General features: G+C 68.1%; 36 protein-coding genes and 2 pseudogenes. 24 read left to right on the top strand and 14 right to left on the bottom strand.

All coding sequences use genetic code 11. The features are described 5' to 3' along the window. Positions 1-200: 200 nt before the first annotated feature. Entirely contained in the window at positions 201-620 is a 420-nt protein-coding gene (locus ACFVXA_RS39080) for an SRPBCC family protein (RefSeq protein WP_390028611.1), read from the bottom strand. 11 nt (positions 621-631) lie between these two features. Next, the gene (locus ACFVXA_RS39075; RefSeq protein WP_383737015.1) at positions 632-1,090 is read right to left on the bottom strand and encodes a MarR family winged helix-turn-helix transcriptional regulator; all 459 of its coding nucleotides are present in this window, start codon (positions 1,088-1,090) and stop codon (positions 632-634) included. Positions 1,091-1,995: 905 nt separating this feature from the next. Between ACFVXA_RS39075 and ACFVXA_RS39070 the strand changes: the two genes are divergently transcribed. The 6 genes from ACFVXA_RS39070 to ACFVXA_RS39045 all read left to right on the top strand — a co-directional run bounded on the left by ACFVXA_RS39070 (position 1,996) and on the right by ACFVXA_RS39045 (position 10,690). Next, positions 1,996-4,287: a M4 family metallopeptidase gene (locus ACFVXA_RS39070; protein WP_390028610.1), complete on the top strand. Its 2,292-nt coding sequence runs from the start codon at positions 1,996-1,998 to the stop codon at positions 4,285-4,287. A gap of 293 nt (positions 4,288-4,580) precedes the next feature. Continuing rightward, a complete protein-coding gene (locus ACFVXA_RS39065) occupies positions 4,581-6,254 on the top strand; it encodes a tetratricopeptide repeat protein (protein WP_383737011.1) in 1,674 nt (557 codons plus the stop codon). Positions 6,255-6,507: 253 nt separating this feature from the next. After that, a complete protein-coding gene (locus ACFVXA_RS39060; RefSeq protein WP_362022626.1) occupies positions 6,508-6,810 on the top strand; it encodes a cupin domain-containing protein in 303 nt (100 codons plus the stop codon). Between the two features lie 407 nt (positions 6,811-7,217). Next, entirely contained in the window at positions 7,218-8,294 is a 1,077-nt protein-coding gene (locus ACFVXA_RS39055; protein WP_390028609.1) for a hypothetical protein, read from the top strand. A gap of 583 nt (positions 8,295-8,877) precedes the next feature. Then, positions 8,878-9,321 (top strand): hypothetical protein, encoded by a 444-nt coding sequence (locus ACFVXA_RS39050; RefSeq protein WP_362022630.1) that lies wholly within the window; start codon positions 8,878-8,880, stop codon positions 9,319-9,321. A 367-nt stretch (positions 9,322-9,688) separates the two neighbouring features. Then, the gene (locus ACFVXA_RS39045) at positions 9,689-10,690 is read left to right on the top strand and encodes a serine/threonine-protein kinase (RefSeq protein WP_362022633.1); all 1,002 of its coding nucleotides are present in this window, start codon (positions 9,689-9,691) and stop codon (positions 10,688-10,690) included. A gap of 108 nt (positions 10,691-10,798) precedes the next feature. On the opposite strand, the pseudogene ACFVXA_RS39040 reads toward ACFVXA_RS39045, so the two are convergent. Continuing rightward, positions 10,799-11,056 (bottom strand): annotated as a pseudogene (locus tag ACFVXA_RS39040) (SDR family NAD(P)-dependent oxidoreductase); the annotation flags it as partial. A 691-nt stretch (positions 11,057-11,747) separates the two neighbouring features. Between ACFVXA_RS39040 and ACFVXA_RS39035 the strand changes: the two are divergent. The 4 genes from ACFVXA_RS39035 (at position 11,748) to ACFVXA_RS39020 (ending at position 16,146) form a co-directional block, all read left to right on the top strand. After that, positions 11,748-12,023: a hypothetical protein gene (locus ACFVXA_RS39035; RefSeq protein ID WP_362022636.1), complete on the top strand. Its 276-nt coding sequence runs from the start codon at positions 11,748-11,750 to the stop codon at positions 12,021-12,023. A 368-nt stretch (positions 12,024-12,391) separates the two neighbouring features. After that, the gene (locus ACFVXA_RS39030) at positions 12,392-12,928 is read left to right on the top strand and encodes a 2Fe-2S iron-sulfur cluster-binding protein (RefSeq protein ID WP_390028608.1); all 537 of its coding nucleotides are present in this window, start codon (positions 12,392-12,394) and stop codon (positions 12,926-12,928) included. Then, positions 12,925-13,908 carry an FAD binding domain-containing protein gene (locus ACFVXA_RS39025; protein ID WP_390028607.1) on the top strand — a complete coding sequence of 328 codons (984 nt, stop codon included), beginning with the start codon at positions 12,925-12,927 and terminating at the stop codon, positions 13,906-13,908. Before ACFVXA_RS39030 ends, ACFVXA_RS39025 begins: the two co-directional genes overlap by 4 nt. 9 nt (positions 13,909-13,917) lie before the next feature. Beyond that, on the top strand, positions 13,918-16,146 hold the full coding sequence (locus ACFVXA_RS39020) for a molybdopterin cofactor-binding domain-containing protein (RefSeq protein WP_390028606.1): 2,229 nt from the start codon (positions 13,918-13,920) through the stop codon (positions 16,144-16,146). A gap of 209 nt (positions 16,147-16,355) precedes the next feature. Here the strand turns inward: ACFVXA_RS39020 and ACFVXA_RS39015 are convergent, their stop codons facing one another. Continuing rightward, positions 16,356-16,964 carry a TetR/AcrR family transcriptional regulator gene (locus tag ACFVXA_RS39015; protein ID WP_362022646.1) on the bottom strand — a complete coding sequence of 203 codons (609 nt, stop codon included), beginning with the start codon at positions 16,962-16,964 and terminating at the stop codon, positions 16,356-16,358. A gap of 174 nt (positions 16,965-17,138) precedes the next feature. Between ACFVXA_RS39015 and ACFVXA_RS39010 the strand changes: the two genes are divergently transcribed. Then, positions 17,139-18,287, top strand: coding sequence for an FAD-dependent oxidoreductase (locus ACFVXA_RS39010; RefSeq protein ID WP_390028605.1), 1,149 nt, complete (start codon positions 17,139-17,141; stop codon positions 18,285-18,287). 118 nt (positions 18,288-18,405) lie between these two features. Here the strand turns inward: ACFVXA_RS39010 and ACFVXA_RS39005 are convergent, their stop codons facing one another. Beyond that, on the bottom strand, positions 18,406-18,999 hold the full coding sequence (locus ACFVXA_RS39005) for a TetR/AcrR family transcriptional regulator (RefSeq protein ID WP_362022652.1): 594 nt from the start codon (positions 18,997-18,999) through the stop codon (positions 18,406-18,408). A 149-nt stretch (positions 19,000-19,148) separates the two neighbouring features. Between ACFVXA_RS39005 and ACFVXA_RS39000 the strand changes: the two genes are divergently transcribed. The 8 genes from ACFVXA_RS39000 to ACFVXA_RS38965 all read left to right on the top strand — a co-directional run bounded on the left by ACFVXA_RS39000 (position 19,149) and on the right by ACFVXA_RS38965 (position 27,099). Then, complete coding sequence (locus ACFVXA_RS39000) at positions 19,149-19,919, top strand: SDR family NAD(P)-dependent oxidoreductase (protein ID WP_390028604.1); 771 nt, start codon at positions 19,149-19,151, stop codon at positions 19,917-19,919. Next, entirely contained in the window at positions 19,916-20,665 is a 750-nt protein-coding gene (locus tag ACFVXA_RS38995) for an SDR family NAD(P)-dependent oxidoreductase (protein WP_390028603.1), read from the top strand. The genes ACFVXA_RS39000 and ACFVXA_RS38995 overlap by 4 nt, the downstream gene beginning before the upstream one ends. 221 nt (positions 20,666-20,886) lie before the next feature. Next, complete coding sequence (locus ACFVXA_RS38990; protein ID WP_362022662.1) at positions 20,887-21,288, top strand: nuclear transport factor 2 family protein; 402 nt, start codon at positions 20,887-20,889, stop codon at positions 21,286-21,288. 81 nt (positions 21,289-21,369) lie between these two features. Then, entirely contained in the window at positions 21,370-21,840 is a 471-nt protein-coding gene (locus ACFVXA_RS38985) for an SDR family oxidoreductase (RefSeq protein WP_390028612.1), read from the top strand. 241 nt (positions 21,841-22,081) lie between these two features. Continuing rightward, positions 22,082-23,068: an LLM class flavin-dependent oxidoreductase gene (locus ACFVXA_RS38980; RefSeq protein WP_390028602.1), complete on the top strand. Its 987-nt coding sequence runs from the start codon at positions 22,082-22,084 to the stop codon at positions 23,066-23,068. Between the two features lie 335 nt (positions 23,069-23,403). Next, positions 23,404-23,607 carry a cold-shock protein gene (locus tag ACFVXA_RS38975; RefSeq protein ID WP_362022668.1) on the top strand — a complete coding sequence of 68 codons (204 nt, stop codon included), beginning with the start codon at positions 23,404-23,406 and terminating at the stop codon, positions 23,605-23,607. 341 nt (positions 23,608-23,948) lie between these two features. Then, entirely contained in the window at positions 23,949-24,374 is a 426-nt protein-coding gene (locus tag ACFVXA_RS38970; RefSeq protein ID WP_383736985.1) for a hypothetical protein, read from the top strand. 334 nt (positions 24,375-24,708) lie between these two features. Continuing rightward, positions 24,709-27,099, top strand: coding sequence for an ATP-binding cassette domain-containing protein (locus ACFVXA_RS38965; protein WP_390028601.1), 2,391 nt, complete (start codon positions 24,709-24,711; stop codon positions 27,097-27,099). Between the two features lie 315 nt (positions 27,100-27,414). Here ACFVXA_RS38965 and ACFVXA_RS38960 read toward each other — a convergent pair whose 3' ends face one another. After that, complete coding sequence (locus ACFVXA_RS38960; RefSeq protein ID WP_362022674.1) at positions 27,415-28,203, bottom strand: amidohydrolase family protein; 789 nt, start codon at positions 28,201-28,203, stop codon at positions 27,415-27,417. 99 nt (positions 28,204-28,302) lie between these two features. On the opposite strand from ACFVXA_RS38960, the gene ACFVXA_RS38955 reads away from it, so the two are divergent. Next, the gene (locus tag ACFVXA_RS38955; protein WP_362022678.1) at positions 28,303-28,698 is read left to right on the top strand and encodes a MerR family transcriptional regulator; all 396 of its coding nucleotides are present in this window, start codon (positions 28,303-28,305) and stop codon (positions 28,696-28,698) included. A gap of 312 nt (positions 28,699-29,010) precedes the next feature. On the opposite strand, the gene ACFVXA_RS38950 is transcribed toward ACFVXA_RS38955, so the two are convergent. Continuing rightward, positions 29,011-29,883, bottom strand: coding sequence for a helix-turn-helix transcriptional regulator (locus tag ACFVXA_RS38950; RefSeq protein WP_362022680.1), 873 nt, complete (start codon positions 29,881-29,883; stop codon positions 29,011-29,013). Positions 29,884-30,138: 255 nt separating this feature from the next. Here ACFVXA_RS38950 and ACFVXA_RS38945 point away from each other — a divergent pair, with 255 nt between their 5' ends. Beyond that, positions 30,139-31,527, top strand: coding sequence for an MFS transporter (locus tag ACFVXA_RS38945; RefSeq protein ID WP_362022682.1), 1,389 nt, complete (start codon positions 30,139-30,141; stop codon positions 31,525-31,527). A 277-nt stretch (positions 31,528-31,804) separates the two neighbouring features. Here the strand turns inward: ACFVXA_RS38945 and ACFVXA_RS38940 are convergent, their stop codons facing one another. The 3 genes from ACFVXA_RS38940 to ACFVXA_RS38930 are packed head-to-tail and all read right to left on the bottom strand — an operon-like array spanning position 31,805 to position 35,032. Next, a complete protein-coding gene (locus ACFVXA_RS38940) occupies positions 31,805-32,767 on the bottom strand; it encodes a carbohydrate ABC transporter permease (RefSeq protein ID WP_383736973.1) in 963 nt (320 codons plus the stop codon). After that, the gene (locus ACFVXA_RS38935; RefSeq protein ID WP_362022688.1) at positions 32,764-33,663 is read right to left on the bottom strand and encodes a sugar ABC transporter permease; all 900 of its coding nucleotides are present in this window, start codon (positions 33,661-33,663) and stop codon (positions 32,764-32,766) included. Before ACFVXA_RS38935 ends, ACFVXA_RS38940 begins: the two co-directional genes overlap by 4 nt. 10 nt (positions 33,664-33,673) lie before the next feature. Next, entirely contained in the window at positions 33,674-35,032 is a 1,359-nt protein-coding gene (locus tag ACFVXA_RS38930) for an ABC transporter substrate-binding protein (protein ID WP_390028600.1), read from the bottom strand. A 481-nt stretch (positions 35,033-35,513) separates the two neighbouring features. Here ACFVXA_RS38930 and ACFVXA_RS38925 point away from each other — a divergent pair, with 481 nt between their 5' ends. The 3 genes from ACFVXA_RS38925 to ACFVXA_RS38915 are packed head-to-tail and all read left to right on the top strand — an operon-like array spanning position 35,514 to position 38,275. Further along, positions 35,514-37,589 carry an ROK family protein gene (locus ACFVXA_RS38925; RefSeq protein WP_390028599.1) on the top strand — a complete coding sequence of 692 codons (2,076 nt, stop codon included), beginning with the start codon at positions 35,514-35,516 and terminating at the stop codon, positions 37,587-37,589. A gap of 30 nt (positions 37,590-37,619) precedes the next feature. Continuing rightward, positions 37,620-38,012, top strand: a complete 393-nt coding sequence (locus ACFVXA_RS38920) for a hypothetical protein (RefSeq protein ID WP_384399487.1) — start codon at positions 37,620-37,622, stop codon at positions 38,010-38,012. A gap of 23 nt (positions 38,013-38,035) precedes the next feature. After that, positions 38,036-38,275: a hypothetical protein gene (locus ACFVXA_RS38915; RefSeq protein WP_390028598.1), complete on the top strand. Its 240-nt coding sequence runs from the start codon at positions 38,036-38,038 to the stop codon at positions 38,273-38,275. Positions 38,276-38,437: 162 nt separating this feature from the next. Here the strand turns inward: ACFVXA_RS38915 and ACFVXA_RS38910 are convergent, their stop codons facing one another. The 4 genes and pseudogenes from ACFVXA_RS38910 to ACFVXA_RS38895 form a co-directional block, all read right to left on the bottom strand. Then, positions 38,438-39,541 (bottom strand): glycoside hydrolase family 99 protein, encoded by a 1,104-nt coding sequence (locus ACFVXA_RS38910; RefSeq protein ID WP_390028597.1) that lies wholly within the window; start codon positions 39,539-39,541, stop codon positions 38,438-38,440. A 402-nt stretch (positions 39,542-39,943) separates the two neighbouring features. Beyond that, positions 39,944-40,237 (bottom strand): annotated as a pseudogene (locus ACFVXA_RS38905) (xylosidase); the annotation flags it as partial. A gap of 155 nt (positions 40,238-40,392) precedes the next feature. Then, the gene (locus ACFVXA_RS38900; protein ID WP_390028596.1) at positions 40,393-40,713 is read right to left on the bottom strand and encodes a hypothetical protein; all 321 of its coding nucleotides are present in this window, start codon (positions 40,711-40,713) and stop codon (positions 40,393-40,395) included. Positions 40,714-41,025: 312 nt separating this feature from the next. Continuing rightward, positions 41,026-41,871 carry a hypothetical protein gene (locus tag ACFVXA_RS38895; RefSeq protein ID WP_390028595.1) on the bottom strand — a complete coding sequence of 282 codons (846 nt, stop codon included), beginning with the start codon at positions 41,869-41,871 and terminating at the stop codon, positions 41,026-41,028. Positions 41,872-42,477 lie beyond the last annotated feature (606 nt).

Below are 42,477 nucleotides of genomic sequence, written 5' to 3'. Positions count from 1 at the left end.
CGCCCGCCACACCTCCCAGCCGCGCCCCCGCGTGGCCCCCCCTTGACCACCCGCCCCTGTGCACCGCCAACGGGGGGGGGGGGGGGGGTTGCCCCCCCGCCGCAGCCGACGGCGTGACTTCCCTTCTCCCTTCCCTTCCCTTCCCTTCCCTTCCCTTCCCTTCCCGTCCCGGTCCGGTCCGGTCCGCGTGCGACGCAGGTTCACGCTCTGGCTTCCAGCACCTGCTTCAGGGTGGCGAGTTCGGTGTCGACCAGGGCGGTCTGTGCGTCGAAGAACGCGTCGGTGAACGCGGGCGGCTGGAAGAAGGTGATCATGAACTCGCTGCCGGTGCCGTTGGGCACGACGCGGGCGGGGACCTGCCAGGAGGCCATGTCCTCGACGTAGTCATGATCGAGGATGCCGAATTCGGCCTGGCCGCGGATGCGGAGTCTGGCTGGGCCGTGCGGGGTGGTCATCAGCCACCAGTCGGGCTCGTCGGTGGGCTCGATGGTCTGGATGTTGACGACCGCCCAGCGGCTCCAGTTGGCCGCGTCGGCGAGGAAGGCGAAGACGTCGGCGACGGGCCGGTCGATGCTGACCGTCTTGGTGACAGAGCGGGCAGTGGTCGGGGTGGTGCTCATGACGGGGCCTTTCAGGTGCTCGTTCCCGGGGCGTCGCCCGGCGCCTCGCCCACGAGGCGGCGTATCCATCCCTCCAGCTGGTCGCGCTGGTGGGGGGTGAGGGAGTCGAAGAAGTGGGAGTCGTTGCGGTCGGCGATCGCGGCCAGTTCCGGGACCAGGTCCCGCCCGGCCGGGGTCAGGGCCAGGCGCAGGCTGCGGCGCGAGGCAGGATCCGGTTCGCGCGTCATCAGTCCCTTGGCTGCCAGACGGTCGACCAGGCGCGAGACGGCACCGGCGTCGATGGCGACATACCGGGCCACCTCCCTGGTGGTCGTGGCGTCACCCCGGTGGACGGTGACCAGCACCGCCCACTGGGAGACGGTCACGTCGTGGCGGGCGAGCTCCTTCTCGAAGCGCCCATGGACCTCGTCGGAGAGTCGCCGGAGCCAGTAGCCGAGATGGTCGCGCAGGCCGCTTGGTGTGGCTGTCACACGTCCATCATGGATGCCTAGACAACTGTTGTCAAGACAACAGTTGCCGGATGGGCTCCTGCGGGGAGCGGGATCATCCCTTGCAGGGCGACCTGGTTCACCTCTCTAGAATCGTCCGTGATGTGCCCGGTTCATGGCCGATGTAGTGATCGAGGCCCCTGCTCGATGCGCTGCCCCAGGTGCTGCCGCTCTCGGCGGCCGTCGGCGATCCTCTGCTGCGGCGCCTACCGGTTCTCGGGGGACGTCGGCAGTGGCCTCGGGTTCTCGCTCCGCGGCACCCTCCACGGACGAAAGCCCGTACGTCGTCGGCGACGCACAGGCCGTCATGGGCGGCCTTTGTTGAATTTCGGCCCTCGGGTGTGGCAGGGCGGTTCGGCCCTCCCGATGTTCCTGGTCGCCGGGGTCACCTGCTGAGTGGCTGACTGGTTGTCAGTTACCCGTCGCGTAGACGTACTTGACCGTCGAGCTGCCGGGAAGCCTCCCCGCTGTGTGTCCGCGGTCATGTGTGGCCGCGACGCGGAGGCCGAAAAGATCTGTCGGGTGCGACGAACTCGCAGCAGGCAATGGTCAATTCAAGCCGTTGTCTTGGTGTATCCATGACAATCCCATGGGTGGGATGTCACTCTGCTGTCCCGAACGCTCACGCTTCGTTCACATCCCCCACGCCTCCCATTCCCGCACCGGTGCCCTTTCGCATCGGCGCATCCCCACACCCTCACGCGTCGCCGAGCCCCTGGCCGCCTTTGCCTGCCACCTCGTTGCGGCGCCCCTTTCCGCCCAACTCGCTTCGACCGGCCACATCGTCGGTCCGCCCGCCCCTGGCCTCGATCACGGGCCGACGGTCGCAGCTCTCGCAGTAGTCGCAGTAGTCGCATTCGTCTCAGTAGTCGCAGAAGGAGAAGAACTTGACCCGGCCGCATCGCTCCTCCCACCGACGCAGACGCGCCGCTGGTCTGGCCCTCACGACCGTGGGTACGTTGTTCGCCCTCGCTGTCCCGCCAGGCGCCGCATCCGCAGCACCGGCATCCGCGGATCCGGCACTCGCAGATTCCGCATCCGCGAAGACAGTCGCCAAGCCTCGCGCCGGCGCAGCACCGGTCGCGCTCTCACCTGCCAAGCGTTCCGCTCTCCTCAAGAGCGCCGGTGCGGCGGCCGGTGACACCGCGAAGCGGCGCGGACTCGGCTCGCGGGAGAAGCTCGTCGTCAAGGACGTCGCCCAGGACGCCGACGGTACGACCCACACCCGCTATGAGCGCACCTACTCAGGGCTGCCGGTACTCGGTGGCGACCTGGTCGTGCACCTGCGGAACGGCAGGAGCACCGTGTCCGAGGCCGCACACGCCGCGGTCACGGTGGCGAGCGCCAAGCCGAAGGTCCCCGCGGCGGACGCCGCCGCCAAGGCGCTCTCGGTCGGCAAGAAGGCGGACATCAAGCGGTCCGAGATCGACGGGGCCCCGCGGCTCGTCGTGTGGGCCGCGGGATCCAAACCCGTCCTGGCGTGGGAGTCCGTCGTCGAGGGGGTCCAACAGGACGGCACCCCGAGCGAATTGCACGTCATCACCGACGCGACGTCCGGCAAGCTCGCCATGAAGTACGAGGACGTGCAGACCGGAACGGGCACGGGCCAGTTCAGCGGGACGGTACCTCTCGGCACCACCCTGTCCGGCTCGACGTACGAGCTCGTCGACGGCGACTGTGCGGGCCATCGCACGTACGACCTGAACCAGGGGACCTCCGGCACCGGAACGCTCTTCACCGATGACAACGATGTCTGGGGCGACGGAACCCAGAGCGACCGGCAGACCGCCGGGGTGGACGTCGCCTACGGTGCCGCGGCGACGTGGGACTACTACAAGGACGTCTTCGGCCGCAACGGCATCCGCAACGACGGCGTGGCCGCCTACAGCCGGGCCCACTACGGCAACAACTACGTCAACGCCTTCTGGTCCGACACCTGCTTCTGCATGACCTATGGCGACGGCTCGGGCAACGCCAAGCCGCTGACGGCGCTCGACGTCGCGGCCCATGAGATGACCCACGGCGTCACCAGCGCCACCGCGGGTCTGGCCTACTCGGGAGAGTCCGGCGGCCTCAACGAAGCGACGTCCGACATCTTCGCCGCCGCCGTGGAGTTCCACGCCGATCTCGCCGCCGACGTCCCCGACTACCTCGTCGGCGAGAAGATCGACATCCGCGGGAACGGCACGCCGTTGCGGTACATGGACAAGCCCTCCAGGGACGGGGTCTCCCGCGACTACTGGGACTCCTCGCTCGGCAGCATCGACGTCCACTACTCCTCGGGCCCGGCGAACCACTTCTTCTACCTGCTCTCCGAAGGCAGCGGGGCGAAGACGGTCAACGGGGTGTCCTACGACAGCCCCACGTACGACGGCCGGCCCGTGACCGGCATCGGCATCGAGAACGCCGCCCGCGTCTGGTACCGGGCGCTGACGACGTACATGACGTCGACGACCAACTACGCGGGCGCCAGGGCCGCCACCCTCCAGGCCGCGGCCGATCTCTTCGGGGCCTACAGCGGTACCTACCTGGCCGTCGCGGACGCCTGGGCGGGCATCAACGTCGGCAACCGCATCGCACTGGGCGTCAACGTCGCCCCGATCGCCGACCAGACCTCCGGAGTCGGCCAGGACGTCTCCCTCCAGGTCGACGCCTACACCACCAACGCCGACGCGCCCCTGACCTACGAGGCGACCGGCCTGCCGGAGGGCCTGACCATCAGCGACACCGGGCTGATAACCGGCGTCCCGACCACGACGGGCAGCAGCGACGCGACCGTCAAGGTGACCGACAGTACGGGGGCGGCCGAATCGGTCACCTTCCAGTGGCGGGTGGCGTACGTCTACGCCAACAGCACCCGCGTCGACATCCCCGACGCCGGGGCCGCGGTCGAATCGCCCATCACCATCACGGGGCGGACGGGCAACGCCTCGGCCGGTACGGAGGTCTACGTCAACATCGTCCACACCTACCGAGGTGACCTGACGGTCGACCTGGTCGGTCCCGACGGCACCGTCTACTCCCTGCTGAACCGCAGTGGGGGATCGGCGGACAACGTCGACCAGACCTTCGTCGTGGACGCCTCCGCACAGCCCGTCGACGGAACCTGGAAACTGCGCGTCAGGGACCTCGCCTCGATCGACGTGGGCTACATCCAGCAGTGGCGGATCACGCCCTGACCTGGGGATGCCCCGCGCGCCCGTCCGGACCGTCGCACGGTCCGGACGGGCGCACGGTCCCGAGGGGCGCGCCGTTCTTCTCGTACGACCGAGATCGGTGCCGGCCTCGACGGCAGATACCCACGGAGCCCGGTTCGGACCCCGGCCACGGGACGGCGCGTGCCGGACGCGGGACGCGGCACGCACTGTGGGAGTGTCCGGCCGGCTGCTCGTCCGGCCGCGACGACCGGCTCGCTCGCGGCACCCGCTCCGTCGTACCTTCAGGGGATCGGCCGTACCTTCAGGAGCGACGGATGGACTACTACGACCTCGGCACTCACCGCCGCCCCGTGACGACATCCTCCCCGTCGGCCCAGACATGGTTCGACCGTGGGCTGATCTGGTCCTACGCCTTCCACCACGAGGAAGCCGTCTCCTGTTTCGAGGCGGCCGCCGCGGCGGATCCCGATTGCGCCATGGCCTACTGGGGCATCGCCTACGCTCTCGGCCCGAACTACAACAAGCCCTGGGAGTTCTTCGACGGCGAGGACCTGGCCCGAACCGTCGACCGCACGCACGCCGCCGTGGAGCGCGCCCAGGAAAAGGCGGCCGGAGCCACTCCCGTCGAACAGGCTCTGATCCGTGCGCTGCGGACCCGCTACCCCCAGGCGGAAGCCGTCGAGGACTGCTCGGTGTGGAACGAGCCGTACGCCGAGAGCATGCGCGCCGTGTACGAACTCGCCCCCGACGATGCCGATGTCGCCACGCTCTACGCCGACGCGCTGATGAACCTCACCCCATGGCAACTGTGGGACCTGAGGACCGGCGAACCTGCTGAGGGCGCACGCACGCTGGAGGCCAGGACGGTCCTGGAGCGGGCGATCGCCGGCGAGCCGGGGGCGGACCATCCCGGGCTCCTGCACATGTACATCCACCTGATGGAGATGTCGCCCACGCCCGAGACCGCGCTGCCGGTCGCGGACCGGCTGCGCGATCTGGTGCCCGACGCGGGCCATCTCCAGCACATGCCCACGCATCTGGATGTGCTCTGCGGCGACTACCGGCGCGTCGTGTCCGACAACAGCAAGGCGATCGCCGCCGACGAGAAGTTCCACGCGCGAGCGGGCGCCATGAACTTCTACACCCTCTACCGGTCGCACAACTACCACTTCAAGATCTACGGCGCGATGTTCCTCGGCCAGTCGAAGACCGCGCTGGAGACCGCCGCACAACTCGAAGCCTCCATCCCCGAAGCGCTGTTGCGGGTGCAGAGTCCGCCCATGGCGGACTGGCTGGAGGGCTTCCTCGCCATGCGGGTCCATGTGCTCATCCGCTTCGGCCTTTGGTCCGACATCCTGCACCTGCCGATGCCGGCCGACCCGCGGCTGTACTGCGTGACGACCGCGATGCTCCACTACGCCCGCGGTGTCGCCTTCTCGGCCACCGGCCGGATCTCCGAGGCAGAGGCCGAGCGCGAACGGTTCCGGGAGGCGGTCTCCCGGGTCCCGGAGACACGGATGCTGTTCAACAACACCTGCGCCGACATCCTCGCGATCGCGTCCGCGATGCTCGACGGAGAACTGGACTACCGCAAGGGCCGCTACGACGCCGCCTTCGCCGCGCTGGAGCGGTCGATCGCCCTGGACGACGACCTTCCCTACGACGAACCGTGGGGATGGATGCAGCCCACCCGACACGCATACGGAGCCCTGCTTCTCGAACAGGGGCGCGTCACGGAGGCCGAAGCCGTCTACCGGGCCGACCTGGGGCTCGACGACACCTTGCCCCGCGCCGTACAACACCCTGGCAACGTCTGGGCCCTGCACGGGCTCCACGAGTGTCTGGTCCGGCTGGGCAAGGTGGGGGAGGCACAGATCGTGGGCCAGCAACTGAAGATCGCGCTCGCCCTGGCCGACGTACCGATCGAGGCGTCCTGCTTCTGCCGGCTCGAAGCCGTCACCGGCACGACCAAGACCCACTGCTGCTGAAACTTCTCGGCACAACGGGAGTTGCTGAAGCAGCGGGATGCGGTGCGTCCGCTGTACGAATCGGGCGGCGTGAGGGGCGTACGGGTGCCCGGGCAATCGCAGCAGGCTGCTGCCCCTGGGTGGTGCCGTGTGGAGCGGGTCGGCTCGCCTCGGTCGACGCGAAGGTGCGTATGGTCAACTGGCATGCAGAGTTGATCAAGCATTCGGGTTCCGGGCCAGGCCCGGCGACTGAACAGGGCAGGGAGAGCGTTCGATGACGACGACCGCGCACGCGAGCGTGCAGCACGAAGACGCACAGGTCCGCGTCACCCGCTGGGACTTCGAGCCCGGTACACGCACCGGCCAGCATGTGCACGGACACGACTACGTGGTCGTACCCGTGACCGATGGCCACATCAGCGCGGTCGCTCCCGACGGATCGGTGACGGAGTCGGACCTGAGGGCCGGCCAGTCGTACGCCCGCCCGGCCGGCGGCGAGCACGACGTGGTGAACACCGGCGGCACCTGGCTGGCCTTCGTCGAGATCGAACTCAAACACACGTCGCCGACGTCGTGACTGCCGCTCTGCCCGGCCGAGCCTTGAGCCGATGCGTGATGCGCACGCTGTCGCCTGCTGGGCCGTGGCTTCCCCGGCCCGGGCGGCTCACCGTAGGCAGGCCCTGGTAGGACGCCGGTGCGCCTCGGGCCCCTTCCGACCTCCCGCACATGCGGTGCGCGTTGCCGCCCTTGACACGGTTCGGGAGACTGCTCGGTGGCTGCCGTCGCAGGTGAGCGTGGATGTCGAAGGCCCCGGCAGGCCGGTCCTGAGCGGGCGACTGCGGCCTCACACCGATGGCCCGTCCGAGTGGCGGGGTGCCTCGCCAGGCTCTACTAATGGGCATCGGGCCGCGAACGGGATCGGGGACCGGGGAGCGGCCGCAACGTGGGCCGCCCACGTGGCCGCATCCAGTCTATGGAGCAAAGATGAGCACCTCTCGTTCTTCTCCCGGCCCGGACGCCGACATATCGCCGGGCGCCCAGGAGACCCCGTCCGAACCAAGGCACGACGACCCGCTCGATGCTCTGGTGCACGCAGCCGTCGTCGACCGCCCACTGGAAGAGGTCATCCAACTCATCACGCTGCTGGAACAGTCTCCCGCCAACGCCCGCACCACCGTCGACGCGCTCAGAGCAGCCGGCATGGACCGCTCCGTCGAGGATGTCGGCCGGCTGGTCGCCCTGCTGGCGGCGCCTCCTCGCAGTCCTGACAGCGCGGACGAGGCGATCCGTGCCGCGGCGGAGTCGCGGCCGGTCGAGGACGTCACCCGGCTCATGGTCCTGTTGCACCGGTCCTCGGTGGAGTCGCACTGCGCGCAGGAGGCCGTCCGGACAGCCGCCGCGCGGCGCCCCGTCGAGGAACTCGTCCAGCTCATGGGCCGGTTGACCGAGGAGAGCGCGGGGGGAGACGGTCCAGGAGAGGAACCCTCCGTCCGGGCTCCCGGCTCCGCCGCATCCTCGCCACTGGAGGATTCCGGCCCGACGCCGGAGGGTTCGGACCGTCGGACCGACAGCACGCCCGACGAGCGTGCCGCGCCGCCGGTCCGGGCTCGGCGTGAACTCAGCCCGGAGCGGAACGCGACGCTCCCGAGCTGGTCGCGGTGGCTCACGGCTGCGGCGCTCCTCGGGTGTGGCGTCGCATACGGGCCGCAGCACCGGAACGGCGCGTCGCTCGGCGTGTACAGCTTGGCCGTTGGGGCGTTCGCACTGTGCGCCGTGCTCGCGGCGGCGGTCTTCCTGCGCGGCACGGTGGCGCTGCTCGGCGCGGCCGTACTGGCGCCCGCGACGCTGGCCACCCTGCAGTTCCTGGACGGCCGGCTCCACTCCCCGGGCCTGTCCCGGGCGTTGGAGATCGGGGCCGCACCGCCCATGACGGCCGGTCTGGCCGCGGTGATCGCCACCCTCGCGGCGCTGACGGCGCTGCTCGCCGCTCGTGCCGCCGACCGGTCCGATCGTCTCCCGGCAGCGCGCGCCCCGGTCGGCGTGGACCGCGCGGCAGACTGAGCGGCGCGGCGCGGACAACCCGGCCCGGCCGGCGTGTGGACCCGACTTCCACTCGCCGGGCGGGCCTTCGCCAGGTCCGGCGTCATCGGCACCACAACCTGGCACAGCGACCCGGCGCGTGCGGCGTGTGCGGCGTGAGCGGGCGATGCCAGCCACGGCACGGCGGACGCCGCCGCCGGTGAGGCGGCAGCCGCGCATGATCTCTGATGGGGAGACGAACAGCGGTAGTTCTCGCAGCTCGCCGCTGAGTGTGGTCGCGGAAAGGCACGCGGGCTGCCCGGTGGTCGTGGTCGGAAGCCTGTTGACTTACGAGGCCGGGGATCCGTCGGGTGAAGTGGGTCCGCCTCACATCCGCTCGGGTCGGAATGGGGCCTTCGGCAGTCCCGGGACTCGGTCGCACTCGTCGCCGTCGTGTCTGCGCGGCGGCCTGATGGTTCACGCCTGCTCGGGTGGTGGATCCGTGGGGGTGGTCGTAGCGTCGATTGTGGAGCGAGTGCCGAGGTGGGCGCTGTCACCATCGGTGCGTGTCCGTGAGGGGCGGACCTTAGGGCGTGGGCTCGTCAAGAGACAGCTGGGAGCCGGTATGCGCAGTCACAGGGTCAAGACGGTGGTCATGGGGTGTACCGCCGCGGCGCTCGCGGTGGCGGGGGTATCGGCATCCGCTTCACCGGGGTTGCCCTCACCGGCTCAGGTCGTGGCTGTCGACTGTTTCTCCGGTGCGCAGGTACGGCCGGGGGACTTCTTGCTTGCCTGTGGGGATGGCAACAACCGCCTTACCGCGCTGCACTGGTCGAGTTGGGGAGCGGCGTCCGCAACCGGCAGCGGAATCGATGCGGTGAATGACTGTCAGCCCGACTGCGCCACGGGCAAGTTCCGCTCCTTCCCCGTCACCGTGAGGCTCGACCGCCCGGAGGCCTGGCGGAAGCATCCCGGGATGCAGCGTTTCACCCGGCTGCGGCTGGTCTACACCGACAGCAGGCCAGCGCAGATTCAGCAGCGGGAAGTTGCGTACCAGCTCTGGGACTGATGAGCGCGCCGTGTCTCGGCCACCGTGGTGGCCTGGGCGATGCGCGCGTTCACCTCGGCCGCGCTGGGGGCCATGAACGGGGCACTCTCGCGCAGCGTCCACTGGTGCTCCACGGCGGTCTGCAGCAGGCAGGGCCCGGTACGGCGGTGGCGCGGACGACTGCATATTATTTAGGTATGTATGAGCGGTTTGTCGCCTTGGCTGCGCCCGGACGTGTCTCGGAGGCCGGTTCCGGGAGTGGGGTGGCGGGCCGGGACCGGCATCGCGGGGATGCGGGTGCCGTGCAGGCGCCGGTTGCCTCGGCGGCCCGGCTGGTGGTGGGCGGGTCGTTCGCGGGCATCGCGCGGTGGGGTGGGGGTGGCGTGTGATGGGTTCCGAGTCGAGTGGGACGGGGCTGTACTCGGGTCGGGCTTCGGGCCTGATCGGTGCGCAGATCGCGGGCTACCGGGTGGAGCGGGAGATCGGACGTGGGGGAATGGCCGTTGTGTACTGTGCGAGAGATCTGCGGCTGGACCGGATGGTGGCGCTGAAGCTGCTGGCCCCGGAGATGGCACGCAATGACACGTTCCGCCGGCGTTTCACGTATGAGTCGCGTGTGGCGGCTGCGATCGATCATCCTCATATCGTGCCGATTTTTGAGGCAGGCGAGACGGACGGTGTCCTGTATATCGCGATGCGTTATGTGTCGGGACTGGATCTACGCGCTTTGCTGGACCGGGACGGTCCGTTGACGGTGGGGACCGCGCTGCGTATCGCTGCCCAGGTTGCTTCGGCGCTTGACGCGGCCCATGGGCATGATTTGGTGCACCGGGATGTCAAGCCCGGCAACATTCTGGTGGCGCAGGGCACTGACAGTGATCACCCTGAGCACGTCTATCTCACGGATTTCGGGCTCACGAAGAAGTCATTGTCATTGACCGGGTTCACTACGGTGGGGGAGTTCGTCGGCACGCTGGACTATGTGGCTCCGGAGCAGATTTCGGGCCGACCGGTGGATGGCAGATGCGATCTCTACAGCCTTGCTTGCGTCGTTTACGAGACGCTCGCGGGTGGGCCGCCTTTCCAGCGGGAGGAGGACATAGCGCTGCTGTGGGCCCACCAGTACGATCAGCCACCTGCGCTGAGTGAGAAAAGGCCCGGGATCGAGCCCGGGTTGGACGCTGTTCTGGCGAAGGCGCTGGCGAAGGTTCCCGAGGACCGTTACAGCTCGTGCCTGGAGTTCGTGGCGGCTTTGCGTGCAGCCGCGCGCGGCGCCGTCAGGGAGGCGAGTCCCCTGGATTCCCTGGGCGGCACAGGCGTGCGGAGCCCGGGGCCGCCCCCCGAGCCGCCTGCGTGGGCCCGCCCGGTCTTCGGCCGTTTGCCTGGTTAGGTTGCGCGCGGTGGGGAGTACTGCTCCACCCGCATGCGCCCCGTCCTGGCCGGGTGCCTCCATGCCGGCGGTGTTGACGCTCGCGTGGAGCGAGCCGAAGCGGTTCACGACCTCGTCGAAGGTGCGCTCGACCTGGTCGGGCTGTGTCAGGTCGGCCTGCAGCGAGAACGCCTCGCCACCGGTGCCCGTGATGTCGTCGACGACGGACGGGGCCTTCGCGGCCGACGACTCGCTGTTGTAGTGCACGGCGACACGGGCGCCCGCGTCGGCGAGAGTGCGGCTGATGAGCGCGCCCAGGTTGCGTGAGGCGCCACCTGCGAAGACAGCCTTGCCTTCCAGGCTGCTGACATCGGGGGTGGTGGTCATGATCGTGTGCTATTTGCGGGTTCGGTGAGGGTCGGACGACCGGGCGGGGCTACGGCGTAAAGGCGTTTGGCCGGGATTACGGACCGTTCGCATTTATGCGGAAGAGGAAGTCGATTTCTGCTTCAGAGTCGTCTCCAGGCGGCCGACGGTGACATCCACCTTTTCGCCTTGATCTTCGAGGCTTCTCGATTCTCTTCTGGGTGCCCGGGCCCTGCGACCCGAGGAGCGGCCCGGCCGGCGGCCCCGTTGTCGGCGATCTATTGAATGATCAAATAGGTATGCGGGGGTCGGGGATCTCGTGGCGCGCTGGACTGGACGAGGTGCGTGATCAACTTGGTGAACGTGCGGGGACTGAAGTTGGTGAGCGTGCGGGCACGGAAAGAGCGTGCGGGCACGGAAAAGGGGAGCAGACAGTCTTTGAGGGACCCGAACCGTGTCGGTCGAGGCGACCCCGTGCCTCATTTCGTCCAGGATGCTGTGCGGTCGATGGGCGGCTAGCATTTACAGGTGAGAGCCGCGATGCGGGGTGTGCCCACCTTGGCGTAATCCCTGTTCACCAGGGAACCGACAACCCCGCTTCTTGTACTCAGGCGGCAGCACCTACGACCGCGCCGGATTTTTCGCCCTGCGGCTGCGGCCATCCGTCTCGTGCCCAGGAAACCGCACGTGGGGGTGGAAGGAAGGTATGTCCATGAATGCACAACGCGCGAGGCGTCTCGTCGCGGTGTCAGCCGTCGGCGTTCTCCTGGCCGGCGGTGCCGCGATCGGCGCGGCAGGTACGGCCTCGGCAGCCGTCCCGGCCCAGAATTCCAACCTCAGCCTCAACGTCAACCGCAATTGTGGTTACGGTGGCTGGTGGAACGACTGCAACTACGGCTACGGCCGGGGTGACCGAGGAGACTTCTACCGCAGCGGCTTCAACGGTGGCTTCGGCAACGGTGGCTTCATAGTGATCGTGGTGCGCTGAAGGCGCTACCACGGAGTACGGCGGAGGGCCGCCACCTGCACTTTCCAGGTGGCGGCCCTCTCGTCGCCCGCGGCGAGTCTCAGCAGGGTCTCCCCACCGTGTGCCGCGCTCCCGGCCGGCGGGTGACCGCCTGGCCGGTCGACTGCGGCAGCCGCGCAGCGCCCGACGGACCGGTAGTGCTCGGCCTGCCGGCTCGGGCCCCGAAGGAACCCTCGCGGTGCGATGGTCATGTCTTTGCGAGACCCTGAGGGCGGGGGAGCGTGCCCGGCGGTTCGACGCATATCCAGGGTGGTACCCGCACCCGGCGAGGAAGGCGGGCTGTGATGAGCGATTCAGATTCGTCCGCCCCGGGGCGGACCCAGGTCGAGATGACCCAGCTCTCGGCGATCAGGTTGAGCGTCAACGATCAGGTGCGGCAGCTCGAGGTGGATCCGCGGACCTCGCTGCTCGACGCGCTGCGCGAACATCTGCGCCTGAGCGGGACCAAGAAGGGGTGTGATCACGGGCAGTGCGGCGCCTGCACGGTGCTGATCAACGGCCGGCGCGTCAACTCCTGTCTGACACTCGCCGTGATGCACGAGGACGACGAGGTGGTGACGATCGAAGGCCTGGGCGAGCCCGATGACCTGAACCCCCTGCAACTCGCCTTCGTCGAGTGTGACGGCTTTCAATGCGGCTACTGCACTCCCGGCCAGATCTGTTCGGCTGTCGGCATGCTTGCCGAGGCGGAGGCAGGTTGGCCCAGCCACGCCACGGCTGACGTGGCCTCGCCGCGGATCGCGTTGACCGATGAGGAGATCCGCGAGCGGATGAGCGGCAACATCTGCCGGTGCGCCGCCTATCCGAACATCATCGCGGCTGTCCGGAGCGTGGCGGAAGGAGACGCGGGAGGAGACGCGGGATGAGGCCTTTCACCTACGAGCGCGCGACGGACGTACGGGCCGCCGTGGCCGCGGTGTCCCGACCCGGCGCGAAGTTCATCAGCGGCGGCACCAATCTGCTCGACCTGATGAAGCTCGACATCGAGCATCCCAGTCATCTGGTCGACATCAGCCGGCTTCCGTTGCGGGACATCGAGGAGCTGCCCGACGGCGGATTGCGCATCGGTGCCCAGGCCGCGAACTCCGACGTGGCCGCCGATGCCCGAGTGCGCACCCGCTATCCGTTGCTGTCTCAGGCTCTGGTGTCCGGCGCCTCGGGCCAGTTGCGTAACAAGGCATCCACCGGTGGAAACCTGTTGCAGCGCACTCGCTGCCCCTACTTCTACGACACGGCCGCGGGGTGCAACAAGCGGAATCCCGGCTCCGGATGCTCGGCGATCGGCGGGTTCAACCGGATACACGCCATCCTCGGCGCCAACGACTCCTGTATCGCCACCCACCCCTCGGACATGGCCGTCGCGATGACCGCGCTGGATGCGCGGATCGACCTGCTCGACGCCGATCAGTCAGTACGCCGCGTCGACATCACGGACTTCTACCGGCTGCCTGGCGAGACGCCGCACATCGAGACCGTGCTGCGGCCCGGCGAGATGATCACGGGCGTGATCCTGCCCCCGCCCCCGCCAGGCCGACAGCTCTACCGCAAGGTGCGCGACCGGGCGTCCTACGAGTTCGCGCTGGTCTCCGTGGCGGCTGTCGTCTCGACCGACCAGGAGACGATCAGTGAGGCGCGGGTGGCGTTCGGCGGTGTGGCGCACAAGCCGTGGCGGTCCGTCGAGGCGGAGGCCGCGCTCACCGGCCGTCCCGCCACGATGGCCACGTACCGCGTCGCCGCCGATGCGGCGTTGCATGACGCCGTGGGGCACGGGCACAACGACTTCAAGATCGAGCTGGCCAGGCGCACGCTGTGCCGCACGCTGGCAGAAGCGGCCCAGGCAAGCTGAGGAGGCGAGATGATCGGGCAGTCCTTGAACCGCGTCGACGGCCCGTTGAAGGTCACCGGCCGCGCCACCTACGCCTACGAACATTGGGGGGCCGATCAACCGCTCTACGGTTCCATCGTCGGCGCGACGATCGGCAAAGGCCGCATCACCCGGATCGACACCGAGAGCGCCGAACGCGCACCCGGCGTGCACCTGGTGATGACCCATCTCAATGCCCCGGTGCAAGGCCCCCGCGACGAGTCCATTCCGTTCGAATACTGGCGTGCCCAGCCGGTGCTGACCAGCCCCGACGTTCACCACTACGGCGAGCCGGTCGCGCTCGTCGTCGCGGCGAGCTTCGAGCAGGCCCGAGCGGCGGCCGATCTCGTCGACGTCGAATACACCGACGAGCGGGGACGTTTCGACTTCGCCGCGCACGAAGCTGAGGCGTACATCCCGAAAGAGGTCAACGCCGGCTTGGCCACCGACACCGCGGTGGGCGATTTCGACGCGGGGTTCGCCGGCGCGGCGGTCAGAGTCGACCAGCACTACACCACGCCGTACGAGTTCTCCATGCCGATGGAACCGAACGCGTGTCTGGTGGAGCCGCGTGGCGAGGACCTGGTGGTCCACGTCAGCTGCCAGATCGTCGATGCGGCGCGGGCCTCGATCGCCAACACGCTCCGGATCGACCCCGCGCGAATCCACATCGTCGTGCCCTTCGTCGGCGGGGGATTCGGCTCCAAGCTGGGCATCCATTGCGAAACGATCCTGGCAGCGCTCGCCGCTCGCACATTGCGCCAACCGATCAAGGTCGCACTGACCCGGCAGCAGATCTTCCACCTCGTCGGCATGCGCCCCACATCGAGCCAGCGGGTCCGGCTGGGCGCGGCGCGCGACGGGCGGCTGGCTGCGATCGCCCACGACGTCACCATGCACACCAACCCCGACATGGAGTTCGCCGAGCAGACCGCCGCCACGACGCGCAGCCTCTATGCCGCACCCCACCGCTTGACCAGCCACCGGCTCACGCCCCTGGACCTACCGCGAGGGGCGGACGTCCGCGCACCGGGCGAGGCGCCGGGCCTGCTGGCGGTCGAGTCGGCGATGGACGAGCTGGCCGATGCTCTGGGGATGGACCCGGTGGAGTTGCGGATCCGCAACGAGCCCACCGTGGATCCCGAGCGAGATGTGCCGTACAGCGACCGGCACCTGGTCGACTGCCTGCGTGAAGGCGCTCTCCGCTTCGGTTGGGAGCACCGTCCCGCCACTCCGGCGAGTGCACGCGAGGGACGGTGGCTGGTCGGCTACGGCATGTCCGCCGCCATCCGCGGGCATTTCCAAGGCCCGACCGCGGTGCGGGTGCGGTTGGAGGCGGACGGCACCGCCGTCGTCCAGACGGACATGACCGACATCGGCACGGGTACGTACACCATCCTGACCCAGGTCGCGGCGGCCGGGCTCGGACTGCCGCCCGATAGGGTGCGGATCGAGCTCGGGCGTTCCGAATTTCCCACCAGCTGGGGGTCCGGTGGCTCGTGGGGCGCCGCCAACTCGTGCACCGCGGTGCATCGGGCGTGCGCGGCCCTGCGGGAGAAGCTGCTGCTCGCGGCGCGCGGCGACACGCGCTCCCCGCTGCACGGTCTGGACCCGGCGGACGCCGTCTTCTCCGATGGCAACGTGCGTATCAATGGCGCGTCCGAGACGCTGAGCGAGATCGTCGCTCGCAACCTTCCCGAAGGTGTGGAGGCAGCGGGCGAGACCCGCTTCATGGGCGATGAGCCGAACTACGCGGCCTATTCGATCAACACCTACGGCGCCCATTTCGCTGAAGTGGGGGTCGACGCGGACACCGCCGAGATCCGTCTGCGCCGGATGCTCGGGGTGTTCTCGGTGGGCCGCGTACTCAATCCGAAGACGGCCCGCTCGCAGCTGATCGGCGGCATGATCTGGGGTGCCGGCGCGGCCCTCGAGGAAGAGGCCGTCGTCGACCCGCGATCCGGAGCCTTCGTCAACCGGGATCTCGCGCAATACCTGGTTCCGGTCCACGCCGACATCCCCGACGTCGACGCCGTCGTCCTCGAGGGGTACGACGACAAGGCCAACGTCCTCGGCGCGAAGGGCATCGGTGAGGTGGGCATCTGCGGGTCCGGTGCTGCGGTCGCGAACGCGGTGTTCAACGCCACCGGGATACGCGTGCGCGACTTCCCCATCACCATCGAGAAGGTGTTGCCTGGGCTACCACCGATGGATATCTGAACCTGTGATGGCGTGCCGGTTCGCCGGCCGGCGTGCCGGTTCGCCGGCCCGTAGGCGTGAGCCGGCGGTGTCCGGGAAACCGTCGTCGGTGCGCGCGACGAGGGCCCGGCGCGCGATCCAAGGCGTTGCCCCCGTACCGGACCGAACGCCCGACTACCGGCTCAAGACACGACCGTCAGAGTCGATCCATCTCGGTGTGTCAGCTCTTGCTAAGAGCCTGTGACCGCATCCCCGGCATCGTGCTGTGACTGCCAACCGTGGATCAGTAGGTCGAACACCGTCTCCACCGTCGCGCGTGGATCGGGTCGGCCCTTGGCCAAGGTCGGGATTTCCAGGACGAACCGTGCGAGCGCTGAGCATGCGAGATCATCCGCATCTCGGCCGAGTTCCTCCGCGATGACGGCGCTGAGGGTGCCCGCGTGCCGCATCCACATCCGCTCCGCGTACTCGCGGAGCGCCGGCGTCTGGTCCACCAGCGCGGTGAGCTGATGCAGACGTGGATCCGACGCGATCGGCACCCAGGACGTCAGCGCGTGGGCGCGCAGTGCCTCGACCACGCCTTGGCCCGCGGGCCGTTCGCGGACCGCGGCGGTCAGCGCTGCCTCGACTTCCTCCTCGCGGTCGAAGACCAGTGCCTCCTTGCTCGGGAAGTGCGCGAAGAGCGTCGTCGTCGATACGTCGGCTCTGTCGGCGATGTCGCGGACGCTCGCTTGTTCGAAACCGTGCTCCAGGAAGAGCTCCAGGGCTGCGTCGGCGATGGCCTGCCTCGTCGCGGCCTTCTTGCGCTCGCGACGGCCAACGGTCGGAGAGTCGGGCATGGCGTCACCCTACCCCACAACTGGAATGAGGCAGAAACTGTAACGGTTGCAGTTATGTACTCGTTTCTGCTTTGGTGGTCTCCGCAGGGGTTGCCGCATCCCGGTGAGGGCGCGGCACCGGTCGTCGCCGCGCCGTGGCGTCACCGGGGACCCCACCGACGAAAGGAATCCACCGTGGACTCTCCGACGCCCGCAAACGCGCGGATCAGCATCATCGGGGCCGGCCCGGGAGGCCTCACGTGCGCACGCATCCTGCAGCAGCACGGCATTCCGGTGACGGTGTACGACCGCGATCCAGATGTGAACTCCCGCAACCAGGGCGGCTCACTGGACCTCCACAAGGAAGACGGCCAGCTCGCACTCCGTGAAGCGGGCCTCCTGGAGGAGTTCTTCGCGCTCGCCAGGCTCGAGAGCCAGGAAATGCGCCGTATGGACCCCGCAGGGCGGGTCCTCGCCCACCATCTGCCGGACGAGGGCGAAACGGTCAGCCCCGAGATCGACCGCGGGCAGCTTCGCGATCTCCTGCTGCGCTCACTGGCTGCCGGGACGGTTCAGTGGGGACGCACTCTCGAATCAGTGAGCGGACCGGCCGACGGGCCGCGAACACTGACGTTCACCGACGGGACGGCCGTCGAAGCGGATCTCGTGATCGGTGCGGACGGCGCCTCCTCCCGCGTCCGCGCTGCCGTATCGCCCGCGACACCGCGCTACACCGGGGTCAGCTTCCTCGAGGCATGGTTCGACGACATGGAGACCGCGCACCCCGAGCTTTCCGAGCTGGTCGGGAAGGGCAGCGCCCACGTCGCCGACGGCGAGCGCGGCCTCTTCGCGCAGCGCAACAGCGGCGACCACACGCGCGTCTACATCATGCGGCGCGTCCCGGTGGACTGGATCACGGCGAACGGGCTTCGCCCCGAGGACACCGAAGGCATCCGCGCGCATCTGCTGAGCGAGTACGCGGCCTGGTCACCGCAGACACTCCGGATGATCACCGACAACGACGGCCCCTACGTCGATCGTCCGCTCTTCGCCCTGCCGGTGCCGCACACATGGGAGCACTCGCCCAGCGTGACACTCCTGGGAGATGCCGCCCACCTCATGCCACCGCTCGGCGTCGGCGTCAATCTCGCCATGCTCGACGCCAGTGAACTCGCGCTCGCCCTCGTCCACTCATCCACCGTCGCCGACGCGGTACACAGCTACGAGAAGTCGATGCTCCCGCGCTCGGCCGAGATAGCCCAGATGCTCGAAGGCGGCGCTGAGCATCTTCTGTCCGTGCCCGACCCTGACGAGAGTGAGCGGCTCGGTCAGGCCCAGCCGTGACATTGCGCGGTTCGGTCAGGGCCCGGCGCTGACATCGGGCACGACAAGCCACTCGAGTGCCAAGTCCGCGACACCAGAACATGCGGGCCTACCAGGCCGAAAGGCCGGTGCAGGCCGGTCAGTCCGGGACAGCGGCTTCGACCAGGGCGGCGGCTACGCTGCGGGCGGCTGTCTCGGCGCTCGGGTCGCGGTCCATCCAGGCGCTGATCCCGGCGCCGTCGTAGAGCAGGACCAGTTGCTGGGCGAGTGACTTCGCATCTTTGGCGCCTGCCTGCTGGGCGAGGTCGAAGAACAGCTCATGCAGCCAGGCGCGGTAGTCCTGCGCCGTCTGTTCGACGACACCGCCGGGTGGTGCGTCGGCACTCGCGCTGATGAACGCGCAGCCACGGAACCCCGGTTCGATGAACGACAGGCCCTGCACCTCGAACGCGCCGACGAGGCGCTCTTTCGGGGTGTCGTAACGCGCTTCGAGCTCGCGCGCCATGCGCTCGGCCGTTGCGGCGTGCCGGGCCTGGAGGTAGGCGCGGATCAGGCCGTCCTTGCTTCCGAACGCGTTGTACAGCGTTGCCTTGGCGACGCCGGCGTGCTCGATGACCCGATCGATCCCGACCGACTGGACGCCCTCGGCGTAGAACAGCTCGTTGGCGGCCGCCAGCAGCCGCGCTCGTGCTGCGGCGCTGCGTTCCTGTGGTGTGAGCACCTCTTTGGCCATATCCGCATAATATCAGACAGATCTGTCTGTCTTCAATTGGTCGGTCGCGAATTGGTCGGTCGCGCGGTTGACATATCCAGACAGGTCTGTCTAAGCTGGAGACGCGACAAGACAGACCGGTCTGGATGACGTGATGGAAGGTGCATCCCATGTCTGTGGAGCGCGAAGACAACCTTGACCTGCATCCCCTCACCGCCCTGGTCGCCGGGGCCACGACCGGTATGGCTCGGACGATCGCCGAGCGGCTGGCCGCCGACGGAATGTCCGTCATCGTGGCCGGCCGCGACGCCCGCGGGGGCGCCGAGTCTGTCCACGTGATCACCGCGGTCGGCGGCCGCGCCCGCTTCGTCGAGGCGGACCTCGAGGACCCGGCCGGCATCGACCGGCTCGCCTCCGAGATCGGCGAGATCGACGTTCTGGTGAACAACGCCGGGCAGGCCGTCCGGACTTCGACCGAGGAGACGAAGGTCTCCGAGTACGACGCGATGTTCGCGAACAACGTCCGCGCGGCGTTCCTCCTCGTGGCCGCGCTCACCCCGGCGCTGGCCGCGAAGAGGTCGGGCAGCGTGATCAACATCGGGAGTGTGGCCGACGGTCTCGGCCCGGCCACCGCAGCCGCCTACGGCGCGACCAAGGCCGCGCTGGCATCCCTGACTGAGGCCTGGACTGCCGAGTACAGCGGCCGTGGCGTTCGCTTCAACACCGTCGCTCCGGGCCCGGTCCACACCCGGCTCGAGGCTCGCGACCCGTTCGACGCGACCGTCGGGACAACCCCGATGAAGGGCGCGGCCGGGCCTGCCGAGATCGCCGAGGTCGTGGCATTCCTCGCCTCGCCGAAGGCCGGTTACGTCACCGGCGCGACCGTCGCCGTCGACGGCGGCCTCACCGCCTCCCCACACTATGAAAGGTCACGGCCATGAACAGGCTGGACGGCAAGGTCGCCCTCGTCACCGGCGGCAGCAGCGGTATCGGATTCGCGATCGCGCAGAGGTTCGTGGAAGAAGGTGCCTACGTGTTCATCACCGGGCGGCGCCAACCCGAACTGGACAAGGCGAAAGAAGAGATCGGCAGGAATGTCACGGCCGTCCAGGGTGACGTCGCCGTCTCCGCCGACCTCGACCGTCTCTTCCACACCATCTCGAAGGAGAAGGGGAGGATCGACGTCGTCGTGGCCAACTCCGGTCTCGTCGACCCGCAGGAGTTCGGCCAGATCAGCGAGGAGAGCTTCGATCTCACCTTCGACGTCAACGCCCGCGGCGCCCTCTTCACGGCCCAAGGAGCGCTGCCTCAGATGACCGATGGCGGATCGATCGTCCTCGTGGGATCGATCGCCGCCTACAGCGGCATCGAGAAGTACACCACCTACAGCGCCACCAAAGCCGCCGTGCGCTCCTACGCCCGCACGTGGACCAAGGAGCTCAAGGACCGCGGCATCCGGGTCAACACCCTCAGCCCCGGCCCGATCGACACCCCGATCATGGACAGCCAAGCAGAGTCCAAGGAAGGCGCCGACGCGATCAGGGCGGCCTTCGCCTCGGTCATCCCCCTCGGACGCATGGGACGCCCCGAGGAAGTCGCCGCGGCCGCCCTCTTCCTCGCATCCGACGAGAGCAGCTTCTGCGCCGGAATGGACCTGAGCGTCGACGGCGGCATGGCGCAGGTCTGAGGCTGGAGTCTGCCAAACCGGGCGATTCATCTCCTCTCACGACTTCAATTCGATCACCCCGGGAAGCAATAGGGCAGGCGCCATGCATTGCGCCGTGGGAGGAGTTGCGGCTGACTTCGATACTCACTCGGTAGCGGGTCAGCCGATCCGGATTGCGACAACATCGATCGAAATTTTGATGGGGTCGATGGAGGCGCATCAGTTACTCAGTGGAGGTCGACATGACTACGCCCGAACAGAACAAGGCGCTGGTGCTGACGGCGTTCGACACGCTGTTCAATCAGCGCGACTACGCCGCCGCCGAAGACTTCTGGTCCGAGCGGTACATCCAGCACAGCGCGCACATCGCACCAGGGCGCGCGGGCCTGTTCGACCTGATCCGCTCCCTGCCCGGCACTCTGCGCTACGAGCACCAGCTCGTACTCGCCGAAGGTGACCACGTCATGCTCTATGGCCGCTTCACCGGCACCGGCAGCCCCGCCGCCTCGGTGGCGGCTGACGTGGTGCGTATGGAAAACGGCAAACTCGCCGAGCACTGGGACGTGTTGCAGGACGAGGCGACCCGCGCCGAGTCCGTCAGCGGCCTGCCGATGTTCGGCGACCAGTTTCCGCCCGACCGGTGACCAGCGGCGCCGTATGGACGCGGCCCGGCATGGCAGCCGGCAATTCGACGATTTCCTTGGGCGCAGAATCGCCGCGTGGTGATGTGCTGCGCCCAGTTCGCTTCGCTGGGTGATGCCACGGAAGAGCATTTCGACAAAATTTTCCACATCAATGTGAAGGGAGTGTTCTTCACGGTGCAGAAGGCCCTCCCTCTCTTGAATGACGGCGCGTCCATCGTCCTCACGGGCTCCGTTGCCAGCGTCAAGGGAACCCCCGCGTTCTCGGTCTACGGCGCGAGCAAGGCTGCCATCCGAAATTTCGTTCGAGGATGGACGGTGGAGCTGAAGGACCGCTCCATCCGGTCCAACGTCCTCAGCCCCGGCCCCATCGAGACGCCACTTACCGCGATGCAACCCCGGGACACCATCGCGAAGATTGCCTCCACCATTCCGATGGGCCGCATGGGGGAGCCCGACGAAGTTGCCAAGGCGGCGCTGTTTCTGGCGTCGGACGACTCCAGCTTCGGCACGGGAATCGAGCTGTTCGTCGATGGCGGAAGAGCGCAAATCTGATACTGCGACGGCGCATCCGCGTACCGCGACCGCGAAACATCCCTCCGCGGCGCTGGTGCTCGAGATCGTGACGCTGGACCAGCCCGACGAGGCGAACCGATAGATGTTCTCCAGCCCGCGCGCTTCCGAATGGTGCTCACCATCCGGTGAGCCGCCGTGCCGATTGATCAACCGCCCAGCTCACCGTCCCAGGCATGCGCCTGGGAGCTGGGCATTTCCGCCTGCCCAAGGAGTCTGAGCGATGGACGTGTCCTGTCAGTTCGCCACATCCCTGGATTCTCCCGAACACATCTCCGTCGCTGAGCAGTTGGGCTACCACCGTGCCTGGCTCCACGACACGCCCGCCCAAAGCCCCGACGTCTGGGCGATGCTCGCGCTGGCCGCCGAGCGCACCCACCGCATCGGCCTCGCCCCCGGGGTCCTCGTCCCGACGCTGCGCCATCCGATGGTCAACGCCTCCGGCGCCGCCACCCTCGCCGCCCTCGCACCAGGCCGAGTCGCCCTCGCCTTCGGTACCGGGTTCAACGGCACGCGCGCCCTCGGCGCAGCCCCGGCCACCTGGTCCTACCTCAGCAAGTACGTCCGTACGGTGCGGGCTCTGCTGCGCGGCGACACCGCGCAATGGGACAGGGCCCCGCTGCGCATGATGCATCCCGACGGGAACGCACCGCAGCGCCCCATCGACCTTCCGGTGCTGGTGTCCGCTCTCGGACCCAAAGGTCTCGCCATCACCCGTGAAATCGCCGACGGCCTCTTCACCGTCAACGGTGAAACCGCCCACGCCCACGAATTCACCTGGGCCGCTCTGGGCATCCACGGCACTGGCCTGGGCGAGGGCGAACCACTCGACTCCCCACGCGTCCGCGGGGCCGCCGGGCCCGGCAACGCACTGGCCTATCACGCCGCCTACGAATTCGGCGGCGACCCCACCACTCTGCCCGGTGGACAAGCCTGGCTCGACGCCATCACCGCCCACCACCACACCGAACGCCACCTCGCCGTTCACGACCAGCACCTCACCGGCCTCAGTGCGGCGGACAGCGCCGCCTGGAACGCCGGCAGCTGGAAGGCGATCACCTCCACCACCGTCACCGGAACCCCCGACCGCATCCGCGAGACACTCAGCGCCTACGCCCGGGACGGCATCACCGAAATCGTCTACCAGCCCACCGGCGCCGACATCCCCGGCGAACTCGAACGCTTCATCGCCATCGCCCGCGACGTATGAGCCTCGATCCACCGCCTGAGCGGTGGGCGCGCTGATGATGAAGGCCGCAAAGGATCACGGCTGCGCCGTGCACGCACCCCGGCACGGCAGCCGGTGCGGGCGGCACGTACAGACGCCAATGACGTCAGCCTCGGATGAATCCGCGAGTGCGGCGCGTGGCGAGCTGACTGCGGATCGGATAACTTTCCCTGTAGTAGTCGTGGTTCCGAAGTCTCAACGCCCGCGGTTCGCGCCGTGGGCGTCGTGCTGTGCAGCGTGTCCGAGGGCCAGGGCGATCACCTCACCCAGGGGTACTGACAAGCCAGTGCCCCGCGACCCTGGACAAGGGGAAAACTATGGCTACCGGCATCGTGAAGTGGTTCAACGCCGAAAAGGGCTTCGGCTTCATCCAGCAGGACGGCGGCGGCCCCGACGTCTTCGTCCACTACTCGGCCATCAACGCCGCCGGCTTCCGGTCGCTGGAGGAGAACCAGCCGGTCAACTTCGACGTCGTCCAGGGCCCGAAGGGCCCGCAGGCGGAGAACGTCACGCCGGCCTGACCCCATGCCTCGGCGCCCCGCACTCAGCCGTGCGGGGCGCCCTGGTTGCAGTAGTGCCTGGCTGGACGGTGTCCGAGGCTCGTGTGCGGCCTGGGCTCCGTCCCCGTGAAAGTGCCGCTTCTGGCGGCGGACAGCCGACCGGCAGGAACGCCGCGGGCACCTTCGGCAGTCGTTTCACCGAGCTGGTCGGCGTGCGCCCAGCGGCTATCGGCGCCAGGCGGCGCGCGCGACCCCGGGGATCGCGTTGTGCGTGGCGAAACAGCTGACCACGCCGATCAGGATTCGAGAAGCGCAGGTCAGGGAGCCGCAACTAGCCTGGCCGCCATGGACGTCGCCATTCCTTGGACCTTCTCCCGCAGCACGACCCGTACGCCTCCCCGGCCTTCTCTCGCGACACCCTCGGCTTCGAGGTCCGCAGCGACGTCGGGCACGACGGGATGCGCTGGATCACGGTCGGCCCTGCCGACCAGCCCGGCACGCCCATCCACAGCGGGATGCGCTGGATCACGATCGGCCCCGCCGACCAGCTCGGCACGTCCATCGTCTCGGAACCGCCGATCGCAGCGCCCGGTATCACCGACATGAGTTCGGCTGAGTCGTCCGGAGATCGCGGCCATGACCCGCACAGACGGCGCACCGCGGAGGTACCCGCGCACGACGCCGGTGGCAGTCGCCTGGCGGCCATCGTCACCGACCCCCGTGGCAACGTCCCCCACCGCCTCACGGCCGATGAGCGCCGACCCCCGCTCGCGCATTCAGCGTCGTAGTGACACAGAGCATCCGCTCACCCACGACAGAGATGTCCGGGTCGCCAGTGCCTCGGCGGATGGTGCCGTAGTAGCTGGTGACGCTGTTCTTCGACCGGGAGGCGTGGCTTGGCGCGAGGTGAGCTTGATGCTCGACGGCGAGCGGATGTGCGCCGGCCGGTGGTTGGTCTGACGTCTCGGCCAGGCGCGCCGCGCCGGGGGAGAGGGACAGCGGAGCGTTGCCGCGACCGTCCCGACGAAACAGAACCAGACGTACTCTTCGAAGCTGATGAGATCGAGCAGGCGACGCCGACGGAGACCGCGAAGGCAGCCCCGCCCAACAGATGGAGACACGATGAGCATGGCCACGAGGACGGACTCGCAGTCGCCTGCGCCGCACGCTGCCGACAGCCACGATCTGATCCGCGTGCACGGCGCGCGCGAGAACAACCTCAAGGACGTCAGCATCGAGCTCCCCAAGCGCCGGCTGACGGTGTTCACCGGCGTCTCGGGCTCGGGCAAGAGCTCGCTGGTGTTCAACACGATCGCGGCGGAGTCGCAGCGGCTGATCAACGAGACGTACAGCGCCTTCGTGCAGGGCTTCATGCCGACGCTCGCGCGTCCCGAGGTCGACGTCCTCGACGGGCTGACGACCGCGATCATCGTCGACCAGCAGCGGATGGGTGCCGACCCCCGCTCCACGGTAGGCACCGCCACCGACGCCAACGCGATGCTGCGCATCCTCTTCAGCAGGCTCGGCACACCGCACATCGGTCCGCCCAGCGCGTACGCCTTCAACGTCCCCTCGGTCCGGGCGAGCGGTGCGATCACCGTCGAGCGCGGTGCCAGGAAGGCGGTGAAAGCGACCTTCACCCGCACCGGTGGCATGTGCACGCGCTGCGAAGGCAGGGGCACGGTCTCCGACATCGACCTCACCCAGCTCTACGACGACTCCAAGTCGCTCGCCGAGGGCGCGTTCACCATTCCCGGCTGGAAGTCGGACAGCTTCTGGACCGTGCGGGTCTACGCCGAGTCGGGCTTCCTGGACCCGAACAAGCCGATCCGCAAGTTCACCAAGAAGGAGATGCAGGACTTCCTCTACCGGGAGCCCACCAAGGTGAAGGTCGAGGGCGTGAACCTCACCTACGAGGGACTGATCCCCAAGATCCAGAAGTCGTTCCTGTCCAAGGACAAGGAGGCGCTGCAGCCGCACATCCGGGCCTTCGTGGAACGGGCGGTCACCTTCACCACCTGCCCCGAGTGTGACGGCACCCGGCTCAGCGAGGGGGCCCGATCGTCACGGATCGGCAAGATCAGCATCGCTGACGCGTGCGCGATGCAGATCAGCGACCTGGCCGAATGGGTCCGCGGCCTCGACCAGCCGTCGGTGGCGCCGCTGCTCACCGCGCTGCAGCAGACCCTCGACTCGTTCGTGGAGATCGGCCTCGGCTACCTCGCGCTCGACCGGCCGTCGGGCACGCTGTCGGGCGGCGAGGCGCAGCGGGTGAAGATGATCCGCCATCTCGGATCCTCGCTCACCGACGTCACGTACGTCTTCGACGAGCCCACCGCGGGCCTGCACCCCCATGACATCAGCCGGATGAACGACCTGCTGCTGCGGCTGCGCGACAAGGGCAACACAGTGCTCGTCGTGGAGCACAAGCCGCAGACGATCGCGATCGCCGACCACGTCGTCGACCTCGGCCCCGGCGCCGGTACGGCGGGCGGCACCGTCTGCTTCGAGGGCACGGTCGAGGGGCTGCGGGCCGGCGGCACCGTCACCGGCCGCCACCTCGACGACCGGGCCGCCGTCAAGGAGACGGTACGGAAGCCCACCGGCACGCTGGAGATCCGCGGCGCGACGGCGCACAACCTGCGCGACGTCGACGTCGACATCCCGCTCGGTGTGCTCGCCGTCGTCACCGGCGTCGCCGGTTCGGGCAAGAGCTCGCTGGTGCACGGGTCGATCCCCGCGGGCGAGGGCGTGGTGTCGGTCGACCAGGGAGCCATCAAGGGATCCCGACGCAGCAACCCGGCGACGTACACCGGTCTGCTCGACCCGATCCGCAAGGCGTTCGCGCAGGCCAACGGCGTGAAGCCGGCGCTGTTCAGCGCCAACTCCGAGGGCGCCTGCCCCACCTGCAACGGCGCCGGCGTCGTCTACACCGACCTGGCGATGATGGCGGGCGTCGCCAGCACCTGCGAGGAGTGCGAAGGGAAGCGGTTCCAGGCATCGGTGCTCGAATACCACCTCGGCGGCCGCGACATCAGCGAGGTGCTCGCGATGTCGGTGACCGAGGCCGAGGAATTCTTCGGCGCCGGCGAGGCACGCACGCCGGCCGCGCACCGCATCCTCGGCCGACTCGCCGACGTCGGGCTCGGCTACGTCAGCCTCGGCCAGCCGCTCACCACACTGTCCGGCGGCGAGCGGCAGCGGCTCAAGCTGGCTACCCATATGGCCGAGAAGGGTGGCGTCTACGTCCTCGACGAGCCGACCACCGGACTGCACCTCGCCGACGTCGAGCAGCTGCTCGGCCTGCTCGACCGTCTTGTCGACTCCGGCAAGTCGGTCATCGTCGTCGAGCACCACCCGGCGGTCATGGCACACGCCGACTGGATCATCGACCTCGGCCCCGGTGCCGGCCACGACGGTGGCCAAATCGTCTTCGAGGGCACCCCCGCCGACCTCGTCGCCGACCGCTCCACCCTCACCGGCGAGCACCTCGCGGTCTACGTCGGCAGCTGACCGAGGCCCTCGCGGACACCGTGGACGAGGAGGGGTGCTTCCGGCACGGCGGCCGCCGTGCCGGAAGCCCGGAGGAGGTGCGCCTCACCGACATGGAGCGGATTGATTTCGACCTGTCGGTCCCCGAACGGCGGTGGGGAGCACGCCGCCGGTGTGACTGAGCGTCAGTTGGCGGATGAGCGGATGAGTTGGCGAGCTGAACCTGCGGGTTCACCGGACCGACTCCACCGATGCCCCGTCCAGCCCACGCACGACGCGCGAACCGAAGTGCTCAGTCCGTCCGGGGCAGCGCCTGGCGGGTCGGTCGGTCCCGTATCAGCCGAGTCCGACCAGTTCGGCGATCGTGCCGCCGAGGACCCGATCGCGTACTTCGCCCGGGCTGGTGACCCGTTCCACCAGGGCCCGGGCGAGGACCGGGTCGCCGTACGGTGCGTCCGAGCCGAACAGGGTCCGGTCCGGGATCTCCTTGATGGCCAGCCGGACCGCGAAGACGATGTTGGCCGTGGACAGCTCCAGGTACATGTTCGGAGTGTCCCGCACCAGTTCGAGGGCCTGCATCCAGTGCTGCCCTCCCAACTGGCTGACCACCAGCGGAACGTCGTGGTACCGGCGGGCCAGCGCGGCCAGCGTTGCCAGGTCCTCCGCGGTGGTCGGCGCGGATCCGTGCACGACCACGGGCAGCCGCCCCTGGTCGGCCGCCGCCTGGAGGACCGGTTCGATCAGCCCTGCCCCTCCCGGCGGCGGTGTCAGCTCCCCGATCCCGCGCAGTCCGCGCTCGACCACCTCCTGCTCCACGATCTCGGCTGTCGCCTGCGACCCCAGACCCAGCGGCACCGACAGGAAGCCGATGAACCGGTCCGGCAGCGCGGCAAGCGCCGCGTCCAGTTCCCGCCATGCTCCCCGGTACGCCTCGACCGTGCCGGCCCGGCCTCCGAGCGCCTTCTCCAGGACGGCCATCTCGCGGCGCAGTGCGGCCAGGTCGCCGGCCCGCTCCGGGTGCGGTCGGGTGGCGAACAGGACGGCGCGGTCGACTCCGGCCTCGTCCAGCAGCGCCACGTGCGCCTCGACCGGTTCGTGGACGTGGCTGTGCGCGTCGATGATCACTGATTCGTTCCCTCCATCTTGACCGGTCCGGAATTCGGCCGGTCAGGGCACTGTTGCTCCCTGACATCGTTGGAAGGTCAAGTCGAAAGGAACGGATCGGTGCTGATCGGGGAGTTGTCACGCCAAACCGGAGTCAGCGAACGGCTGCTGCGCTACTACGAGCGGACGGAACTGATCCACGCCGAGCGCCGCGCCAACGGCTACCGCGAATACGACGACCAGACGGTGGAGACGGTGCGCCGCGTGCGCGCCCTGCTCGCCGTCGGCCTGCCCACCCGCGTCATCCGCCAGGTCCTGCCCTGCACCCACGACGCGGCGACGCTGCACCCCTGTCCCGGAGTCCTCACCAGCCTGCGCGACCAGTTGGACATCCTCGACCAGCGCGCCGCCGAGCTGGAGACCGCCCGTCGCCTGCTGCGCCGGACGATCGCCGCCACCGAGGACACGGCTGGCCAGGCTCCAACGCCGGGCGCCCGAACTCCGTCGCCTCACTGAGTTCTCGCCGGTGCGGACCACTCCTGGCTCCAGCGCACCAGGAAGGACCGCCAGTCGTCCATCGTGTCCGTCATGACGGCGATCCTGTCACCCACCACTGACAACGCCACTGCTCAGTACGGTGGTTCGGGCCCTCGAGGCGGGCATCGGTCTTCGCGACACGGCTTGGACTCCGGAGTGCCCGGCACTCGGGCATCGATCGAACGGCACGGATCCGGACCGCTGGGGCCCACGAAGGCGTGGCAAGAAGGCCGAACAGGCGCTCAGGGCCGGCTCGCCGCGTCGATGTGCGACTTGGCGGCGTCAAGGCGCTCAGGGCCGGCTCGCCGCGTCGATGTGCGACTTGGCGGCGTCGGTGATGAAGTCGCGGGTGCTGTCGGGGTTGAGGGCCTGGGCCTGGAGGTGGTCGTACATCATGCTGTAGTGCTGCACGTCGGATCGTTTCTCCAGGTAGAGGTCGCTGGTGGCCCCTTCCAGGTACACCACGCCTGCCTCGGGGCTGTCGGCGAACCTGAGGATGGAGAACTGTCCGGAGAGGCCCGGGTGTGCCCCCGCGGCATAGCGAAGGACCTGCACGGTGATGTGCGGCTCGGCGCCGAGTGCGTTCAGGTGCTCCAGCTGTTCGCGCATGATGTCGGGACTGCCGACGACGCGGCTCAGCACCGATTCGTCCAGGACGACCCACAGGCGCAACGGGCAGGCTGGGTCGTAGATCCGGTGCTGACGGCGCAGGCGCGCCTTGAGGCGCATGGCGGCCTGTTGGGCGGTGACCAGGGGGATCGTTTTTTCGATGACCGCATGGGCGTAGGCGGGGGTTTGTAGCAGGCCGGGGATCACCATGGGCTCGTAGGTGTGGATGGAGGCGGCGTCCGTCTCCAGGCCGATGTAGACGCTGTAGGGGATGTCGCCGTAGGCGTTCCACCAACCCTGCTGCCCGGATTCCTTGGCCATCCGCATCAGAGACTCGATGACCTGCTGGTCCGTCACCCCGTAGATCGCGCACAGGTCGCGCACATCGCGGGGGCTGATGGCGCGGTGGCCGTTCTCCAGGCGGCTGATCTTGGGCTGGGAGACCAGGAGCCGTTCGGCCACTTCTGTGCTTGTCAGCCCGCTGGCCTTGCGGAGCCGACGCAGCTCGGCCCCCAGACGGCGTTTCCTGACGGTGGGATTGATGTTCGCCGCCACGGGCGGTGTACCTCCGGCTCCAAGTCGCTTTCCTGGCCTGCAGATTGCCATGGCACAAGACTTGTTGATCACGTGCCATGCCGTCGTGTCGGCAAGGCAGCCGAAACGGACTGTGACGTTGTCATGTGCCTCGCACAGGAACGCGCCGTCGGCGTCCGGCTCGCACCGTTGACGACATGGCGCTGGTGAGGGCACGGCACGCCGCTGGGCCGCTCAAGCCATGGGAGGCATTCCTCCCCGGAATAACGTGTCGCCATGGTGCGCGCCCGTAGTTCCCAGGCCGATCGACCGGACAGGCCTGCGGGGTCGGGCCGGCCCCTGGCACCCCTTCTCGCGGTCTGCGCGGGCTACTTCATGGTCATCCTGGATGTGACCGTGATCAACGTCGCTGTTCCGGTGGTGGGCCGGGAATTGTCGGCCTCGCTCACCGGGATCCAGTGGATCACGGACGGCTACACCCTGATCTTCGCCGGCCTGCTGCTCACCGGTGGCGCGCTGGGGGACCGGCTGGGAAACCGCCGGATCTTCTGCATCGGGGTGGTGGTGTTCACCGTTGCCTCGGCCGGCTGCGGACTGGCTCGGAGCGCCGTGGCTCTGGTCGTCGCCCGGCTGGTGGAAGGACTCGGCGCGGCTCTGATCGTGCCCGGCTCGCTTGCCCTCCTCCAGCAGGCGTATCCCTCACCCGCCGAGCGCTCCCGGGCCTTCGGCCTGTGGGGTTCCATGGCCGGCGTCGCCGCCTCCGCCGGCCCTCTCCTGGGCGGCCTCCTGGTCACCACCGTGGGGTGGCGCTGGGTGTTCTTCATCAACCTGCCCGTCGGATGCGCCTGCCTGCTGCTGACGCTGCGCCACGTGCCTGTTTCGCCCCGGCGCACGCACCGCCCCGTGGACTGGCCGGCCCAGTGCGCGCTCGTCGCGACAGTGGCCCTGCTGATCGCCGTCCTCAACGAGGCCGGACGACGCGGCTGGGCGGACCCCCTGATCGTCACCGGTGCCGGCCTGTGCCTGCTGACAGCGGCCGCGTTCGTCCTGCGCGAGCACCTTGCCCGCTCTCCAGTGCTTCCCTTGCGCCTGCTGCACTCCCGCCCGATGAGCGGGGGAGCGGCCATCGGCCTGCTGTTCAACTTCGCCTTCTACGGCATGGTCTTCACCGCCAGCCTCTACTTCCAGCACCAGCGCGGCCTGAGCGCTCTGCGCACCGGGATCGCCCTGTTCCCGGCGGTGGCCATGACGATGTTCGCCTCGGTCCTGTCCGGGCGACTGGCCCGCCGCACCGGACACCGCCCGCTTGTGGTCACGGGCATGCTCCTGGGAGCGGCAGGCCTGGCCGGCTGGGCGGCCGCCGGACCGAACCCGCCCTACGTTCTGCTCGTGCCACCGATGATGGCGGCCGGCTTCGGCACGTCCTTCGCCCTCACCGGATCAACCGCCACCGTCATGTCCGCCGCCCCGGACGAGTACTCCGGCACCGCTTCCGCTCTGTTCAACACCGCCCGCCAGGTCGGCAGCGCGGCGGGCGTCGCATTGGGAGGCTCACTGCTGGCCGCCACGCCCAGCTTCACCACGGGGCTGCGGACCAGCATGGCCATCGGCGCGGCCGCATACCTGACGGCCGCCGCCCTCGCGTTCTTCTGCATCCCGCTGTGAAGGTCCGTCATTGGGATGGCGACTCCGGTGACGAGACGCCGATCCGGGATGTGACAGCCTGCGCGATGGCCCACCTCCGCGACCGAACCGTGCCGCCGGTGATCCTAGGCATCGAACATCGTGGTCTCCAGTTCGTGCGGATGGGCACGCCAGTGGTGCCGGGGGCGACGGCACACGCATGCTGGTCGGAGGAAAGGCTCTCGAGTCACACCTCGCGGGCGGTGAGGCGAGGTGTCGCAGGGTCTTTCCCGTGAGATGTCCGTTGGCGAACTCGGCGTCACTCGGCCGGTGTTGCCGCCGTGGCGGCCGGCGTCTGGCCGACGCCCTGCGCACCGGCCGTCGCGCCCCCTGCGACGCCCTCCACCATGTAGCGCTGGAGCAGGATGAAGACGACCAGGATCGGCGCGGCCACGATCACCGTGGCCGCCGCGATGAGCGGCCACTGCAAGGTGTACTGGCCGAAGAACGAGAACAGACCACGGGTCACCGGCCACAGGGTGGAATCGTTGAGCATCACCAGCGGCAGGATGAGATTGTTCCAGGACGCCACGAAGCCGAAGACCCCGAACGTGGCGAGGGCGGGCTTCATCTGGGGAATGATGATCGTGAAGATGAAGCGCACATACCCGCACCCGTCCATGGCCGCCGCCTCGTCCAACTCCCTCGGGATCGACTTGATGTAGCCGACGAAGAAGAAGAACCCCGCCCCTGCCAGTGACGTGAGCACGAGATAGCCGATACGGCTGTTGTAGAGGCCGAGCTTCTGCGCCTCCACGAACAGGGGGATCAGGCCGGCGGGCAGGAAACCGGAGAAGACGAAGAAGGCGTACAGCGCGTTGGAGTGCTTGAACCATCCCCGCGAGATCGGGAAGGCCAGAAACACTCCGAGCGTCAGCGTGATCACGTTCGGGACGACGGCGTACAGCAGGGAGTTGAGCAGCTGATGGCCGAAATCGCCCTGGCTCCAGGCGTCCGAGAAGTTCTGGAGCGTCCACGGATGGGGCATCCCCGTGGGGTTCTGAAGGAACTCGGTGTACGGCTTGAACGCCTGGATCGTGAGATAGACCAGCGGCAGCGCGAAGAACCCGGCCGAGACGACGAAGCAGAACAGCTGGGCCCCGCTCAGTCGCAGCCCACGCAGGATCCGGTGGCGGCGGATGGATGCCCGGTCTGCCGCTTGTATCGCCGCCCGACGGGCGGTGTCGTCGGGCGGCCGCACGGATGTGGTCTGTGCGCTCACAGCGTCACCTCTCGCTTGCGCAGGAACCAGAGCAGGAAGCCGCCGGTGATCACGGTGAAGAAGAACTGGGCCATCGCCAGCATCGAGCCCATGCCGAGGGCGGCGGACTTGCCGAAGGCCGAGTCGAACATGTACATACCGAGGGTCTTGGTTCCGTAGTTTCCGTCGGTGAGCACCAGGATCAGCGAGTACTCGCCGAGGCTGCCCATGGCGGTGAGGAAGACGTTCACCGTCGTCGCCGAGGCAAGCATGGGCCAGGTGATCCTGCGGAACACCTGGAAGCGCCCCGCGCCGTCCAGGGCCGCCGCCTCGTACAGCTCGGGCGGAATGCGGCGCAGTCCGGCGATGTAGACCAGCATGGTGTAGCCGGCGAACATCCAGACGTTGATCCCGACGATCAGCCAGATCGCCCAACCGTCGTTGCCCAGAAAGGAGTTGGAGCTGCCGAACAGGGTGTGCCACAGCTTCTCGGCCGGGCCGCTGGACGGGTCGAGGAGCAGGGAGAAGAGGACGCCGACGATCGTCACGGAGAAGATCTGCGGCATGAAGATCAGGGCGCGGTAGAAGCCGTAGCCGGGGCGCCTGTGGCGCAGCAGCAACGCCAGGAGGAGGCCGAGCCCGATCTGCAGGACGGTGACGCCCACCGCGTACTCGATGGTCACGGTGACGCTCTTGGAGAAGTCCGGCCAGGAGCCGGTGAAGGCGTTGCGGTAGTTGCACAGGCCGCAGTAGTCGATCGGTGTGCCGGGGAGCCCGGAGTACTCGGTGAAGGAGTAGAAGATGGTGGCCAGCGAGGGGTAGAGCCCGAACACCAGCCACCCGACGGTCGGCACCGAGATGGACAGCCAGGGGATCCAGCGCCTGGTCTTCCGCGTGCCGAAGGGAACCGTGGACACGGGACGACCTCTACTTCTTCACGGAAGCGGTGTAGGCGTTGGCGCACTCGGACAGCGCCTTGTCCCACGACTTGTGGCCGAACGGCGCGTTGTCCTGGGTCTGCGGACCGTCCGCGACCTCGGCGGCGTCGGCCGGGGTCCACGGATTACTGGCGTTGATGTAGCCGTTGTCGGCGTTCTGGGACAGCCAGTCCGTCCACTTGAGATTGGGGGTGGGAACGCCGGGCTGGGTGGAGAGCGAGCCGGTCGCCTTGACCCACTGCGCGTAGTTGTCCTTCTGGGTGATGAAGTCCAGGTACTCGAGGGCGAGCTTCTGCTGCTTGGACGACACCGGGACCGTCCAGGCCAGGTCGGGGGCGATCGCGGGCCGGTTCCAGGCGGCGTCGTCGGTGCCGGGCACGGCGAAGAACCCGAAGTTCAGACCCGGGTTGGCCTGCGCGATCGTGTTGCCGTCGTACGAGCCGTCGACGAAGAACGGGAAGTCGTCCTTGTTGCTCGCCCACACCCCGGGCGCGGTCTGCGCAGGAACGCCGGAGGCGTTGGGCTCGATGTACTTCATTATCTGCTGGTAACGGTCGGACGCGTCCTTGTAGAGCGGGTCGGTCCAGTTCTGCTCGCCCTTGTAGAACTGCTCCGCACGCTTCGTGTAGACGGAGTTCGCCTCGCCGGCCGGCTTGCCCTCCATGAGGAGCTGGTTGACGATGCCGGCCCAGACGATGTTCTGGTAGCCGTCCTTGCCGGCCACGAATATGCCGGACTTGCCCTTGGACTTGAACGTCTTGAGGACGTCGATGAACTCGTCGAAGGTCGTGGGCACCTTGAGGCCGTACTTGTCCAGCAGATCCTTCTTGTAGAAAAGACCCGTGTTGTTGACGTACGCGGAGGTCATCACCCCGTAGGTGCCGCCCTTGTACTCCATCACGTGCTGGTTCGGGTCGAAGCGCTTCATGAACGGCTGATCGCTCAGGTCGACGAACTGTTTGCTGGCGATGAGCGTGGCGGTGCCCTGCACCTTGATGCCCGTGGACTCGGGCGGGAAGTCCGAGGGGCTCTTCGCGAACTGGGCCAGCACATCGACCCTTTTCGACGTGAGCAGCGAATTCTGCAGCGTGGGCCAGGCGTTGTTGGCCGTCGGCGCGGTCTGCATCTTGATCTCGACGTCCGGATGGGCCTGCTCGAAGGCTTGGTTGTACTTCTTGGTCTGCTCGACTGCGGCCGCGTTGGTCCACTGCGCGACCACCAACGTGGTCTTCGAGTCACCACTGCCGCTGCCGCACGCGGTCAGGGTGGCGGCAACGAGAGTGCCGGTGGCGGCCACGGCGACCATGCGCAGCGGGCGGACGGTGAAAGAACGGCTTCTGTCGGCCATGTCACTTCCTCGGTGAGGGAGGGTGCGGGATCGGCCGATGGAGAGCCCCAGAGATGATCCGAAGCATGTGGCTGCGACGGCAGCGCGTCAAGCCCTTGTGCTCGGTGAATCTCGCGTCATGCGTCAAGGGACTTCGCTTACAGAATTCGGATGGAATCTCCGCCGCTCACGTGATGGTGGTGACATAACACCAGGTTGTGTTGGTTCAAGTGTCGTCAACGTCATGTATTTTGGGGCCTCCTCTTGCCTTGGACTCACACTTGGTTTTCCATAATCCCCGCCGCCGACGGAGCGCCCCAGAGAAGCGCCGTTCGCCTCCTTTTCCTCGAACTGACCTGAAAGGGGCCGCCGATGCCCTGCGCAGTGCAACGCCCGAGGCGCAGCCCGTCGGCGGTCTCGACCGCCTGTCGCTCGCCCTGGCCGCCCCTCACCCCCGCACCCGCCGCCTGTGCTCATGGCGGCGACCGTGCCTGACATCTCGGTGGCTGACGAGCCGGCGGAGGCCGAACTCGATGTCCTGCGTGAGCTCGCACAGGGCCCTCAGCCTCGTGCCCTGCGTGCGGCGATCGTGCTCCAGGCCGTCAAGGGCCGACAGAACGCCGAGATCGCCCGTCGACTGGGCGTCTCCCGGCAGACAGTCGTCACCTGGCGCAAGCGGTACGCCGCCGAGGGCGCCGCAGGTCTCGAGGACCGCCCGATCACCGGGCGTCCGGGCCTCGTCGACGAGGGCGACGTGATCACTGAAACCCTGCTGGCCCGGCCCGACCAGCGCTCGACGCGCAGTCTGGCGCGACGGCTCGGCTGCTCGCACACCGCGATCGCCACTGCCCGGCGCCGTTGGAAGCTGGACCAGGGCCACGCCACCCGCTCCGTACCACCACTGGATCCCGCGCTGGGTGACGGCGAGGTCTGGGTCGTCGGGGTGTACCACGACCCCCGTCACACACTGGTGCTGCTCGCGCTGCGACCGGCATCCGACGATCAGACCACTGCCTCGACCATCGAGGCGCCCGCCGACGCGCTGGCGGCCGTGACGTCCGCCTTCGAGACGTCACTTGCCGAACCCGTCTCCTCGCCGCGACCCGCCACAGGCCGTGTGGCAGCATTCCTCGCCGCCGCCCGCCGGTTGCATCCGAGCGTTCCGCTGCATGTGGTGGCCCTGAGCACGGAAACCGATGTGGACCTGGAAGCGCACTGCGCCCGCGGGCACATGACGCTCCACCAGCCACCGGACAGGACCGGGACGGTCTCCTTCCTGCGGGCCGTGCTGGCTCTGGACGCCTCCCGGCACCGGTCGTCCTCGGCACGGGTTCTGCTGGACCTGGCCACCGCGCTGGGTCAGCCGGTGCCGGTCCTCTGGATCCGAGAGCCGCTGCCCGCGGTCGCCCACGAAGGTCCGTCCGCCGTGCACGGCGCAGTGCCCGGCTCCGGCGGCGGCGTCAACCAGATGGGGCTCGGCTCGTTCAACGAGTGCGTCGTGATCGAGACGGTCCGCCTGGCCGGCACCATCACCCGAGGCGAGATCGCCGAACGCACCCGCCTCACCCAGCAGTCGGTCTCCCGGATCTCGCGCTCGTTGCTGGACCGCGGACTGCTCGTCGAGGAGCGCAAGGAGCACGTCTCGGTCGGCAAACCCCGCGGCCTCGTACGCCTGCGTGATGACGCGGCGCACGCCCTCGGCATCCATATCGACCCGGGGCTGCTCACGGCGGTCCTGGTCGACCTGGCCGGCCGGATCGTGGCCCGTCGTGTCGAGCGGATCACGCCCGAGCAGCGGCCCGCTGCGGTGGTGGCACAGATCGCCTCCCTGGGCGAGAAGGTGCTCCACTCGGCAGGGCGCCCGCTGCGGCAGGAAGGCTTCCTCGGTGTGGGCGTCGCCGTGCCCGGCCCCGTCGACACGGTCTCGGGCACGGTACTCGACCCGCCGCTGATGAGTGTCCTGCGTGACGTGCCGCTGCGTACCCTGCTCGAACAGCGCCTCACCTTCCCGGTCCTGGTGGAGAAGGACTCCACGGCGGCCGCCGTCGGCGAACGCTGGATCGGCCGGGACCGCCGCGCCCGTGACTTCGTGTACCTCTACCTCGGTACGGGAGTGGGCACAGGCCTGATCCTCAACGGAGACATCTACCGCGGACTCACCGCGAACGCGGGGGAGTTCGGGCAGCTGTGCGCGGTGACCCTCGACCGATACGAGCCCGATGGGCGCCCCGAGGTCCTCCCGGAATGCAACCCCGCCAGCCATGTCCTGACGGCGCCCCGTACCGTCGCAGCGCCCACCGTGCGGGACGCCGCACGGGCCATCGGCCGGGGTGCGCTCGCCGCCGTCGACCTGCTGGACGTCGGCCTTGTCGTGGTCGGCGGCCCCTACTGCACCGGCCGGGCGGCGGACATTTATCTCTCCGAGATCGAACGTGCCGTGAACGAATACCCCACCGCTCGCCGGCTGCGCCGCGTCCATGTCGAACACTCCGTCAGCACCCACGAGGCGGCCGCCGTCGGTGCGGCATCCACGCTCTTCCACGCGGCGTTCACACCGAGACTGCGCAAGGGCCAGTGACCGGGCCCGGGCAAGGCCGCCATATGGCTCGTGGCCATCGCCATACGTGAGGGACGCAGGTTCTGGCGGCTGCGGCGGTCGCAGCCACATGCCGACGGCAGCGACTGGCTGGACGAGTCGGCGGCTGCCGGACTGGCCGACCCCGGCGCGGACTTCGCCGATTTCACGGTCACCGTGCTGCACTTGTCGCACCAGCGGCGTGAGACCGCCGAGGCGACGCGCCGGCCGGACGCGGAGGACCGCGAACTGCTCGCCGTGTGCTGGATGGAGGTGGCCGGGCAGCTCAGCCGCCCGGCCGCGGTCGCCCAAAGCGGCTCGTCTCGCTGGCCGCCGTGGGCGTCACCGGGGTCACGATCGCCGCCGTCGCCCTCGCAGGACCGGACTATGCCGCCCCCGCGGCCGCCACGGCCAAACCCTCGGTGACGCTTTCCGCGCCACCTCCGCCCGTGGTGTCCTCTCCGCCGGCGACGGCCCGCCCCCGGGCGAAGCAGTCGAAGAAGCCGGCCGCCCCGAAGCCCACGGCCAGTGATGCGAAGCTCCCTGTCCGGGCCGCCTTCTACTACCCCTGGTACGACAAGAACCCGCACACCGACAGCGGCAGCCAGTACACCGCATCGGCATCGGCCTTGGACTACGACCAGGACGACCCCGCCACCGTCGACCGCCAGATCAAGGACCTGCAGTAGGGCGGCCTGCAGGCAGGCATCGCGGGGATACTCCGCGATACTGTCGCCGGGGGCGAGGGCACGGCCGCCGGGTCGGCCACACTGTGGTCGAGCCCGAGCGGCCACGGCGCCTACATGGACGTGCTGCACGACGTCTTCACGGCGCACCCGCGCTGACCGATGTCAGTAGCGCCGCCGCGCGTGGGCGGCCTCGAAGCGGGCGACCCAGTGGGCGGTGCGGTCGAGGTAGGCGGTCTGGGCGCCCTTGCCCGTACGGCCGTACGCACCCTCGTACGAGAGGTAGTCGAGGTTCCCCGGGGTGTCGGCTGTGGCCGGTTCGATCTGCGTACCCTCGTGCCATTCGTTGAACGACGTGATGCTCACCCAGTCCGGGACGCCGCCCGCGTTCCCGGCGGACAGGGCGTACTCCCACTCCAGGTCGTAGGTGCGGCCCTGCGCGCGGTCGAGGGTCGGGGTCGTGTTGCCGGGCACAGCACGGTCGTCGATGTATCCGGGTCCGAGCGAAGGTGCCCAGACCATGCCGCGCTCGGCGCAGAACGCGGCGACCTCGGTCCAGTCCGGCTTGTTCGCCGTAGCGATCGCGTCGTAGGTGTACACGCCGCCGAAGTCCCCGATCCGGGAGAGATCCCAGGTCTGGGCCATCACGATCGCCCGGTCGTCGACCTGGTGGAGCGGTGACCAGTCCACCGTCTTGAGGCTGTTGAAGATGTAGTAGGCACAGCGTCCGCCGCGCTCGGCGTCCCGATGGAACGCCGGGTGGTCGCCGTAGTGCTCGGTCAGGTAGCGGATGTCGGCGACGACGGTGGTGGCGTCGCGGCCTGCGTACGGCTCGATGTGCCACGCGACCTGGAGCCCTGCGGCTGCTGCTGCGTCGAGTACCACCGGCGCCATTCTGTCCTCGTAACTCCCTTGCCCCCACCAGCTGCTGACCAGTACACCGGTGCCGGCCTGGCGCAGCCAGCGCATGTGCCGGTCCGCGGCGCCGGGGCGGTCGCCGGAGTCGTAAGGGCCGAGAACGGGGTAGTAGTTGGAGCTGATGTCGTCCGGCGGGGTGAGTTCGCCCTGCGGCCAGTGCCGCCAGGCCCCGTTGACCTTCGGGGAGCCGTACCAGGGGTAGTAGAAGATGTGGGCGCGCGAGGAGATCCGGCGCGGCTTTGCCGCAGCGGCCGTGCCGGTGCCTGCAGCGACGACGGCCGTCGTCGCGGCCGATGCGGCCAGGAACGTCCGCCGGGACAGGGATCTGGGAAGTGCGGTCAATCGAGTCACTCTCCTTGAAGGGACGGATGGGAATGGCACGGCGTGAGGCCGAGCAGATCCGCGCACGCCGTGGTGTCGCTGAGGCACGCGCGTCCGCGCAGCGGTGCGAACGGCCGGTACGCGCCAGTCGTGGTGGTGAAGCAGATCGGAGGTCGACAGCAGTGATGGAGTGTCCGCCGGCGCCCGACTCGCAGGGCGTGCCCGTCAGCGCGGCGATGCTCGCGGCCGGTATCGCCGCGCCCTGCCGCGGGCTGCCGCTCGCCGGAATGCTGCTCGACAGGCCGGAACTCGTGACGCAACGACGAACGGGGCGTCAACAGGCGACGCCGGCGGTCCGCACATGCCGTGCCTGACGTGCGTGAGCGGGGCCGGGGCGGGAGAGGGAGGGCCCTTCCTCAGCCCCGCGGAGACTCAAACCGTGGGGGTCGTGGGCCGGTTGGGGGTCAGGGCGATCTGCCCCTTGAGCATCTTTCCGCCATCCCCGGTGAGGCGCAGATAGTAGTCGGACGAGCACGCCGTGCCGTCTTCGTCGAGCGCCAGTATCCCCGAGCCCGACGGGACATCGGCAGCGGTCGTGGCCGTCTTGGCGATCTGGTTGACGCACGGCTGGTAGTCGATGCCGTGCGCGTCGCAGTCCGCCTTGTCCGGCGTATTGATGTCGGTGAAGAAGTCGTCCGACTGGGCGGCACTGGAGATACGGCCCACTGAGCCTTTTCCAACCTCACGCTGAGGCGTGAGGTTGGAAAAGGCTCACAGGTCCTCTCGCCGTAGCTATACGAGAACAGGGCCTATTCAGCCTCGTGAAGCCCGGTGGTTGAGGGCGCTCCGGGTGTCGAGCTGGGGCGAGGTGACGAAGCTCGTCAACCACTCACCCAGTCGTTAGCGAACCCGAGAGCCTGCGCGATCTCCGCATCCGACTTACCGTCGAGGAAAATCAAGCTGTTCACGTCCACGTAATTCTCCGGATGGTCATCGCCTTCGAGTTCCCTTTTCCAGACGGGAAGGATGCCCCGATCCAACACAATTAGCCCGAGCTTCAGCGTGGGGTCCTTGCGCTTATCGTAAGTCGCCTTCATAAGCTGATTCAGTTTTGTGGCCAGCTCAGCAAGGTTCTCGTCGTACCGCACCGAATCGCTGTCGTATGGCGCCAGAAAGACCGGCACGTCGCCGTCCCTGCTCATTTTGACAGTGCTGACACAAAACGTACCGCTGCCCCAGCTATAGACCTCTCCGCCAACTACGGCGGCCCTCAACATTACCATCTCGATCTCCCTCGTGCGGACCGTTGCGAGATCAAGCTAGCAGCGCTTCATTGACCTCGTCGTTTCAGTTGAGCTTTCTGGGTGACTGAGCAGATTGATTCGAGGCTGTGTCGGCCGGTGGACATGGTGACGGTCCGCCGCGAGGTCGGGCCCTCACCGGCATTCTCCGGCAGCAATCGTAAATATCCGTGGAGACCGACCCTGGATTTCAACCGAGTCGGTCGCACAGCTCTATGCCTTTACCCGCAGGAATTGGTCGCGTTGCGCGTCAGTCATGTCATCCAGGTCCACAGAACCGACGCCATCTCCGTGGTGATCATCGTCCGACGCGACGATCTTCCACGCCGGAAGGAGCCCATGCCCGGTGATAACGAGGCCGATTTGCGCCATTGGATCCCTGCTCGATTTCTGCTTCTCTCGAACCTGCGTCTCGTTGAGCAGAGAGTTCAGCTTGCCAATGAGCTCATGTAGCGAAGGATCATAGACAGGAGAATCCTGAGCTACTGTAGGGAAATAGTTGCCGATCACTGTCGCACCCTGCGGTGCTAGCGCTGTGACGAAACAACTCTTCCCCCCGCCGCGACAGATGATGATTCCGGTGGAACTGGGATCGGGATCAGACTTTTGCGTCACGGTATGCCTTCGCCACTGACCAGCGTTCTTGCCACCCTCTCGCCTGATGCGGAGATATTCAGCAAGCTGATCGCTCGTCATTGAATCCAGGTCGGTAAGGGTTTCGATATCTACCAGTTCTTCAAGACGCTCCTCCTTCCCTACGCCCCTCTTCCGTACGAGCAAGAATCCATCGCCTGTTACGAGGAATCCAATCTTCACCTCTTTGCCCTCGCCTTGCTCGTACCGCCCTCCGGCCTGGGTTTCCGTCACCAGACGGTTCAGGCTGTCGGACAGCTCGTCGAGAGCAGGGTCATACACGGGAGAATTTTGCTCTACCTTGGCGAATAGAGAAATAAACTCCGGCTGCGTCGATCCCTTGACCTCTGCAAAAGTGAGGCAGGCACTTCCGCTGTCGTGACACCAGACGATTCCGCCGCCTTCACTGGCCTTCTGGCGAGGCATTTCGGTCTCCAATCAAGGGTTGGTTCGAGTTTGGCACCTCATAGGCCATGGGGCGGTGGAGGATATCCATCGACAGGCCCTCCTGTAAATGTTGACCGGAATCACGCGTACTGCAAGGCGACGCACTCAAGGTCCCGGCCCCTTTACACAGCCGGCGGTATCCGCGCCGAGTTGCACGAGCCGCTACGGCTCATGCGCCGCTACTGTGTGCGCTTCCTCGTCGGGTCGGTGCCACTGAGAACCACCGCGACGCGACCGCGGCCACCCGCCTCCTGCTCCGGGAACGCCACTGAGGGATCGACTACTGGTTCGGCGAGGCCCTCGGCGAACTGCGCGCCGGCGTCGGTCTTCAGGTGGCCACAATCGCGGCATCCTTCGGGCTTGACGTAGAAGACGAACTAGCGCGAACGCTGCCCGAGCCAGATATGGACTAACCGCCTGCCATCACGGCCACTTTGCACCGTGGGCCAGAGATAGGACACCGGGGCCGAATAGCGCATGGTTGGAACACTGAGCCTCTTCCAAGCTGGCGGCATTGACCGCGAGTTGGACAGTCCTGCGCAACGACGAAGCTCCTGGTAGACGGGTTCTCGACCAAGATCGCCC

This window comes from Streptomyces sp. NPDC058246, from assembly GCF_042881985.1.
In the GTDB taxonomy this organism is placed as follows: domain Bacteria; phylum Actinomycetota; class Actinomycetes; order Streptomycetales; family Streptomycetaceae; genus Streptomyces.
Note: the sequence above shows the minus strand (reverse complement) of the source record. Positions and strands in the feature narration are given on the sequence as shown.

Coding starts and splice junctions, on each gene's coding strand:
- ACFVXA_RS39080 (WP_390028611.1), bottom strand. CDS start 620: ATGAGCACCACCCCGACCACTGCCCGCTCTGTCACCAAGACGGTCAGC.
- ACFVXA_RS39065 (WP_383737011.1), top strand. CDS start 4,581: ATGGACTACTACGACCTCGGCACTCACCGCCGCCCCGTGACGACATCC.
- ACFVXA_RS39060 (WP_362022626.1), top strand. CDS start 6,508: ATGACGACGACCGCGCACGCGAGCGTGCAGCACGAAGACGCACAGGTC.
- ACFVXA_RS39055 (WP_390028609.1), top strand. CDS start 7,218: ATGAGCACCTCTCGTTCTTCTCCCGGCCCGGACGCCGACATATCGCCG.
- ACFVXA_RS39050 (WP_362022630.1), top strand. CDS start 8,878: ATGCGCAGTCACAGGGTCAAGACGGTGGTCATGGGGTGTACCGCCGCG.
- ACFVXA_RS39045 (WP_362022633.1), top strand. CDS start 9,689: ATGGGTTCCGAGTCGAGTGGGACGGGGCTGTACTCGGGTCGGGCTTCG.
- ACFVXA_RS39035 (WP_362022636.1), top strand. CDS start 11,748: ATGAATGCACAACGCGCGAGGCGTCTCGTCGCGGTGTCAGCCGTCGGC.
- ACFVXA_RS39030 (WP_390028608.1), top strand. CDS start 12,392: ATGACCCAGCTCTCGGCGATCAGGTTGAGCGTCAACGATCAGGTGCGG.
- ACFVXA_RS39025 (WP_390028607.1), top strand. CDS start 12,925: ATGAGGCCTTTCACCTACGAGCGCGCGACGGACGTACGGGCCGCCGTG.
- ACFVXA_RS39020 (WP_390028606.1), top strand. CDS start 13,918: ATGATCGGGCAGTCCTTGAACCGCGTCGACGGCCCGTTGAAGGTCACC.
- ACFVXA_RS39015 (WP_362022646.1), bottom strand. CDS start 16,964: ATGCCCGACTCTCCGACCGTTGGCCGTCGCGAGCGCAAGAAGGCCGCG.
- ACFVXA_RS39005 (WP_362022652.1), bottom strand. CDS start 18,999: ATGGCCAAAGAGGTGCTCACACCACAGGAACGCAGCGCCGCAGCACGA.
- ACFVXA_RS39000 (WP_390028604.1), top strand. CDS start 19,149: ATGTCTGTGGAGCGCGAAGACAACCTTGACCTGCATCCCCTCACCGCC.
- ACFVXA_RS38995 (WP_390028603.1), top strand. CDS start 19,916: ATGAACAGGCTGGACGGCAAGGTCGCCCTCGTCACCGGCGGCAGCAGC.
- ACFVXA_RS38990 (WP_362022662.1), top strand. CDS start 20,887: ATGACTACGCCCGAACAGAACAAGGCGCTGGTGCTGACGGCGTTCGAC.
- ACFVXA_RS38985 (WP_390028612.1), top strand. CDS start 21,370: ATGTGCTGCGCCCAGTTCGCTTCGCTGGGTGATGCCACGGAAGAGCAT.
- ACFVXA_RS38980 (WP_390028602.1), top strand. CDS start 22,082: ATGGACGTGTCCTGTCAGTTCGCCACATCCCTGGATTCTCCCGAACAC.
- ACFVXA_RS38975 (WP_362022668.1), top strand. CDS start 23,404: ATGGCTACCGGCATCGTGAAGTGGTTCAACGCCGAAAAGGGCTTCGGC.
- ACFVXA_RS38965 (WP_390028601.1), top strand. CDS start 24,709: ATGAGCATGGCCACGAGGACGGACTCGCAGTCGCCTGCGCCGCACGCT.
- ACFVXA_RS38945 (WP_362022682.1), top strand. CDS start 30,139: ATGGTGCGCGCCCGTAGTTCCCAGGCCGATCGACCGGACAGGCCTGCG.
- ACFVXA_RS38930 (WP_390028600.1), bottom strand. CDS start 35,032: ATGGCCGACAGAAGCCGTTCTTTCACCGTCCGCCCGCTGCGCATGGTC.
- ACFVXA_RS38900 (WP_390028596.1), bottom strand. CDS start 40,713: ATGAGCAGGGACGGCGACGTGCCGGTCTTTCTGGCGCCATACGACAGC.
- ACFVXA_RS38895 (WP_390028595.1), bottom strand. CDS start 41,871: ATGCCTCGCCAGAAGGCCAGTGAAGGCGGCGGAATCGTCTGGTGTCAC.